Below are 56,351 nucleotides of genomic sequence, written 5' to 3'. Positions count from 1 at the left end.
ACGACGGACTCGACCCCGGAGCGCACCAGCTCCTGCGCCCCGGCCGCGAGCCGCTCGGGGGTGCCCAGGGCCCGCAGGGCGTCCTCGCGGTAGGCGTCGTCGGGGCACTCGGTGTGCTGGACGACGAGTCTGATGGTGCTGTCGAGCAGGACCTCCATGCGCGGGAAGTCGCCCGCCGCGAAATGGCCCGGGTAGAGGAATCCGACGGTCGTCATGTCCACCCTTCCTGTGCGCCGGCAGCTGTCCGTCCGCTGTCCGGCTGTCTTCCGGAGCTCCCCCGTCTCCGTTCAAGTATTCCCCCATCCGCCCGGCTCATCGCTACGAGCTGTTGACGGGGGCGGGGGCGGCTGCGAGCGTGGGCCCGGAGCCCACCCGGGGCCCGCCGACGGGCCCCGGGCCGACGCGGGAGGAACCGTCCCCCATGCCGGAGCCCGTTCTGCTCGTACTGGACGCCGATCCACCGCCCCGGCTCGGCCGGCTGGCCGGGCGGGTCGCGGTCCGGCACACCGACGCGGCCGGTCTGGCCGCACAGCTCCCCCACGCCGATGCCCTGCTGGTCTGGGACTTCGCCTCCGACGCGGTACGGGAGGCCTGGCCGGGCGACGGGGAGCGACCGGCCTGGGTGCACACGGCGAGCGCGGGCGTGGACCGGCTGCTCTGCCCGGAGCTGGTGGAGTGCGACACGGTGGTGACCAATGCCCGGGGCGTGTTCGAGCAGCCGATCGCCGAGTACGTGGCGGGGCTGGTGCTGGCGTTCGCGAAGGACCTCCCCGGCACCCTGGAGCTCCAGCGGGCGCGACGGTGGCGGCACCGCGAGAGCCTCCCGGTCTCCGGCACGCGTGCCGTGGTCGTCGGCGCCGGGCCGGTCGGGCGGGCGGTCACCCGGCTGCTGATGGCGCTGGGCGTCGAGGTGGCGCTGGTGGGGCGTACGGCCCGGCGCACGATCCACGGGGCGGAGGATCTGGACCCGCTGGCGGCGCGGGCCGACTGGGTGATCTGCGCGGCGCCGCTGACCCCTCGGACGCACGGGATGTTCGACAGCCGGTTCTTCGGGCTGATGCAGCCGTCGGCCCGGTTCATCAACGTGGGGCGCGGCCCGGTGGTCGTCGAGGGCGATCTGGTGGACGCGCTGCGCAAGCGGTGGATCGCGGGGGCGGCACTCGACGTGTTCGGCACGGAACCGCTCGGCCCGCGGAGCCCGCTGTGGGACGTGCCCGGACTGATCGTGTCGCCGCACATGAGCGGTGACACGGTGGGCTGGCGGGACCGGCTGGGTGAGCAGTTCGTCGCGATGTACGAACTGCGGGCGGCCGGGAAGCCGTTGCCGAACGTGGTGGACAAGCGGCTCGGTTACATCCCGGGGACGGATCTGGACGAGTGAGCCCAACCCGGCCCGTTGCATACCGACTTCACCACCCCATTGCGGACATCTCCTGATAACACCCCGTCATCCGCCGCAACCCGCAGGGAAATACACCCTGCGCACATCTCGTCGCACTCCGCCCAACTTCGGACACGGGAAGGTCACCCTCCGGCCACCGTTCGGTTACATGCGATCTCCCGCTGCATAGACGTACGGGAGCGGGAAGGCGTTCACCCTGTCCGGACTGTTCGACCTTCCAGGAGACCGCGAACCATGGCTGATTTCCCGAACCTGTCCCGCCGGGGCTTTCTCAACCGATCGGCAGCGGTGGGCGGTCTGCTCGTCGTGCCCGGCCTGCTCACCGCGTGCAGCAAGACCGGCGCCGACTCCGCGGACGGCGAGGGAGCCCTCGACAAGCTCCGCAAGCAGGGCTTCGTCCGGGTCGCGTACGCCGACGAGGCCCCGTACGGCTACATGGAGGGCAAGCAGCTCAAGGGCGAGGCACCGGCGCTGCACCGCGAGATATTCAAGGCCCTCGGGGTCGACGAACTGCGGCCCACCCTCTCCGAGTGGGACGGGCTGATCCCGGGCCTGCAGGCCAAGAAGTACGACGTGGTCAGCGCGGGTATGGCGATCACCCCCGAGCGCTGCGCCAACGCCCTTTTCTCGGAGCCCGAGTTCATCTCGCCGACCGCGATGATGGTGAAGAGGGGCAACCCGAAGAAGATCACCGACCTGGCGTCCGCGAAGGCGGCCGGGATCACCATCGGTGTGATGGCGGGCGCGGTCGAGGGCTCGTACGCCGAGGGCGCGGGCATCTCCAAGGGCAAGATCAAGACGTTGCAGAAGCCGCAGGACGGCGCGGACGCGGTGAAGGGCGGCCGGGTCGACGCGTTCCTGCTGACCGGCATCTCGCTGCGCTGGCTCGCCAAGACCAACGCGGGCACCGAGGTCACCGAGGCCTTCCTGCCGGAGCTCAAGGGCAAGAAGCAGTACAGCCCCGGCGGCGCCGTCTTCCGCAAGGGCAACGAGGATCTGCGGGACGCCTTCAACCGTGAACTGAAGAAGATCGTCTCCGACAAGTCGCGCTATGTGAGCCTGCTCCAGGACTACGGCTTCGGAGCCAGCGAGCTTCCGCCGGCCAACCTGAAGACGGCCGATCTGTGCAAGGGCTGACAGGGACGGAACCCACCGCATGAGTGATTTCTTCTCCGCCTTCATGGACGATCTCCCGCAGTTGCGCTCGGGGCTGTGGGTGACCCTGGAGGCCACGATCCTGGGTGCGCTGGTGGCCCTGGTGCTGTCGTTCGTCCTCGGTCTGATGTCGATCAGCCGGCTGCTGCTGTCGCGTGGCGTCTCCCGCGTGGTCGTGGAGTTCTTCCGCGGCACCTCGCTGTACGTCCAGCTGTTCTGGTTCTACTACGCGATGCCGCCGCTCACGGGGTACGAACTGTCCCCGCTGCTGTGCGGCGTCCTCGCCTTCGGCCTCAACTACGGCGCGTACGGCGCCGAGGTGGTGCGCGGGGCGATCAACTCCGTTCCGCGCGCCCAGTACGAGGCGACGATCGCGCTGAACATGACGCCGCTGCACCGGATGCGCAAGGTGATCATGCCGCAGGCCTGGGTGCAGATGCTCCCTCCCCTCACCAACCTGCTGATCCAGCTGCTGAAGTGCACGCCGCTGCTCTGGCTCATATCGGCCGCCGACCTGATGACCGCGGTCGAGAAGCTGCGCAGCCGTACGGGTGAGACCCTCACCGCGTATGTGACCCTGCTGGCCTGCTACTTCGTGCTGGCGTACGCGCTGACCCTGCTGATGAACCTGCTGGAGCGGTCCGCCAAGCGCAAGCTCGGCCTGGAGACCGGCGGCAGCAGCCTGCTGAAGTCCCGCAGCGCCGTGACCGCCGCCGCCGCGGGAGGTGCCCGGTGAACGAGGGATTCAAGTGGGACGCCGTCGGCGAGGCCCTGCCCCTGCTCCTGCAGGGGTTCAAGATCACCCTGCTGGCCACCCTGCTGGGCACGGTGGTCGCCGCGGTGCTCGGGCTGGCGATCGCGGTCGCGGGACGGGCTCCGAGCCGGTTCGTGACGGTGCCGGTCAAGGCGGTGATGGAGTTCATCCGCTCCACCCCGCTGCTGATCCAGCTCGTCGGCGCCGCCGCCGTGTTCAGCTCGGTGGAACCGCTGTACGTCGGCATCGTGGTGCTGGGCATCCACTACGCCACGTACACCTCCGAGGTGTACCGCGCCGGGATCGACAGCGTCCCGAAGGGGCAGTGGGAAGCCTGCCGGGCACTGTCCATGTCGCCCCGGCGGACCTGGCAGGCCGTGATCCTGCCGCAGGCGGTGCGCAACGTACTGCCCGCCCTCGGGAACTACGCGATCCTGATGTTCAAGGAGACCCCGTTCCTCGCCGTGATCACGGTGCAGGAGATGGTCTTCAAGGCCCGTGAGTACGGGGCCGAGCACTTCGTGTACACCGAGGTGTTCACGCTCGCCGGGGTGCTCTTCCTGGTCGCGAGCTACCCGACCTCGCTGTTGATGAGAAAACTGGAGAAGCGCCTTGGCCACTGAACCGCTCCCCGTACAGAAGACCGCGGCCACGGCGCCCGAGGACGTCGTGCCGGTCTCCACCTCCAAGGACACCGGGCATCCGCTGGTCCGCTTCGACAAGGTGGTCAAGCAGTACGGCGACCATGTCGTCCTCGACCAGCTGGACTTCACGGTCGAGCGCGGCGAGCACGTCACCCTGATCGGGCCCAGCGGCTCGGGCAAGACCACGATCCTGCGGCTGCTGATGACGCTGGAGAAGGTCAGCGACGGCGTGATCCGGATCAACGGCGATCCGCTGACGCACATGGCGGCGGCGGACGGCTCACTGAGGCCGGCCTCGGAGAAGCACCTGCGCGAGGCGCGGAAGAAGATCGGGATGGTCTTCCAGCAGTTCAACCTCTTCCCGAACATGAAGGTGCTCCAGAACATCACCGAGGCACCGGTCAACGTGCTGGGCATGGACCGGGACAAGGCGGAGACCAGGGCCCGGGAGCTGCTCGACCTGGTCGGGCTCTCCGCGAAGGTCGACGCCCACCCCTCCCAGCTCTCCGGCGGCCAGCAGCAGCGGGTCGCGATCGCGCGGGCGCTGGCGATGGAGCCGGAGATCCTGCTCCTGGACGAGGTGACGTCGGCGCTCGACCCGGAGCTGGTGGCCGGCGTCCTGGAGCTGCTGAGCGATATCGCGCGCAACACCGACATCACCATGCTCTGCGTGACCCACGAGATGAACTTCGCCCGGGACGTCTCGGAGAAGGTGCTGATGTTCGACGCCGGGCGGGTCGTGGAGTCCGGTTCGCCGGAAAAAATCTTCACGGACCCGGAGCACGAACGCACGCGCGAATTCCTCAACGCGGTGCTGTGACCTCGGCATCCGTCGTCCACTCTTGACCCTGGCATATGCCAGGTGCGTGCGCCCCAGTTCGCGGAGCCGGGGCGCACAGCCGACTCGTCAACACCAGCCCCCGAACCGGCCATTGGCGGCTATCGTGAGGGCAGAGCTTGCGGTCACAACCTGGTAGGGGGGAAACCGTGGCGTTGAAGCCCGAACCGACCGCGCCGTTCCATTCGGTGCAGTACGCCCTTCGTGTTCTCGAAACGGTCTCCAAACACGGCAACGGCGTGACGGACACCCAGATCGCCCGGGAGACGGGACTGCCCGTCGGGCACCTCGCCTCCCTCCTGCTGATGCTGCGCCGCGAGGGGTACGTCGAGCAGATCGCCGACGGCGCGTACGTGATCGGCGCCTCACTGGTGCTGCTCGGTTCCGGCGCGGCGCGCAGACAGGCCGTGGAGGCCCGGCTCCAGCAGGCGCTGGTGCAGCTGCGCGACTCGGTCGGCGCGGCGATCTACATCAGCCGGTACGTGGACGGTGAGATCCGGGTCACCCAGTACGCCGACGGCCCGCGCACCCCGGCGGTCAACGAGTGGGTGGACTTCAGGTCCTCCGCGCACGCCTCGGCCATCGGCAAGTGCCTGCTGACCCAGTTGGACCAGAACGGGCGCCGCGACCACATCTCCCGGCACAAGACCGCCCGGCTGACGTCGCGGACGATCACGAGTGAGCAGGTCCTCTTCTCCAAGCTGGACAGCCAGCCGGCGACGGTCCCGGTGCTCGACCTCCAGGAGTACGCGGTCGGCACGGTGTGCGCGGCGGTGCCGCTGACCGCCGGGGCGTCGGCGGGATGCCTGGCGCTCTCGCTGCCCGTCGAGGACGCGCACCGGCTGCGCGAGGCGGCGGACACGCTGAACCGGCGCGCGGCCCCGGTGCTGCTGTCCCTGGCCCTCTAGGAAGGGCCCGCGAACGGGCCCGCGGCCGGGTCCGCCAGGGGTTGTCATTCGCACCCCTGAGGACCAGGTATTATTTTCGAGTCAGCAGGCGCCGCTAGCTCAGTTGGTTAGAGCAGCTGACTCTTAATCAGCGGGTCCGGGGTTCGAGTCCCTGGCGGCGCACGGACAACACACGAGGCGGTCTCCGTTCAACGGAGACCGCCTCGTGTGTTCTGTGCTGCCCTTCGACATGTACAAGCGTTTTATACAGTCGTACTAGACAACTGTTTTACACGCTCGTATATTCCCTGGCATGACAACACCCACGCGCACCACCACCGCATCCGGCGAGCGCGCCGGCCGCAAGGAGTGGACCGCTTTCGTGGTCCTGCTGCTCCCCCTCCTCCTGGTCTCGATGGACGTCTCCGTCCTCTTCTTCGCGATCCCGTCCATCGACCGGGACCTCGCGCCCAGCGCCACCCAGCAGCTCTGGATCTTCGATGTGTACGGCTTCGCCCTCTCCGGCCTGCTCATCACGATGGGCTCGCTCGGCGACCGGATCGGCCGCCGCAAGCTGCTGCTGATCGGTGCCCTCGCCTTCAGCACGGCCTCGGTGGGCGCCGCCTACGCCTCCAGCCCCGAGATGCTCATCGCGGCCCGTGCCGTGCTGGGGATCGGCGGTGCGACGCTGATGCCGTCGACGATGGGCCTGGTGCGGAACATGTTCCGCGACGAGACGCAGCGCAGCCGAGCCGTCGGCATCTGGTCCGGCGCCATGGCCGGCGGGATCGCGCTCGGCTCGGTGCTCAGCGGCGTCATGCTGGAGCACTTCTGGTGGGGTTCGGTCTTCCTGATCAACGTGCCGGCGATGGTGCTGCTGCTGGTCCTGGTGCCGGTGCTGGTGCCGGAGTTCAAGGACCCGGAACCGGGCCGCTTCGACTTCCTCAGCGTGCCGCTGTCGATGGGCTCGGTGCTGCCGGTCGTCTACGGGGTCAAGGAGACCGCCGCCCACGGCATGGACCCACGCAACGCTCTGCTCATCGTCGCCGGGCTCGTCATCGGCTGGTTCTTCGTCCGCCGGCAGCGCGGCCGGAGCGACGCGATGATCAGCCGGGAGCTGTTCCGCGGCCGCGGCTTCGCCGCCGGGATCGGGCTGAACGCGCTGGCCTCCTTCGCCATGATGGGCTCCGCCTTCTTCACCACCCAGTACCTCCAGTCGGTGCTCGGCATGAGCACGATGGAGGCCTCGCTGTGGAGCCTGGCGCCGTCACTGGCGGTCGGCGCCGCGGCGCCCGCCGCCACGGCCGTCGCCCAGCGGGTCGAGCGGAGCCGTGTCGTCTGCGCCGGGTTCGTGATCGCGGCGGCCGGCTTCGGCGTCCTCGCCCTGTCCGGCACCGACTCCCTGTGGCTGCTGCTGGTCGGATCGGCCGTGATGAGCAGTGGAATCGTGACCGTCATGGCGCTCGTCTCGGACATGGCGCTGTCCACCGCCCCGCCCGAGAAGGCGAGTTCGGCCGCGTCCCTGCTGGAGACCGGGCAGGAGTTCGGCGGGGCGATGGGGATGGCACTGCTGGGCGCGGTGGCGACCGCGGTGTACACCGCCCAGATGCCGGACTCGGCGCCGGACGTGGCGCGCAAGACGTTGCCGGGGGCGCTGTCCACCGGCGACGGTTCGCTGATATCGCTCGGCCGGGAGGCCTTCGTGCACAGCATGAGTTACGCGTCGGTGGCCGGGGCGCTGCTCCTGCTGGCGGGGGCGGTCCTCGCGGTGACGCAGCTGCGGCGGGCGGTCCTCTCAGGCCCGTCCGGTGTCCGATGACAGCAGACCGGCCCGGCCGTGCTCCTCGAACTCGGCAGTGAGGGAAATCAGTTGTTCCTCCCCGAACGGAACGTAGGCACCTTCCTGGTCCCGGTGCCACACAGCGGTCCCCGCCCGGAAGCCCTCCAGGCGCAGCCCGGCCCGGTGCACCTTGTTCGTCGCGGTCACCGGCATCGTGGGCACGATCCGCACGAACCGGGGTGCCATCTTCGTGCCCAGGTCGGGCTGGTCCCGGAGGAAGGCGGCGAAGGCGGCCGGATCGAACCCGGCCCCTTCCCGCAGCGCCAGCGCCGCCATGACCTGGTCCCCCGCGACCGGATCGGGCACCGCGTAGACCGCGACGGCGGCCGCGTCCGCCCAGCGGGCGAGGATGTTCTCGATCATCGCGGCGGCCAGGTTCTCGCTGTCGACCCGGAGCCGGTCCTCGGTGCGGCCGGCGAAGTAGAGGAAGCCGTCGGGGTCGCGGAAGAAGAGGTCGCCGGTCCAGTACCAGCCGCCGCGCAGCCGGGCGGCGTCCGCCTCCTCGTTGCGCCAGTAGCCCTCGAACGGGGTCCGGCCCCGGTTGACCAGCTCCCCTATCGCGGCGGCGCCGTTGAGCAGCCTCCCGCCCTCGTCGAAGACGGCGGCGACGCGCTCGCGGCCCGTCTCGGGGTCGAGGACCGCGAGGTCGTCGCGGTCCGCGGCCCGGCCGATCGCGCCGGGCGGGGTGTCCGGGGTCCGCTGGATCGCGGCGCCGCCCTCGGAGGAGCCGTAGCCCTCGACCAGCCGCACCCCGAACCGCTCCCGGAAGCGGGCCGCGTCCACCGCGCCCGCCTCGGTGCCGAAGCCGATCCGCAGCGGGTGCTCCCGGTCGTCGGGGCGCTCCGGGGTGGCCAGCAGGTACTGCACGGCACGGCCGACGTAGGTGAAGTAGGTGGCCCCGTGGGCGCGTACGTCGGAGAGGAAACCGGAGGCCGAGAAGCGGCGGCGCAGTGCCACGGCGGCGCCGCCGGCCAGCGCCGGGGCCCAGTCCGCGATCACCGCGTTGCCGTGGAACATCGGCATGCAGATGTAGTGGACGTCCTCGCGGCCGGTGCCGAAGTGCTCGACGAGCGAGTGCCCGGCCGCGGCGAGGCGGCCCTGGGTGCAGAGCGCGGCCTTCGGGGCGCCGGTGGAGCCGGAGGTGAAGTAGAGCAGCATCCGGGTTCCGGGCCCGGGACGGGCGATGACCGTGTCACCGGGCTCGGCCCCGGCGTAGGGGGCGAGCAGTTCGGTGTACGCCTCGGTGTCGGTGACCAGCACCCGGACGCCGGGCAGTTCCAGGCCGTCGAGCAGCGGCAGATGGGCGCGCTCGGTGATCAGGACCCGGCATTCGGTGTGCGTGATGTCGCGGGCCAGCTCGGCGCCGCGGCGGGTGGGGTTGATGCCGGCGACGGCGGCCCCGGCCAGGGCCGCCGCGCTCAACCACATGGGGAATTCGGGGGTGTTGTCGAGCAGCACCCCGAGGTGCGGTTCGCCGCCCGCCGGCAGCAGATCCGCCAGGAGCGCGGCCCGCGCGGCAGCGCCGGAGGCGACCTGGTGGTGGCTGAGAACGGTGTCCTCGTGCCGCAATCCCGGCCGGTGGTCGCCCCATTGGCGCTGTACGAGCTCCGCGACGGTGCCTGCGCTCCTCATGGCGCCGCACGGTAACTGACTAAACGTCAGAACTGAACATCGGAGCACGAGTAGAACGCGTTGGCCGTGTCCGAGATGTTCCAGACGCTCAGGATGATGTGCTTCCCGGTCTTCTGGGTGGGGATGGTGCCCTGCTGGGTCAGCGTGGCGGGCGGCTGCTTGCCGCCGTACGGCACCGTCATGAACGGCTGCGACTCCAGGTCGGAGCGCTTGAGCGGCTTGGTGGGGTCCCAGCCGTTCTTGGTGATGTAGTAGCGGAAGTCCGTGGTGGCGTGCCGGGCGGTGAACTGCCAGCGGAAGCTGAAGCCCTGACCAGCGGTGACGTGGGTGGCGGGCCAGTTCCCGCCGCGCGGGTCGTCGAGCTGCGCGAACTCGCCGTGGCCACCGGAACAGATCGCACCGTCGGCGGGGCCGGCCGCCGGGAAGCCCTTGGGGCCCTCGACGCTCTGCGGCTCCCACTGGATGTTGCCGCAGCCGGTCACCGTGCCGTTGGCACACAGCTTCTGACGGCTGATGGGGTTGTCGGTGTAGCCGTGGCTGCTGGCGCTGCTGGTCGCGAACATCGAGACGCCCGCCACTGCCAGGCCCACCAGGGCCGCACTTGTCTTCTTACGCATTGCTGACGCTCCTCGGAGTACGTGGGGGAGGTTCCATGAGCACTGCTGCGCGCGGGTCGTGCGGTCTAGACCAAGTCCTAGATTATTGACGGATCATGAACATGTCCAGACCAATGTGAGTTGGATTCCGGTTCACTCGGCACCGGTCTCCCGGGCCGCCTCAGACGCTGTCCCCACCACCGCGTCCGGTGTAGAAGGCCACGGTCAGGTCCTTCACCAGCGACTTCCGCTCGTAGTCGTCGAGCTCCACGAGCCCCCGGGCGGTCAGCCGGCTGACGGTGTCGTCCACCGCGTCCACCACCGAAGTCAGCACGCTGTCCCGGTGTTTGGCGTCGATGGCCGCGATCCGGCGCCGCTGCATGGCCGCGGCCACCTCCGGCGCGTACTCGATCCCGGTCGGCTGCGCCGAGTACACCTCGATGCCGACCGGTTCGCAGTCCGCCTTCAGCATCCGGGTCAGCGCGTCGCCCACGGCCTCGGCGTTGCGCAGGGTGTGGGCGTCCTCGTGGAAGGCGTCGGCGGGCAGTTGCGAGAGGACCCGGGCCATCGCCGCCTCCACCTGCTCCCGCAGGTACTCCTCGTGGTCCGCGATGCCCAGCGTCGCCCGCACGGTGTCCTCGACCCGCCACACGACGAGGACGACGACCCGCAGCGCCGTACCGTTCGCGTCCACCGCGGGCAGCGGCTCGCTGCGCCAGTGCCGCAGCCGGACATCGACCCGGCGGCGCAGCAGCAGCGGGCTGACCCACATCAGCCCGGTGCGCCGCACGCTGCCCCGGTACTGGCCGAACAGGGTGAGCACCCACGCGTATCCGACCCGGCCGCGGGTCAGCCCGCCGAGCGCGAAGAGCACCCCGGTCAGCGCCAGCGCGAGCGCCGCCCAGGCGCCGAGGCCGATGCCGTCGTACGGACGCGGGCCCAGCCCGAACCGGGCCGGCACCCCGCCCGGCAGCGCACCCGTCCACCACAGGACCCCGGCCGCCGCGGCGAGTGAGCCGAGGGCGGCGAGCAGCGCGGCCCAGCCGGGCAGCTCGGGTCCCGGCCGTTCGTTCAGCCGGGGGTCCGCGACCGGCGCGGGCCGGGTGGAGGGCCGCACCTGCGGTGACCGGGGCAGCGGCGGCCGCCGGACACCGGCCGGCCGCTCGCTCCCGGCCGCCCCGCGGACGACGGTGGCGGGCAGTGCGGCGGCGTCCGAGGCGACCTCGGGGTCGTCGCGGAAGAGCAGGTGCACCGGGATGGAGGCGGTGCGCTCGTTGGCGATGACCGACTGATGGCGTCCGGTGTCCACCCGCACCTCGGTGCGCGTCCCGGTGCGCGTCTCGCCCGTGCCGCCGTCGCCGAAGGACAGCGAGAGGGAGGGCCCGGGGTCCCGGCGGGCCGGGGCGAGCCCCGGTCCGGGGAGGAACGGCCCCGCCGCCAGGGCCGGTTGCCCCGGATCACCCGCGCCCTCGCGCACCTTCGCGTCCGCCCGTACGACCGGATCGGCGGCCGCGTCCGGAGCCGGCGCCGCGCCCGGAACCGACACCGAGGCGGAGGCGGAGGCGGCGCCGAAGGCGGACCCCCCGCGTTCGCCCGCGCCCGGAGTCAGGTCGAGCACCAGGTCGACCACCGAGTCCGGCCCGGACCGCGCCACCGGACCGGTCCCGCGCTCCCCCGGTTCCGGCGCCGACCAGTCGTAGGGCCCGTCCGGACCCGGCGCCCGCTCCGGCCGGTCCGGGGCGGCCCACTCCCGCACCGGGAGCGCCCCGTACCTCTCCTCGCCGTGCCCCGGGTTTCCCGGGCTCCCGTTCTCTCCGTGCTCCTGGTTCCCGGAGCTGTCCGGCACCGTGGATCGCATTCCCGCCTCCGTCATGTGCGTCGTGTCACGCGAAGAGTCGCCGCCAGGTCTCCGGACCCGGATAGCCGTCGGCCTCCGCACCCCGCCAGCCCTGGGCCTTCTGGAAGGCCTCGACATTGCGCCGGTCCGCCTCGGTCCACCGGGGTCCGGGGCCCGAGAGGTAGTACTTGCCGTATCCCTTCTTCACCAACTGTTTCCCGAGCCTGTCGACATGGCCGCTGGACTGACCCGTCCGGAAATAGCCCCGCCCGGGGAAGGCGGGCGCCGTCGTCGAGCCGCTCTGGCCGCTCTGGCCCGCGGCGGGGATGCTGCGGCCGGTGCCGCCGGTCAGCAGCCGCCAGGTGTCGGGTCCCGGGATGCCGTCGGCCTCCTTGCCCTTCCAGCCCTGGGCCTTCTGGAACGCCTCGGTCGCCCGCCGGTCGGCGCTGCCCCAGGCGGGCCCCGGGCCGACCTTGTAGAAGCGTTTGCCGCCGCGTGCGACGAGCAGCTTGCCGAGCTGCGTGACGTAGGCGTTGTTGGCGCCCGGACCGAACTTCCCGGCCCCCGGGAACCCCGTCGTCGAGCCGCTGCCGCCGGTTCCGCTGCTCAGGCCCTTGTAGCGGTAGGCGACGTAGCTGCCCGAGTTCGACCAGTACGCCATGGGCGTCGTCTGCTTGCGGGTGTGCGGCGTGGTCTGCTCGTACGCCGTGTAATGGGTGTGCGTGTAGTCCGTCCAGCCGCCGAAGATCGTGACGTGCGAGCCCTTCGAGGGGTCGGCCGGGTTGTGGAAGAGCAGGATGTCGCCGGGCTGGAGATCTTCCCGGGCGATCCGCGTCCCGTACGAGGCGAGGCTGCCGGTCCACTCGTTGCCCGGCAGGTTCCAGGCCATCGACACATAACCGGAGCAGTCCTGCCGGTACCCGTCCGACCAGTACTTGCTCATGCTGTACGGGACCTGCGCGGTGATCCACTTCTTGGCGCGGTTGATGATGTCGGCCCGGCTGGTCGTGCGCAGCGCGGGTGTGCCCGTCTGCGAGGCCGGCGGCCCGGAGGCCCCCGCACCCTGGAGCGGGCCCGGCCCGCCCTGCGGACTCTCCGGTCCGGGGTCGGCCGGATCGGCCGCGTCCGCCGGCTCGGCGGGCAGGACCAGCCCCGCCGGTACCGCGCCGGCGGCCGGAGCCGGACCGGCCCCCGGCTCCGGGTCGCCCGGCAGGGTCGGATCGGTCACCGGGGCGGGCTCTGCCGCCGCCGTCGCCGCCTCCGCCAGACCGGCGCTCAGCACCACCCCGGCGGCGGTGACCAGCACCAGCGCGCGCCGCGCGCCGTGCGCGGCCGGATGTCCTCCCTGCCGCGTCGGCAGTGCCGCGGCTGCGGTTCGCCGTCGTACGGCGCACCCCGCACAGGTGCAGTCGATGGCGGGTACGTACTCCTCGAAGGCCGGCACAGTCATGCGATTCCCTCCGCAGTTGTCAAGATCTTTGGGAGCATCTGTACGGGCGTCAGTGTCTCAACTCTCCGGACATATCGCATTTTGACGGATAGAAGAGAAAAAACGACCATCCGACAGGCCGGGTCGGGCCGGAAATGGTCGGGAGCACCGCACCGGATCGGGTAGAGTTCTCCAGGTCAGCAGGCGCCGCTAGCTCAGTTGGTTAGAGCAGCTGACTCTTAATCAGCGGGTCCGGGGTTCGAGTCCCTGGCGGCGCACGCGAAGTCAAGGCCCCCTCACCACGCGCGAGGGGGCCTTGACTGTTCTCCGGCCCACCCCCGGGCAGCTCTCCGGCATCCCGCACAGGTGCCGCACAGTGAATTCTTTGCTCACGCACAGTCTGCCCAGGCCCGACGCACGGTAATCAGCCGGTCACACGGAGGCGCGGACCCCTTCGCGAGCACTCCGACCACCTCCCCAGGTACCCTCGCGCCCTCTCGCCGCAAGGGCGCGACGGCGGCGCACTGTCGCATCGCCGCCCACCCCAGCACAGCACCCGGGAGCGGCCCGGCCCCTCACCGCTTCACCGCTCAGCCGTTAGCGCGGATTCACCACGCCCAGTCTGACTCGACCGGGTGCGGAGTGTGACTGGTTATCGACGTTCCGTCAGCACTCGACTGTCCAGGGCGAGTTCGGCGTCCTACAGTGGGCGTGCGGCGGACCGGACGCCCACGACCTCCCGTGTCCGCGCCGGGCCACTCCCGCGGCCCGCGCCCCGCGGTCGAGGACCGGCCCGGCCGGCGCCCGGAGAACCCGGGTGGCCGGCCGGGCCGTGTACCGCCGGGATCAGGCGCCGACAGCGCCCGTGAGGTGGACGAGGGCGCAGGCGCGGAAGGCGGCCACCAGGCGGCCGCGGTCACCGGCCCGCGCCGCCAGCACGACACGGCTCGGTTCGACGCCGCGCAGGGGGACGACGGCCAGGTCGGGGCGGATGCCGAGCCCGCCGGTGCCCGCCGTGACGGCCAGGGCCTTCCCCGAGGCGACGAGTTCGAACTTGTCCTCGAAGTCCTCGGCCAGCGGGCCGTCGGGCGCCCGGCTTCCGTCGGGCCGGGGGTCGATGCGCCAGAAGGCGTTCCAGGCCGGGTCGGACACCCGGAGCAGCGGCTCGGCGGAGATGTCGTCGAGCGTGACGTACTCCCTGCCGGCCAGCCGGTGACCGAGGGGCACCACCAGCACCCGGGGCTCGTCGTGGAGCACCGTCACATCCAGCCCGTCGGCCCGCAGCGGCAGCCGGGTCACCACCGCGTCCACCCGGTGGGCGAGAAGGGCCTCCGGCGGCTCGTTCCAGGCCAGGTGCAGGACCCGCACGTCGGCTTCCGGGTACCGCTGGCACAGCTCACGTACCACCGGGGTGACGATGAGGCCCCGCGTGAAACCGACCGTGATCCGGCGGGGCTCGGCGACGGAGCGGGCGTGGGCCGCGGTCTGTTCGGCGAGACGCAGCAGGGCCTTCGCCCCGGGCAGGAAGGCCGCTCCGGCCTCGGTGAGCCGGCTGCCCTGCGGATCACGGTCCAGCAGTCTTACGCCCAGGCGCTGTTCGAGGCCACGGATCTGCCGGCTCAGCGACGGCTGCGCGATATGGAGAGCGGCGGCCGCCCGCCCGTAGTGGAGGTGTTCGGCGACGACGGTGAAGTACCGCACCAGGCGCAGGTCCAGGTCAGCCGGCGGGGAGGGCGAGTCGGGCATGCCCCGATGGTAGCCAGGCAGGCGGTGCCCGGAGCCGCCTCGGAACATCCCGTCGGCCTGGCGTGATGCCTGTGCCGTATCACGCGGTGCGGCACCGGACTTGGACAGCCGTGCGGGCCCGTCCCTAGCGTGGGCACGGGCCCGCCGCCGTCCGGTGCCGGGCCGGCCCGAATCACCGGGGGAGAGTCACTGTGCGGGTATTTGTTGCGGGCGCGACGGGGTACATCGGATCCGCGGTCGTGCGCGAACTCCTCGGAGCGGGGCACCGGGTGGTCGGTCTCGCCCGCTCGGACCAGGCCGCCGCCGCGCTGGCGGAGGCGGGCGCGGAGGTACACCGGGGCGATCTGGACGAGCCGGGCAGTCTGCGTGCCGGGGCCGCGGATGCGGACGGCGTGATCTTCGCCGCGAACAAGCACATCACCGAGACCGCGGACCCGGCCGCACGCGCCCGGGTCGAGCGAGCCGCCGTCGAGGCGATCGGTGCGGAGCTGAAGGGGAGCGGCAGACCGTTCGTCGTCACCTCGGGAGTCATCGGCCGCGCGCCGGGCCGGCTGCTCACCGAGGAGACCACCACCGACCCGGGCATGCTCCCGGCCCCGCGGCTCGCCGTCGAGTCGTCCGTCCTCGCGCTGGCTGAGTTGGGTGTGCGCTCGTCCTCCGTCCGGCTGGCGCCGACCGTTCACGGCCGGGGCGACGCACGCGGATTCGTCGCGGCCCTGATCGCCGTCGCCCGTGCGACGGGGGTGTCCGCGTACGTCGGTGACGGGGCGAACCGGTGGCCGTCGGTGCACCGGCTCGACGCGGCGGTGCTGTACCGGCTGACCCTGGAATCCGCCCCTGCCGGTGCGCCGTTGCACGCGGTCGCCGAGGACGGGGTGCCCTTCCGGGACATCGCCGGGGCCATCGGCCGCCGGCTGGGGCTCCCGGCAGCCGGCCTGACCGCGCAGGAGGCGGGCCGGCACTTCGCCGGCTTCCTCGCCCCGCTGGTGGCGCTGGACAGCGCGGCGTCGAGCGCCGTGACCCGGGAGCTCCTGGACTGGCGGCCCGCCCACGTCCCGCTGGTCCAGGACATCGAGGAAGGCCATTACTTCAACGGCCTGGCGGTCCTGCCCTGATCACACCGCCGGACCCGCGGCGCCCTGCGCCGCTTGTGCCGCCTTCTGCGCCGGCTCCTCACCGGTCAGGTACGCCGAGACGACCACGTTCGCGGTGTACGAGTGCGAGGCGCGGTCGTACGTACCGCCGCAGGTGATCAGCCGGAGCTCGGCCCGGCCGTCCTTGCGGGGCCCGTAGGCCTTCTGGGCATTGAAGCGGGCCCGGGTGAAGATCTGGACGTCGTCGATGGTGAACTCCGCGACCGTGCCGTCGGTCCGGGTCACCTCGACCTTGGCGCCGGGGCGGGCCGCGCTGAGCCCGTAGAAGACGGCCGGTTTCGTCTCGGTGTCGACGTGCCCGACGAACAGGGCCGGCCCCTTGGCGCCGGGCTCGCTGCCGCCGCCGTACCAGCCGACCGTCTGGGGCGTGTCGAAGGACGGCGGCGCGATCGCGCCGTCCGCGTCCAGGCCCCGGGGGACGACGGGGGCCCGGATGCCGATCGACGGGATCTCCACGCTCCTCGGCGTCACGCCCTTGATCGGCTCGTGCGCCGGGGGCAGCGGTACGCCGAGCGGGCGTCCGACCGCGGCGACGTCCCCGGTGGTCGGGGCGGAGCCGATGCCGGAGCCGTCGGTGATGCCGCGGCCCCAGAGCCACAGGCCCAGCAGGAGTACCGCCCAGGCCACTCCGGTGAGCAGCCTGCCGTGCCCCGTCGAATGGTCGGAGGAGGACATGTCAGTCGAGGGCCGGACGGCGACGGCGCGCGCTGCGGAAGGCGACCGCGACGGCGGCCACGGCGGCCAGGGCGAGGCCGACCACCGCGTGGACGGTGCCGGGGCCCTCCTGGTGGGCGGCCTGGTCCGCGAGTACGGCGGTGCCGCCGCCGCCCGCGCGGACGGGGGCGACCGGCATGGGCCGGTTGCGGTGGACGACGGTGACGACGCCGGACACCTTGGTGTGCTTGTCGTCCTTGCACACCACCTGGATGTCGTAGTCGCCGGCCTCGGCGTCGGAGCGGATCCGGGCCTCCGCGAAGAGCGTCCGGTCGTCGCCGGGCGAGAAGCGCGCCTCGGAGACGAAGGCATCGGAGTTCCCCTTGGCCTCCTTGCCCTTGCAGCCGCCGACCTCCAGGTCGACCTCGCCGCCGGGTGCGATGGAGGACGGGGAGACCGAGAGGGTGGCCCGGGACCGCGAGTCCTGGCCGTGGTCAGAACCGGAACTGGCCAGTGCGACGGAAGCGGGCATCAGGGTCGCCGCAGCGGCTGCTGCGGCACAGAACGTAAGGGGTATGGAACGCATCGTGAACCTCCTTATGGAAGGTTCACGCGTGCGGCGTGTTTCCGCATCCGCAGAGGGCCCTGCGCTGGGCCGGTGGAGTGCGGGGAGGCGGCGCCGGAGCGCGGCCTCCCCGCCCGTGGTCAGCCGAGGTCCACCAGGTCCACGAGGTCGGCGATGGAGTCGACGACGGTGGACGGCCGGAACGGGTACTTGTCGATGTCCTCGACCGTGGTGAGCCCGGTGAGCACCAGGAACGTCTGCATGCCCGCCTCCAGGCCGGCCAGCACATCGGTGTCCATCCGGTCACCGATCATGGCGCTGGACTCGGAGTGGGCGCCGATCGCGTTGAGCCCGGTGCGCATCATCAGCGGGTTGGGCTTGCCCGCGAAGTACGGGGCCTTGCCGGTGGCCTTGGTGATGAGGGCGGCGACGGACCCGGTGGCGGGCAGCGGGCCCTCCGCGGACGGGCCGGTCTCGTCCGGGTTGGTGCAGATGAAGCGGGCGCCGCCGTTGATCAGCCGGATCGCCTTGGTGAGCGCCTCGAAGGAGTACGTACGGGTCTCGCCGAGCACCACGTAGTCGGGATCGTGGTCGGTGAGGACGTAGCCGATGTCGTGCAGCGCCGTGGTCAGCCCGGCCTCGCCGATGACGTACGCCGTGCCGCCGGGCCGCTGGTCGTCCAGGAACTGGGCGGTGGCGAGCGCGGAGGTCCAGATGTTCTCGACGGGCACGTCGAGGCCCATCCGGTTGAGCCGGGCGTGCAGGTCGCGGGCGGTGTAGATGGAGTTGTTGGTGAGGACCAGGAAGGGCAGCCCGGACTCCCGCAGCCGCTTGATGAAGGCGTCGGCGCCGGGGATCGGGGTCCCCTCGTGGATGAGGACTCCGTCCATGTCGGTGAGCCAGGACGAGATCGGCTTGCGCTCTGCCATGCGGGACTCCTGATGTGCCGTACGCCGGGTGCGGGACGCCGGCGGCACCGCGTTGTGCAGCGCCGGCGTACCCGATTTTAGAGGGTCCGCGTCCGGGCGTTCCGGCCGCGGCTCCGGATCAGCCCGACGTGACGCTCACACCGTCGACCGCCCAGAACCAGTTGTTGCCCCCGGTGTAGCGGAACCGGACCTGGGCGGTGGAGGCTCCGGCCGGGACCTTGAGGGCGATCGACTCGTTCGTGGAGACGGTGTCCGAGGTGTACGTCTTGACGGAGACCGGTGCGGCGCCGTCGTAGGAGACGAGGACCTCGCCCTTCTGCGGGGCCTCCTGGCGGTAGTGGGTGGTGTAGGCGAGGGTGGCGGTGCGGCCGCCGGTGACCGGCCAGGCGGGGCCGACCAGGGTGGAGTCGAAGGTGCCGGTGTAGCTCTTGTCGACCCACTCGTCGCCGTCCGCGACCGCGAAGACGTTCCGGGCCCGGACGTTGGTCTCGCGCCACTGACCGCGCTCCGCGGCGGTCCAGAACTCGTCGGTGGTGAAGGTCCAGCCGCGCCATTCGGTGACGCCGCCGGTGCCCATCGCGCTGTTGTCGATGGTCCATCCGGCGGGCGGGGTGTGGGTGAAGCCGAGGACGGCGGCTCCGGTACCCGTCTCGTCCACCCGGGTCTGCAGCTTCGGGCGGAGCGCGTCGAAGGCGTCGGGCCTGGGCTGCTGGAGGGGGCGCCCGTCCAGGCCCCAGGCCGGGTCGACGGCTATGCCGAGGTGGGCGAGGGCGGAGACCGCGACGTCGGGCATCTTGATGTCGTACCGGGTCGAGCCCGCGGTGATGGAGCCGCCGGTCGCGATGAGGAAGGTCTGCCGCTCGGCCGCGCTGGCCCCGCCGTGGCCGCCCGCGTCGGTGTGCCCGTGGTCGGCGGTGATCATGATGAGCCAGTCCTCCGATCCGTAGGTGGCCCGGCCCTTCACCGCCGCGACCAGCTGGCCGACCTGGGTGTCGACGCCGTGGATCGCGGCGAGGTACTGGCTGCTGGCGGCGCCGTAGCTGTGGCCCGCGTGGTCGACGTTGTCGAGGTGGACGAAGACCGCGTCCCGGTTGCCGTTGGCCAGCTCGGCGGCGGCCCGGCTGGTGGTGCCGGTGTCGTACTCGGCGTCCGGGGTGGAGACCCGGGTGTCGACCTTCGAGGAGAAGATCGTGTCGGTGACCGGGTTCCAGGAGGCCACGGCGTACGTCGAGAGCGCGGGCCTCGCGGTCTCGATCCGGGTCAGGAAGTCCGGGTACCGCGCGAAGGCGTTGCCGGTGAAGGCGTTGTCCTTGACGTGGTGCTTGTCGGGCCAGACGCCCGTGATGATCGTGGACCAGCCGGGGCCCGACAGGGTCGGGGCCATCGGGTCGGCGTAGAGCGGGCTGACGGAGGTGAGTCCGGCGGCCATCAGCGCGTCGAGGTGGGGTGCGTCGGCGTCCTTGATTCTGTTCAGCAGTGCGCCGTCCAGGCCGATGACCAGGACCTTGGGGGTACGGGCGGCCGCCGCACCGGCGACGCCCGCGGCGGCGAGCGGTGCTGCGGCGGCGACGGCGGCCGCGCTCATGAGGAGTGTGCGGCGGGACATACCTGAGGTCACGAGATCCTCCGTCGGAGTGGTGGGGGCTCACGGAAGACCCGTTCAACTCCCCGCTTTCGCGCGGGGAGTTGAACTTGGGCCTAGACCCGTTATCTTTTCGCGATGATCCGCCGGAGGTCCAGACCCCCGCGGTGAACGGTCCGGCAACGGTCAGCTTCCGGTGGCCGACTTCCAGGCGTCCACGTAGGAGTCGAGGTTGGCTGCGATGTCCGACCAGTCCGGCTCGAAGACCTCGACCCCGTCCATCAGCTTCTTCAGCGCGACCGCGTTGGGGTCGCCCGCCTCGATGTCCTCGCGGGCCGCGAAGCCGCCGCCGACCGCGCTGACGTCCTTCTGGGCCTGCTCGGCGAGCATGAAGTCGAGCAGCTTCTTGCCGTTGGCGCTGTGCGGGGCCTTGGTGACCAGGCCCGCCGCGTACGGCAGGGCGAAGGTGGTGGGCTTGGAGCCGGCCTTCGCCGGGAACCAGATGCCGAGGTTCGGCATGTCCTTGGACTGGGCGTAGTTCATCTGGACGTCACCGTTGGCGGCGAGGAGCTCACCCTTGTCGACCTTGGGCGCGAGCTTGCCGGTGGAGGCGGACGGACCGACGTTGTTGGCCTGGAGCTTCTTCAGGTAGGCCATGGCCGGCTCCTTGCCGCCGAAGTCGTGCACGGCCTTGATCAACACGGCGGTGCCGTCACCCGCGACGCCCGGGGTGGAGTACTGGACCTTCTCCTTGTACGTCCCGTCGAGCAGCTGCTCCCAGGTGGCGGGAGGGGTGGTCAGCTCCTTCTTGTTGTAGATGAAGCCGAAGTAGTTGTTGACGACCGAGGTCCACTTCCCGTCGGACGCCTTGTCGGCGCCCGCCACCTGGTCGGAGCCGGCCGGCTCGTACGACTGGAGGAGTCCCTTGGCGTCGGCCTGCTGGATGAACGGCGGGAGGGTGACCAGCACGTCGGCCTGGGTGTTGGTCTTCTCGCGGACGGCGCGCTGCACCATCTCGCCGGAGCCGCCCTCCACGTACTCGACCTTGATGCCGGTCTTCTTCTCGAAGTCCTTGAAGACCTTGTCGTACCAGCCGTCGCCGTTCTCCCCCTTGAGGCCGTCGGCGCTGTAGACGGTGACGACCTTCGCGTCGGAGGCGGCGGAGGAGCCGCCGCAGGCGGAAAGGGAGGCGGCGAGGGCGAGCGCGCCGGTGACGGCGGCTATGGGCCTGAGGTGGTTCTTGCGCATGGGATTCGTATCTCCTGGAAAGCGTGTCAGAGCGGGGGAGGTCAGCGGTACGAGGCCCTGGTGCGGATGCGGGAGACCGCGAACAGCACGAGCAGCGTCGTCGCCATCAGGACCACGGCGACGGCGGCTCCGGTGAAGAGCGAGCCGCGGTCGGTGGCCGCGAAGATCTGCACCGGAAGGGGTGTCCAGTCCGGCGGGTAGAGCATCATCGTGGCGCTCAGCTCGCCCATGGAGAGGGCGAAGCACAGCCCGGCGGCCGCGGTGAGAGACGGCAGCAGGAGCGGAAGCCTGATGCGCCACAGGACGTACGAGGGCCGGGCACCGAGGCTGGCGGCGGCCTGTTCGTACATCGGGTCGAGACGTACTGTCGCGGCCGAAACCGACGAATAGGCGAACGCCGTGACAAGAACGGTGTGCGCGAGGATCACGATCCAGCGCGTCCCGTTGAGCAGCACCGGCGGCCGGCTGAACGCGACGAGCACGGCGAGCCCGACGACGACCGACGGCACGGCGACCGGCAGCATGAACAGCGCGTCGAGGAACCGTTTCCCGCGCCGCCCCAGCGAGGCCGCGGCGAGCGCCGCCCAGGAACCGACGAGCAGCGCGAGGAGGCTGGCGGTGACGGCGGTGACCAGGCTCGTGGTGAGCGCCTGGAGGGAGTCCCCCGCGGTCGCCGCGTCGTAGTGCTCCAGCGTCGGCCCGGAGGGGAACGCGCCGGACCAGTTCGTGGCGAACGAGGCGGCGAGGACGACCAGCAGCGGCACCGCGAACAGCGGGACGAACAGCAGCAGGAAGACGGCCCAGGTGGCCCACTTCCCGGTACGGCTATGCACCAGCACGTCGGCTCACCACCCGGTACAGGCTGTAGAGGCCGACGGAGATCGCGATGTTGACGACGGCCACGACACAGGCGGCCGGGTAGTCGGACTCCAGGATCGCCTTGCTGTAGACGAGCATCGGCAGGGTGGTGACGCCCTTCGCGCCGGTGAACAGCACGATGCCGAACTCGTTGAGGCACATCACCAGGACGAGGCTGCCGCCCGCCGCGAGTGCCGGGAGCGCCTCGGGCAGGATCACCTGGCGCACGATCCGGGCCGGTCCGGCGCCCAGCGAGGACGCCACCTCCAGTTGCGCGGTGTCGAGCTGGGAGAAGGCGGCGAGCAGCGGGCGCATCACGAACGGGGTGAAGTAGGTGATCTCGGCCAGGAGCACGCCCCACGGTGTGGTGAGGAAGTGGAAGGGCCCGTCGGCCGCCCCGGTGGCCCCGGTCCACAGGCCGTTGGCCATGCCGGAGTTGCCGTAGATGAACAGCAGGGCGAGCGTGATCAGGAAGGACGGGAAGGAGAGGAAGACGTCGACGAACCGGGCGACGGCCTTGCCGCCGGGGAACGGTACGAAGGCGATGACCATGGCGAGGACGAAGCCGAGGACGAGGCACCCGACGGTCGCACCGGCCGCGAGCCACACGGTGGTGGTGAGCGCCGAGCGGAAGGAGGCGGAGGCGAAGACCTCGGTGTACGGGGCGAAGGAGGTACCGCCCTCGTCGGGGCTGAAGGACTGCCGGACGACGAGCAGGAGCGGATAGAGGAACACGACGGCGAGCACGGCGACGGGGGGCAGCGACCAGAGGTTCCGGCCGGTCCGGCGTTTGAGGACGGACCCGCTGCCGGACGCGGCCGTCCTGACGTCCCCGGTCACGGCGCTAGCCACGGGTCACCCCCGCCCCGGCGGGCAGCAGCACCGCGTCCCGCGCCGCGAAGTGCAGCGTCGCCCTGTCCCCCAGTACGGGCGTCTCCCGCAGTTCCCGGACATCCGCCTTGATGCGGTGCCCGTCGATATCGACGTACAGCCGGTGGGTGGATCCGCGCCACTGGACCTCGGAGATCGTGCCGGTCAGCGCGTTGGGTCCGGCGCCGAGCCCGACCAGGTGCGGCCGGACGCAGAGCGTGGCGGTGGCGCCCTCGGCCACCTCGCCGGTGGGTACGGCGAGGGCGTGCCCGGCGAAGTCCACGGTGTCGCCGGCCTTCGTGACGGTGACCGGCAGCAGGTTGGCGTTGCCGACGAACGAGGCGGTGAACTCCGTGCGCGGGCGCCGGTACAGCTCCTGCGGGGTGTCGCAGTCACGCAGCCGGGCCCGGTCCATGACGGCGATCCGGTCCGCGAGGGTGAGCGCCTCGACCTGATCGTGGGTGACGTACAGGATGGAGACGTCGGGCAGTTCCCGGTGCAGCCGGGCCAGTTCGGTGAGCATCCCGGAGCGCAGCTGGGCGTCGAGCGCGGAGAGCGGCTCGTCGAGCAGCAGGACGCCGGGGCGGATGGCGAGGGCGCGGGCGATGGCGACGCGCTGCTGCTGGCCGCCGGAGAGTTCGCGCGGGTAGCGGCGGGCGTACCCGGCCATGCCGACGAGTTCGAGCGCTTCGGCGACCCGGCCCGGGATCTCGGCCCTGTCGGCCTTCTGGGCCTTCAGGCCGAAGGCGACGTTGTCCTGGACCCGCAGGTGCGGGAAGAGGGCGTAGCTCTGGACGACCATGCCGATGCCGCGCTTGTGCGGCGGCAGGGCGGTGACGTCGCGGTCACCGATGAACACCCGCCCGGAGACCGGCCGGACGAACCCGGCGACGGCGCGCAGGGCGGTCGTCTTGCCGGATCCGGAGGGCCCGAGCAGGGCCATGACCTCGCCGGGTTCGACGGTGAGGTCGAGGCCGTCCAGGACGGTGTTCCCGCCGTACGCGACGCTGACCCGGTCGAACCTGATGCCGCTGCGGACGGCCGTGGCCCCGCCCGTCATGCCTCGGCCCGCGCGATCAGGTCCGGCAGTTCGGCCACGGAGCCGAGCACGTGGGTGGCGCCGCTGCGGACGAGCCGGTCCTTGTCGTGGGCGCCGGTGAGGACGCCCGCGACGATCCCGGCCCCGGAGCGTACGCCGCTGAGCATGTCGTACGAGGTGTCCCCCGCGACGACGGTCCGGCGGACGTCGTCCACCGCCCCGGTGCGCAGGAGCGCGGCGAGGACCATGTCCGGGTAGGGGCGGCCCCGGCCGCCCGCGTCGGCGGGGCAGAGGGTCAGTTCGACGAGGTCCTGCCAGCCGAGCGCGGTGAGGATCGCGTCCTGGGTGGTGCGGGCGAATCCGGTGGACAGCACCACGGTGCGGCCCTCGGTCCGGAGCCGCTCGATGGCCTCGGGGGCGCCGGGGACGGGGGCGATGAGGCCGCCGTCGACCAGTTGCCCGTACGCCTCCTCGAAGGCGGCGTTGGCCTGCTGGGCGAGGGCCTCCTCGCCGAAGAGGTGCCGGAACACGGTGATCTTGGACTCGCCCATGGTGGCGCGGACGTAGTCGAGCTTCGCCGCGTGGTCGTCGGAGCCGGGGCGTACGCCGAGGTGTTCGGCGGCGGCGGAGAAGGCCCGCTCCACGAGGCCGCCGTCGGCGACGGTGGTGCCCGCCATGTCGAGGACGATCAGGTCGTGGGTGCTGCGGGTGCTGTCTGTGTTGCTCGTGCCGTGGGTGTTGTTCGTGGTCAACTTCTTCACCAGCCCAGTTCGTTGGCGGTCGTTTCCGCGATGGCGGGAGAGCAGGTCATGCCGCGTCCGCCCGGTCCGGTGACCAGCCAGACGCCGTCCCGTACCTGCTGGCGGTGGACGACGCGGCCGGTGTCGGTGCACTGGGCGTAGACCCCGGCCCAGCGGTGGCGGATGCGCGGCAGCGGGCGGCCCAGGAAGGACTCGACGACGCCGGTGAGGTGCTCGTACGGCTCCTCGACGGTGTCGAAGGCGAAGGGGTGCTCGTACTCGTGGGTGTCGCCGATGGTCAGTCCGCCGTCGCGGCGCTGCACCATCAGGAGCTGCATCCGGTGCTCCGCGGCGGTGGCGGCCTGGGGCTGTCCGGCGTTGAGGGCGTCGAGCGCCTCGCCCCGGTAGGCCGGGTAGTAGCGGAAGCTGTCGGCGTCCGCGACGGACGTGGTGAGCTTCTCCCCGAGCGCGTCGGTCTGCATCATCTGGAGGCGGACCCGGCGCACCGGCAGGTCGGGGCCGGCCAGTTCGCGGACGAGCCCGCCGAGCCAGGCACCGGTGGCCAGGACGACGGCGTCGCCGGTGTGCACGTCGCCGTGGTCGTCGCGCACGGACGCGGTGCCGACCACCTCGCGCACCTCGCGACCCCCGAGGTAGGTGTACCGGCCGGAGGCCAGCAGCTCCCGCTTCAGGGCGAGCTGGGCGATGCGCGGTTCGACGGCCGCGTCCCGCTCGCACCACAGGGCGGCGCGGAAGTCGCCGCGCAGCGCCGGGTTGACCGCGCGGGCCTCGGCGGCGGTGAGCAGCTTGTAGCCGCGGGCCGCCGCGTCGGGGCGGGCGACGGCCGCCTCGGCCACGGCGCTCTCCCGCTCGGTCCGCAGCGGGGTGAGCGAGCCGCAGGCGCGGAAGCCCAGGTCCGGCACCCGCTCCCCGATGGACTCCCACAGCTCACGGGCGCGGAGCGCGGTCTCCAGCTCCTCGCCGCCGGCCCGGCCGCTGACCCATATCTGTCCGAAATTACGGAGTGACGCTCCGCGTGCCTCGCTCTCGCGCTCGATCTGTACGACCTCGTGGCCGCGGTTGACTGCGTGCCAGGCGTGCATGGTTCCCACCACGCCGGCTCCTACGACGATGACTCTCACGACGGCAACGCTCCTCGGAACGGGTGACCCGTACGGATCGGTACGGCAACGGGAGGGTGAACTGAGCCCCAAACCTGGCCTAGACCCGTTACGTTCCCGTTATCGGAGTGAGTCGATCTGCCGTCCGCCGCCGACGATGTGGGGCCTGCCGTCCGCTCGCGGGACGGGTCAGCCGCGTCCGCTCAGGTGGGCGGTGAAGGAGAACCGGTCGCCCCGGAACAGGGTCCGCACCCGTTCCAGCGGCTGCCCGCCCGCGTCCCGCGAGACCCGGTGGATCAGCAGCATGGGCAGCGCGGGCGGCGTACCGATGAGCAGCGCCTCGCGCGGGGTGGCGAGCACGGTCTCGATCCGCTCGTCCGCGTCACCGAAGGAGATTCCGAGCCGGTCGTGGAGGTAGGCGTAGAACGACGAGTCGGGGTCGAACTTCTCGGCCAGGTCCGGCACCCGGGCCACGCTGACGTAGGTGCTCTCCAGCCCGACCCGGTCGTCGTCGGCGAGCAGCACCCGCTCCAGGTGCCAGACCGGCTCCCCGCGCTCCGCCCCGATCTCGGCGGCGAGCGCCTCCGGGCAGGGGAAGCGCTCCAGTCCGATGAGGTGGCGCCCCGGGGTGCGGCCCTGCCGGCGTACGCCCTCCGTGTAGCTGGCGAGGGAGAGCGGCTGCTCCAGCTTGGGGCCCGCGACCACCGTGCCCCGGCCCTGCCGGGCGAGGCGCCCCTCCAGGAGCAGTTCGCGCAGCGCCTGGCGCACGGTCTCGCGCGACACCCCGTAGCGCAGGGCGAGGTCGCGCTCCGGCGGGAGCATGCCGCCCTCACCCAACTCCTCGATGAGAGCGGAGACATGGGCCTTCACGGCGTAGTACTTGGGAATACGGCCGTGCTCCGGGATGCCGGAGCGGATCGGTGCGCCAGGTGCCTGGTCGTACGGGTAGTCCACGGCCCGATGGTGGCAGACGGACATGAACACCGGGGAACGCTCCCGCACTCGGCGGCCGGAAGTCACCGGGACGACGTCAACAGTGGGACGTGAACGCCGGGACGTCACCGGCACGCCGTCAGCGCCGGGACGTCAGGGCCGGAACGTCAGCGGCACGACGTCAACGACGGGCGCGGCGCGTCCGGCGCGACCAGGCCACCATCGCTCCGCCGCCGATCAGGAAACCGGAGACGGTGAGGACCGGCCGGGGCAGTGCCACGGGGATGCCGGTCCTGGCCAGCTCCGGCACTCCTGCCGGGTCCCGGCCGGGTGCGACGGGGCGCGGGGTGCCGGTGGCGGCGCCGCTGGGGCGGGGGCTGGGCCGGGCGCCGCCGGGGAGACGGCCGGACTCGTCGGCCGCGCCGTCGCTCTCCCGGCCGGTGGTGTCGTGCTTCCGGCCGGTGGCGTCGCTGTCCCGGCCGGTGGCGTCGTTGTCCCGGCCGGTGCCGCCGGGTTCGTGTCCCTTGCCGACCTCGCCGGTGCCGTCGCTCTCCCGGCCGGTGCCGTCGCTGTCCACGCCCGCCCCGGCGCCGTCCTCGACCACAGTGAACGGGTAGTCACCGGACTCACCGACCCACTCCCCGTCGCTGCCCTTCGGTGCCGTGCCGGTGTCGCCCGCGCCGTTGTCGCTCCTGCCGCCCGCCGGGTTCTTGCGCTGGACGATCGCGGCGTTGGCGGTGATCCGGCCGGGGCTGGTGTCGGAGGTGAACGCGAGCCGGACCTGGACGGTGACGGTGCGGCCGGCGGGCACGGTGAAGCCCTCGAAGGCGTCGGCTCCGGTGCCGCCGAAGACGCCGATGTGCTCGTCCCGGTCGGTCGTCTCCCAGGTGACACGGTGTTCCACGTCCGGATGGGCGCGCTCGGAGAACTTCAGCTGGATCTGGTCCGAGGTCAGCTTGCGGTCCTCGTCGGTGAGGACCAGGACCGGGTGGATGGACCGGCAGGCCCGGGACGTGGTGTTGGTCAGGTCCAGGAACCAGGTGCCGTAGCCGCCGCCGGACGCGTAGGTGTCGGGACCGCCGTGGATCCGGGTGTCGATCGGGAAGTCGGCCGACTCCGGATCACCGCAGGCGGGCTGCTGCTCCGCCGCGACAGCGGTGACCGCGGATGCGGCGGCGACGGCGACCGGTGCGCCGGCCGCCGAAGCGGCAGAAACCGACGCCGAAGCCGGCCCCGCGGCCGAAACCGCCAGGGCCGGGGCCAGTGGCGTGGCCGGGGTCGCGGCCGGATTGCGCTGGGGCGCCGCCGGCGCGTTCGCCGCCCCGCCGAGCACGACGGCGGGGACGACACTGGCCGCGGCCAGCCCGAGCACCAGCCCGTGCCGGGGCCGCCCGGTGGGCGGGGGCGGCGGCGCGGGGTGCTCCGGCGGTGTGGCGGGCGGGGGCGGTGTGGGGGGCATGAGGGCGGCCTTCGCTGCTCGCGGAAACGGTCGGCTCGCCCCGGACCCGGAGTTCACCGGTATGGTCCCGCGACGCTGCCACGCCCCTCGGAGCGCCCCCGCGCAGACTTGCCGAGGGACCGCCCGGCCGGCGGCACGGAACCCCTCGATCAGCCGAGCCGCGACGGGTCCGCCCCCGTACGGGTCCCGCCGCCCCGTTCGGGTCCCCTCACTCCGTCCCTGGCGTCCCGCTCCGCGTCGTTGCCGCCGACCCGGCCGAACAGCGGGGCCAGGACCAGTTGCGCCGCCCCCTCGGCCACCGGCCGGTCGCCTCCGCCGGCGGTGACGTCCGGCACCGGCTCCCCGCCCACGCCGCCTCCGCGCCGGGCCCGCTCGTCGAGCACCGCGCGCACGCCTCGTACATACGCGTCGGGGTCGGCCGCGACGGTGCGTCCGCCCAGCACCACCCGGTCGATGTCGAGCAGCGCGACCAGGTTCGCGGCGCCGGTGCCGAGCACCCGCGCGGCCTCGGCCACATCGCCGCGGGCCACCGCCGCCAGGCAGAGCGCCTCGATGCAGCCGCGCCCGCCGCAGCCGCACCGGAGACCGTCCAGCTGGACGGTCTGATGGCCGAACTCACCGGCTCCGGTGCGGGCCCCCCGGTGCAGCGCCCCGCCGAGGACCAGCCCCGCGCCGAGCCCGGTCCCGAGGTGGAGGTAGGCGAAGTCGGCCGGACCCGGTGCCTGGAGGGCGAGCCCGAGGGCGGCAGCGTTGGTGTCCTTGTCGATGACGACGGGCAGCCCGGTCCGCGCGGTGAGCGCGTCCCCGAGCCGGTAGCCGTCCCACTGCGGGAATCCGGTGACACGGTGCAGCACCCCGTCCCGGTGGTCGAGCGGCCCCGGCACCGCCGCGCCCACCCCGAGCACCGGCCGGGCCCCGTCCCCGCGCACCTGCGCCACCGCCCCGGCGGCCGCCGCGACCACCTCGTCGGCCGGGGCGCCGAAGTCCAGCGGAGCCGTACGGCTCGTGACCACGGTGCCCGCGAGGTCGACGAGGACCACGGTCAGCCCGTCGCGGTCCAGGTGCAGCCCCACCGCGTGGCCGGCGTCGGGCACCAGCCGCAGCACGGTCCGGGGCTTGCCGCCCGTGGAGGCGCGGCGACCCGCCTCCGTGGCCAGCCCCTCGGCCCGCAGCCGTGCGGTGATCTTGCTGACGGCCTGCGGGGTGAGCCCCGTCCGCTCGGCCAGTTCGAGCCGGCTGATCCCGCGCTCGCCCGCGACCCGCAGCAGGTCCAGCACGAGCGCCGCGTTGTGGCCCCGCAGCGTCGGCAGGTTGGCGCCGCTATTACTCCTGTTCACGGACCCATTGTCGCTGCCGCTTGCACTTTGGCAACAGCGTTGCCAAAGTGGAACGCATGACTGCCCACGCGACTCACGAGACCTCCGGCACGTCCGGGACCCCCCTGCGCGTCGGACTCGTCGGCTACGGCCTGGCGGGTTCCGTCTTCCACGCCCCGCTGATCGCCGCGACCGACGGCCTCGTCCTGGACACGGTCGTCACCTCGAACGAGGAGCGCCGGGAGCAGGCCCGCGCCGAATTCCCCGGCGTGCGGTTCGCCGCCTCGCCGGACGAGCTGTGGCAGCGTGCGGACGAACTCGACCTGATCGTGATCGCGTCGCCGAACAAGACGCACGTCCCGATCGCCGCCGCCGCGATCAGGGCCGGTCTGCCGGTGGTCGTGGACAAGCCGATCGCCGGTTCGGCCGCCCAGGCGCGGGAGCTGGCGGCCCTGGCCGAGGAGCACGGGGTGCTGCTCTCGGTCTTCCAGAACCGCCGCTGGGACAACGACTTCCTCACTCTGCGCTCGCTGCTCGCGGACGGCGCGCTGGGCGAGGTGCAGCGCTTCGAGTCCCGCTTCGAGCGGTGGCGCCCGCGGCCGAAGGGCGGCTGGCGCGAGTCGGGCGACCCGCAGGAGATCGGCGGGCTGCTGTTCGACCTGGGCAGCCATGTCGTCGACCAGGCACTGGTCCTGTTCGGCCCGGCGGTGCGGGTGTACGCGGAGTCGGACGTGCGGCGTCCGGGCGCGGCCGCCGACGACGACACGTTCCTGGCGATCACGCATGAGAACGGGGTCCGCTCGCACCTGTACGTGAGCGCGACGACGGCCCAGCTCGGCCCGAGGTTCCGGGTGCTGGGCTCCACCGCCGGCTATGTGAAGTACGGCCTCGACCCCCAGGAGGCGGCCCTGCGCGAGGGTGCCCGCCCGTCGGCGGACGAGCCGTGGGGCGAGGAGGCCGAGGAGCTGTGGGGCCGGCTCGGCTCGGGCGAGTCCCCGCTCACGGGCGGCGGCGCCCCGGTCCGTACGCTGCCGGGCGACTACCCCGCGTACTACGCGGCGGTCACCGACGCGCTGCGCGGAAAGGGCGAGAATCCGGTGACCGCGCTCCAGGCCGCCGCGGCCCTGGACGTACTGGAGGCCGCCCGCCGCTCGGCCCGCGAGGGCGTCACGGTCACCCTGCCCACGACTCTGTCCCCCGCCACCGCCCCCGTCACAGAGGAGCACCCCGCATGAACCCCACCGCTCCGACCATCTCCGAGCTGATCGCGCAGGAGCGCAGGCTGACGCTGCCGCATTTCGGCTACGACGACGCGTACGCGCTCGGCGGCCTGCTCGTCGCCCTGGCCCGGGAGCGGCACGCACCGGTCGCGATCGACATCCGGCGCGGTGCGCAGCAGCTCTTCCACGCCGCGCTGCCGGGTTCGAGCGCGGACAACGACGCCTGGATCGACCGCAAGCGCAGGGTCGTCGAGCGCTACGGAGAGAGCTCCTACCTGGTCGGAACGCGGTTCCGGGCCAAGGGGACGACGTTCGACGAGGCCTCGCGGCTGAACCCGGGCACGTACGCCGCGCACGGCGGCTCGTTCCCGATCTCGGTCGAGGGCGCGGGCGTCATCGGCTCGGTCACGGTCTCCGGACTGCCCCAGGCGGAGGACCACGCGCTGGTGGTCGAGGCCCTGGAACAGTTCGCGACGACGATCGGCGGCTGACCGGCCGGAGGGGTGGGAGCTGCCGCCGACAGCCCCCACCCCTCCGATCTTTGTACGAGCCGCGCCCGGCACAATCAAACCGAGCTCGCTCCGGTCGAGCCCGTCAGGCGATTGAGGACGCCCTTCCAGCCCGTCCGGCTCACGCCCGTCCGGCGATTGCGGACAAGGCCCCCGGGCGCATCCGGCCCCGGAGCCCGAGCCCCCTACGCCCCCTTCAGCTCCTGCCGCTGCCGCCCCAGCCCCGCGATCTCCAGCTCCACGACGTCCCCCGCCCGGAGGTACGGCTTGGGCTCCGGCTGCCCCATGGCGACCCCGGCCGGCGTACCGGTGTTGATGACGTCGCCCGGGTACAGCGTCATGAAGTGGCTCAGGTAGCGCACCACCTCACCGACCGGGAAGATCTGCTCGGCCGTCGTGCCGTCCTGCTTCAGTTCACCGTTGACCCAGAGCTTCAGCGGCAGTGCCTGCGGGTCGGCCACCTCGTCGGCCGTCACCAGCCACGGGCCCAGCGGGTTGAACGTCTCGCAGTTCTTGCCCTTGTCCCAGGTGCCGCCGCGCTCGATCTGGAACTCGCGCTCGGAGACGTCGTGCGCGACCGCGTACCCGGCGACGTGGGCAAGGCCCTCCTCCGCGGAGTCGAGATACCGGGCGGTGCGGCCGATGACGACCGCGAGCTCGACCTCCCAGTCGGTCTTCGAGCTGTTGCGCGGCACGAGCACGGTGTCCTCGGGCCCGACGACGGTGTCCGGCGCCTTGAAGAACAGGATCGGCTCCGCCGGTATCTGCGCGCCGGTCTCCGTGGCGTGGTCGTGGTAGTTCAGCCCGATGCACACGATCTTGCCGATCCGGGCGAGCGGCGGACCCACCCGCAGCCCCTCGGCGTCGAGCTCCGGCAGCTCGCCGGGCGCGGCCGCGGCCGCCCGGACCCGGGCCAGCGCGTCCTCGTCGGCGAGCAGCGCGCCGTCGATGTCGGTGACGACTCCCGACAGGTCACGCAGGGTGCCGTCCTCATCCAGCAGCGCCGGTCGTTCCGCGCCTGCCGTACCCACACGAAGCAGCTTCAACGGTCTGTCTCCCCTTGGTCGAGATCGGGCCCGTCGGATGGGTTGCGGCCATCGCAGGCTTGTCCGATCCTCCAAGACATCCGATCACTCCGCAAGACCCTGTTCACACACTGGACCGGCGCACTCGCGTCCGCGATTACGCCGCGGTGGCCATGGCGGCACCGGTGGCCGGCATGTCGCGGTACAGGTAGGCCCGTTCGATCGCGGTCCAGGTGGTGCTGGTGACGACGTACAGCGCGGCGGCCAGCGGCACGAAGGCGACGGTGAAGAGGGTGAAGAAAGACATCAGCGGCATCACCTTCGTCATCGCCCCCATGCCCGGAATCGGCTGTCCGTCGGGCCCGGTGGCCGGGGTGACGGGGTTGGCCGCCATCTGCCGCTTCGTCCGCCCGTAGTTGAACGTGGCGACGGCGGCGACGATCACGAACAGCCCCAGGTACACGAGGCCGTGGGCGCCGAACATCCCGCCGTCCGCGAGCGCGTCGCGCCAGCGCTCGCCGAGCGGGGCGCCGAGGAGCTGGTGGCCCAGGAGCTGGTTGGCGTCGCCGCCGATCTTCTGGCTGGAGAAGAGGTGGTAGAGCAGGAAGAAGGCCGGCATCTGGAGCAGGCTGGGCAGGCAGCCGGAGAGCGGCGAGACCTTCTCCTCCTTGTGCAGCTCCATGATCGCCTTCTGCATCCGCTCGGGGTTCTTCTTGTGCTTCTTGCGGAGTTCGGCGATCTGCGGCTGGAGCCGGCGCTGCGCCCGCTGCCCGCGCGCCGCGGCCCGCGACAGGGGGTGCACGGCGAGCCGTACGAGCGCGGTGAACAGCACGATCGCGGCGGCGGTGGACGCGGACTGGAAGAACGGGTGCAGCAGATCGGCGAAGGCGCCGACCAGGCTGGCGAAAGCGGACATGAAGGCGGACATGGAGGAGCCCTCCGGGGGTCTCGTCGTGCCGGGAAGTGGATCAGCTTCGGCATGACGATCCGCGCGGGGCGCCCGCACGTACGCATAAGGCGTATGCACCTGGACGAAGGAGGGAGGAGAGCGGGAGCCCTACGCGGCCGTCAGGAGGACACGGCCGGGGGCTCGGGGGCGTCGGCGCCCCTTGGCGTCGGGGTCTCGTTGCGGGAGGAACGCGGTGCGTTTCTCCCGGTCGCGCATGGCGGTACGGACCCGGGTGCGGGGCACCGGGACGGCGCAGCGGGCGCTGATCACCGAGCAGGCGACGAGTGCGGTACCGGCGGCCGCGGTGGCGGCGAGCGCGACGGCGGCGGAGAGGCTGCCGCCCTCCGCGAGCAGGACCTCGGTGAGGAAGAAGAGCAGCAGCCCGGCGGGGCGGAGGAGCCGGGCGAGGCCACCGCGCAAGCGGTTCATGGCACGTGCGTCCATGGATCCTCCCCCTCTCGCGCTCCCGCGGCCGCGGCGTACAGCGGCACTTCAACCTTTAACCGTTATACACGATGGGCGTCGACCGCCCCAGGACCCGATGGACGGTCCTCGATCTCGTCGCGCGCCAGCACGTCCTCGTCCGGCCGCTCGTCGCGCTCACGCGGGCCCGCGTACGTCACCGCCAGCGCGACGGCGAGATTGGCACCGAGCGCGATGATGCCGGCGTTCACGCCCCACACCGGATCGTTCTCCGTGAAGACGAACCCGCACACCACGCCCACCCCCACGACCAGCCCGCTCATCGCCCCGAGCAGCGTCAACCGCCGCCACATCAGCCCCAGCAACACCATGGGGAGCAGCTGCGCCATCCCCTCGTACGAGATCAGCGACAGCCGTACGAGGGTGTTCGGGGCCGTGTACGTGAGCAGCAGGGCCAGGCTCCCCGCGATGACGACGACGAACTGGGCCGCGCCCTTCTGCCGCTGCTTCCAGCGCGGTACGAGGGAGAGCACGCTGCGTCCCCACATCGTGCCGATGACCAGCATGAAGACGGCCATCGGCACGATCGAGGAGAGCGCGGCCGCGACCCCGATGACCCCGACCGACCAGGCCGGCAGCGAGTCCACGACCAGCTTGAAGAGGGCCAGGTTGGATTCGGCCCCGACCAGCCCCGGGACGACGAACAGGGCCGCCATACCGAGCAGCATCGGCACGAACAGCAGCACATTGTAGGCGGGCAGCCACATGGCGTTGCGCCGCAGCACGTCGGCGTTCCTGGCACCGAGGTAGCCGGCGACGGTCGTCGGGAAGATCACGACGGTGAGCGAGTTGAGGAACGAGGTGGTGATGAACCAGGCCTGTCCCATCCCGCTGTTCCCGTGCCCGGGGAAGGTCAGCCACTCGCTCTTCTCGGTGACCAGCCGGTCGAGGAAGGGCCCGTATCCGTCGAAGTAGTGCGTCGGTACGTAGACGGCGAGGAAGCCGAGCGTGGCGATCACCATGACGTCCTTCAGCACGGACACCCACGCGCTGCCGCGCAGCCCGCTGACGACGACGAAGCCGGTGGTGACGGCGAAGGCGATGAAGTAGGCCCAGTTCAGGCTGATGGCGCCGTAGGAGATCGTCGAGACGACCACGCCCATGCCGGTGATCTGGAGCTGGATGTACGGGAGCAGGAAGACGGTCGCGAGGACGGCGGTGAGCGCCCCGAGCCAGGGCCGGCCGAAGCGGTGGGCCACCATGTCGGTGATCCCGACGAGTCCGTGCTTGCGCGCGTACGCCCAGAGCATCGGCCCCACGACATAGCCGACGGCGTAGCCGCAGGACATGTACGCGACCACGTAGAGGACGGGCGCCCCGTAGTTGTAGCCCCAGCCCGCGGCGCCGAGGTAGCTGAAGCTGGTGTAGCCCTCACCGGCCATGAGCACCCAGATGAAGACGGTCCCGAGGCTGCGCCCGCCCACCGACCACTCGGCGAGCCCGCCGCCCCTCGCCCCGCGCCGCCCGCGCACGGCGAACAGCCCGAGGGCCACGGTGACGACCATGAAGACCCCGAAGACGGAGGTCGCGACGGCGGCGTTCACCGGCGGTCCCCCCGCCGGGTCAGCCAGACGGCGACGGGGGTCAGCACGGTCGCCCCGAGCAGCCAGAGGAAGAGGAACGGCAGCCCGAGAACGACGGGACGGACCCGGTTCACGAAGGGCAGCGCCCCCAGGTAGAGCACGTAGGGAACCAGCAACCACAGCAACTGCGGACGTCGTCTCAGCACGTCGGAGAACCTTACGGCGTCGTGCGCGACAGGACCGTGGGTTCCCTGCCGCGCACCACCCGGACGCGATCGCGGGACGGTGCACCAGGGGGCCGCCGGGAGCGGCGCGGCGTTCTCGTTCTCGTTCTCGTTCTCGAAGGCCGGACGCCCGAACCAGCGCGACGAGACACTCGTGTTGACCGCTCCCGCGAAGGTCAGCCTGCCGAGTCCGGCCAGAGCCGTGGGACCAACGGCCGTCGGGGTGGCGAGCGTTGACAGCAACACACCGGCACCTCCGGCCAGCGGCAGGCAGGCCCGGCCATGGCGTCCCAGGGGCGCGCCTCACCCACCGCACCGGAACGCCCTGCCAGGTATCCGTCCGGCCCGCTGTCAGCAGGAGCGCGAGCGGCGAGGCGGGCGGCAGCGACAGCAGATGCGCACGGATCCGTCGGGGCCGGCCGACGACCAGCACGGCGTACACCGGCTCGGTCATGGTGCGGTGCGAGCGCGGAGTCCCCGGGCGTGCGCGACACCGCCGAGCGCCACTTCCTCTTCCTCGGCCGACGGGGCCCGGCTGCCCCGCCGGCCCCACACCCACCGGACCCCTGTCACGCACGGCACCGACGCGCACCGCCCGGCGCGGCACAGCGCGCTCTCACCTCAGCGCTCTCGTACGTCGGCGCACCGCCCGGCGCAGTACCGCGCGCCCCTCGCCTCAGCGCTCTCGTACTCCGGTCAGCTTCCCCCACACAACCAGCCGGTAGCGGGAGGTGAACTCGGGCGTGCACGTCGTCAACGTCACATAGGACCCGGCCGCCCGGTACCCGATGTACGGCTTCACATTGCTGCGCGGCACGGCGGCCACCACTCCGCCGTCCCCCGCGCCGGTCTGCGGGAGGGTCTTGTCGACGGTGTAGGTGTAGACGGCGTCCCGGGTCTCCACGGTGACGCGGTCGCCCCGGCGCAGCCGGTTGATGTAGCGGAACGGTTCGCCGTGGGTGTTGCGGTGGGCGGCGAGCGCGAAGTTCCCGGAGGCGCCGGGCTGCGCGGTGCCGGGGTAGTGGCCGACGTACCCCTTGTCGAGGACGCCGCTCCTGCTGATGCCCTGGGCGACGGGCGCGGTGAGCCCGATGCGCGGGATCCGGATGACGGCATAGGCCTGGGACCGGCGGGGCGCGGTGGCGGTGACGGCCGGAGCCGTGCCGTCGGCCTCCCCCTCCTCCCCCGTGGAAACGGCGGGACTGTCGTCCGCCGGCTCCCCGGGCACCACCGACGGCGAAGGCTCGGGCGGCGGCTCCGCCCAGTCCCGCTGGAGGGCCTGCACGGTGTGGGCGGCACCGGCGCGGGCCTGCCGGTTGGTCCACCACAGCTGATGGGCGACGAGCAGCAGCAGGACGACGCCCAGGGTCACCACCACCTCGGCGCTCGTCCACAGCCCGCGCACAGCGGCCCGCCGCCCCCGCGAGTTCCGCTGCACCACCACAGGTATCCGCTCACGCACGGCCCGCACGATAGGGCCAAGCCCCGTAACTCTCCAGAGCCCGAACAACTCTCCGCCCCGCGGCCCTACCGCAGTACGGTGTGGTTCATGCGCCCCGACACGCCTGCCGACCACACCACCGAAGCCGAGCGCCTGCTGCGCACCGCGGCACGGTATCCGGAGGACCACGAGCCGCTGCTCCTCCAGGCCGCCGCCCATCTGGAGCTCGCCGGCGAGCGCGCCCGCGCCACGGCGCTCTACGACGAACTGCTCAGCGCTCCCGGCACCGAGCACCCGCACCTGGTCAAGGCGCTCAACGCCGCCAACCTGTGGGAGTACGGCCACGAGGCCGAGGCCCGCGCGATCATCGACGGCATCCGCGCGGCGGGACCGCTGGAGGCGGCCCCCTGGGAGATCGCGGCGGAGACCCTGGAGGCCCACGACGAGCTGGAGGCGGCCCACGACTACTTCTCCACGGCCCTCACCCTGCTCATCGCGCCGGGCGAGGAGGTCCCGTACGCCACCCAGTCGCTGCTGACCGGCCGGCACCGGGTCCGCCGGCTGATGGGCGTCCGGCACGACGCCTGGGACGAGCTGGCCGACACCCTGCACACGGCGGCCGTCCCGCTGGACGAACTCCACGACCCGAAGCGCCTGTGGGCCCTGGGCTCCTCCGACCCGGGCGAGCTGCGCGCCGAGATCACCCGCCTGCGCGCCGAACTCGGCACCTACCGCACCGCGCTCTCCCGCCCCTTCCCGGTGGCGGTGCTGCACTGGCCGCAGGCCGAACTGGACGAGCTCCTCACCGCGTACCCGGGCCTCGGCAGCGAGTACGCCTCCCACCCGGACCACCTGGCCCGCCTGGAGGCGGCCCTGCGCGACCTCCATGCGACGGGCACCCCGAACCTCGGCATCGTGACGGGCACGGTCCCGTCGTACGAGGCGTTCGCCGCCTCGGAGGCCGCCTCCCCCGCCGACCCGGACCTGCTCCCCCAGTACGCCACCACCCTCGCGGCCCGGGGCCGCGCGGTCCCGTGGCCCCCGGCGAGGAGCGCGGCCTGCTGGTGCGGCACGGGGCGGTCGTACCGGGACTGCCACGGGGGCGCGCTGTAAGGGGGCACCCGCTCTGCCTGCCGGTCGCCGCCCGATTACCGGATGCGGGGGCGGCGACCGCCCGGGTACGGTCCCGCCATGCCCGGACTCCAGCGGCTGCGCGCCGACCACGCCCCGGCCCTCCTCGCGTTCGAGCGGGCCAACCGCGCCTTCTTCGCCGCTTCGGTGCCGGACCGCGGCGACGACTACTTCGCCCGGTTCGCCGCCCGCCACGAGGCCCTGCTGGCCGAACAGGCCACCGGCACCGACCACTTCCACCTCCTGGTCGCGGAGGACGGCGAGGTGCTGGGCCGCTTCAACCTGACGCACGTGGCGGACGGCACCGCGGACCTGGGCTTCCGCCTGGCCGAGAAGGCGACGGGCCGCGGCCTGGCCACGTCGGCGGTCCACCACCTCTTCACCCTGTGCACGACCGCGTACGCGCTGACCGCGCTCCGCGCCTCGGCCGCCGTCACCAACACCGCGTCCCGGGCGGTCCTGACGCGGACGGGCTTCGTCCCCACGGGCGAGGAGGTGCTGCTGAGCGGAAAGCGGGGGCTGGCGTACGTACGGGAACTACCGACAGCGCAGTAACCATGAACCAGTAGTCCGGGCAGGCGAGTTGAAGCGGCGGGCAGGTCCGGCCGAACCTGCCCGACGGGCCGAAATCGCCACCCGGTTGCCGTAAGAATGGGGCAATGGCATCACCTGAGGCGATGACGACGCCCGACTACGTCCACGGGTACTCCGACCGCGAGGCGGCCCGGCTCGGCGACCAGGCGGACACCTTGGCGGCACTCCTGCACGCGGGAACGGCCTACCCGGCCGGCAGCCGGGTGCTGGAGATAGGCTGCGGGGTCGGCGCCCAGACGGTCCACCTGGCCCAGGCCGCCCCGGAGGCCAGGATCACCGCGGTCGACCACTCCGCGGAATCCCTTTCACAGGCCCGCGCCCGTGTCGCGGACCACGCACCGGGGGCGGACGTGGAGTGGCACCACGCCGACCTGTTCGACCTCCCCTTCTCCCCCGCGGAGTTCGACCACGTCTTCGTCTGCTTCGTCCTGGAACACCTGCCGGACCCCCGGCGGGCACTGGCCGTACTGCGCCGGGTCCTGCGCCCCGGGGGGACCATCACCGTGGTCGAGGGGGATCACGGCTCCGCACTCTTCCACCCCGCCAGCACCCTGGCCCGAGCAGTGATCGAGTGCCAGGTCCAACTGCAGTCGGCCGCTGGCGGAGACGCCCTGATCGGCCGCCAGTTACATCCGCTGCTGGCCCGCGCCGGATACGACGACATCGTGGTCCGCCCCCGCACGGTGTACGCCGACCAGACCCGCCCCACCCTGGTCGACGGCTTCACCCGCAACACGTTCATCGCCATGGTCGAAGCGGTCCGGGACGAGGCCCTGGCCGCCGGCCTCATGACCGAGCCCGACTGGAACCAGGGCATCACGGACCTGCACCGCACGGCACTGGCCCACGGGACCTTCCACTACACGTTCTTCAAGGCGGTCGCGGTGAACCCGGCGGGCGGCGACACCACGGGCGGACGACCGTAGCTGTCGCTCGACTCAAGCCCGTGATCACCGCCAGAGGCCTGAGCGCAGCACCGAACACCCACTTCGCCCGCCGGACCGGGGGTCTGATCGTTGCCACGTGGTCAGGGTTTGTCAGTCTCCCTTGGTAGAACTACGCATATAGACATCGCGATGGGGGGACTCGGCCATGCCCAGCCAAGCTGCAGGGGAAGCGGGACCGGTTGCCGGGCTGTACGAGACGTTGATCACCCGGCGTCTCGAAGAGCGCATGAAGCAGCTCGATGCCTCGGGCTGGCACGCCATCGATGAAGTGGTGGGAGGTGAATCCACGCCTCACGTTCTGTCTCGCCACATCGCGAACACTGTGCGCCGTGTGCTTCAGGGGCTGACACCAGCGGAGCAGGTGCTCACCGCCAACCACATCCTGGAATCCCTCAACACTCTTGAAGGCGCTTCCGAGTGGGTCGACTTGATTGTCGAGGGACCGCGACAGCTTCTCGCTGTCGCGGAGCAGGAGGCTCCTGGCGTCTACGCCATCCGTCCCGCGACTCCGCTCTCCGAGACCGCGCTCATCACGAACTCACCCGAAGATCCCAGTTTGGGCTTCGAGCTCCGTGCCGAACTAGCGACAGCGGACCGCGTAGACCTGCTGTGCGCCTTCGTGAAGTGGCACGGTCTACGCGTACTCGAACAGTCGTTGATGTCTGCTCGCGACCGCGGGGTCCCTATCAGAGTCCTCACAACGACATACATCGGTGCCACAGAACGTCGGGCGCTCGACCGGCTGGTTCGCGAGTTCGGCGCTGAGGTAAAGGTCAATTACGAGCTCCGGTCGACGCGCCTGCACGCCAAGGCATGGCTCTTCCGCCGCGAGAGCGGCTTCGACACCGCGTACGTTGGCAGCTCCAACCTGTCGAAGGCCGCGCTCCTAGACGGGCTCGAATGGAACGTACGCCTGTCGTCGGTTGCGACCCCATCAGTCCTTCGCAAGTTCGAGGCCACCTTCGACGCCTACTGGAGCGAGCGCTCCTTTGAGACGTACGACCCCGACCGTGACGCACAACGACTGGATGAAGCCCTCTCCCACGCCAGTGGGTCTTCCGGTCCGCAGGGGCGCAACATCATCACGCTCTCCGGTCTGGACGTCCGCCCGTACCCACACCAGCGCGACATGCTTGAACGCCTTGAAGTCGAGCGCACCGTCCACGGGCGGAACCGCAATCTGCTCGTCGCCGCCACCGGCACGGGCAAGACGGTGATGGCAGCCCTGGACTACAAGCACCTCCGACAGAAGCTCGGGCGGGACCCTCGTCTGCTTTTCGTGGCCCATCGCAAGGAGATCCTGGAGCAGTCGCTTCGCGTCTACCAGAACGTTTTGGTCGATGCGAACTTCGGCGAGCTCTTCTACAGCGGTGAAGTCCCAGCCGACTGGAACCACGTTTTCGCGAGTGTCCAGTCATTGAATGCGCGTGCCCTGGAGCGCCTGGCCCCAGACCACTTCGATGTCATCGTGATCGACGAGTTCCATCACGGCACTTCACCCATCTATCGACGGATCGTTGACCACTTCACGCCGCAGGAGTTGCTCGGCCTCACTGCCACCCCCGAGCGGATGGACGGGCTGAACGTTCAGGATGAGTTCTTCGACGGCCGAATCGCAGCCGAGATGCGGCTCTGGGAGGCTCTTGAGAACGAGCTACTGAGCCCGTTCCACTACTTCGGCGTCACAGACAACACCAACATGAGTGCCATCAAGTGGAAGCGGGGAGCGTACGACGTAGGCGCCCTCAGCAACCTCTTCACGGGCAACGACGCCCGGGCCCGGCTCGTCATCAAAGCCGTACAGGACAAGGTCACCGACCCGGGGATGATGCGCGCTCTGGGCTTCTGCGTCTCAGTCGCACACGCCCACTTCATGGCCGAGTACTTCCGCCGCGCAGGTCTCAACGCCGTAGCCCTGTCCGGTGAATCGTCACCGCAGGAGCGTAAATCCGCACTCGATGAGCTGCGCTCCGGCGCACTCCAGGTCATCTTCTCTGTGGACCTGTTCAATGAAGGCCTCGACATCCCAGATGTCGACACCCTGCTCCTGCTCCGGCCGACCTCAAGCGCTACGGTTTTCCTTCAGCAATTGGGACGTGGCCTCCGCCGCACGGAGGACAAGGCCGTGCTCACGGTCCTCGACTTCATCGGACAGCACCGCAAGGAATTCCGCTTCGAGGAACAGTTCCGGGCCCTCACCAACCTGACGCGCAACCGTCTACTGACAAACGTTGAGCACGACTTCCCTCAACTCCCCTCTGGCTGCCAGATCATCCTTGAGCCGAAGGCCAAGGCGCTGATCATCGAAAACATCAGGAACCAGATTGGCGTCAACGTCACCCAGCTCGCCCGCGAGGTAGCCGCGTATGCAGAGCCGCGGCTGGCGGACTACCTCAGGGAGAGCGGTCGAGAACTCAAGGAGCTCTACCGTGGGAACGGAAACTCATGGACAGGCCTGCTACGCCGAGCCAAGCTCCTCGCTCAGACCGAACCCGACGGTGAAGCAGCGCTGCTGAAGCGGGTATCGGCCTTCCTCCACGTCGACGACCCAACCCGCGTCTCCGCGTACACCAAGCTTCTCAGCGACGAAGCTCCCACGTACGACCAATTGACCGCCCAAGAACAGCTATACGCCCGCATGTTCTTCTTCTCCCTGTGGCCCTTGGGCGGCGACTTTGCGAGCTACCAAGAGGGCTTCGACACTCTCGCAAGTCAACAGGCCTTCCGGGACGAACTCCGCCAGGTCCTGGCCCATGTCCTCAATCAGGCCGACCACCTGCCGATCCCGCTCCTCGACACGCACGCCGGCCTTCCGCTGTCCGTCCACGCCTCATACAGCCGCGAAGAAATCCTTCCCGCGCTAGGCCAATCCACAGTGGACCGCTTCATGCCTGGACACTTCCGAGAGGGCGTGAAATGGTGCGAGAACATCCAGACGGACGCACTACTCATCACCCTAGAGAAAGACGAAAAGGACTTCTCCCCGGAGACGCGCTACAAGGACTATGCCTTGAACGAAACTCTGTTCCACTGGGAGTCACAGAACCAGACGTCCGAGACGTCTCCCACGGGCCTTCGCTACCAGACCCACAAGGAGAGCGGATCTCACGTGCTGCTCTTCGTCCGTCGCTACAAGAAGACAGACATCGGCGGCCCGCAACCTTGGATACTGCTGGGCCCGGCCGAGTACGTCGAGCACAAGGGAAGCAAGCCGATGGGCATCACGTGGAAACTTCGTCACGAAGTGCCTGCTGACGTGTTGACGTATTCAGCAATCGCCGCGGGTTAACCACCCTAAAGGTCCTGCGAGCGGTCCGCCCACCGAGTGCGGTGTTGATGCACACATGCCGGGTCGATTTGGTGATCCGGTTCCACGTAGAGATCACCAAGGACCTCTCGCGTGAGAGGGTCCACGACCTTAAGGTCGTCCGTAATAAGGCGTGCCCCATTATCGAAAAGTACGTGACAATTCGGACACAAGCAGAGAATGTTACTCCTCACATCACGACCACCATGCGGCCTACCAAGCGCATGTATGTGGGCACCTTCGCTATATCGCGCACCGTGGGCGTCTACCACCACAGGTACGCGGCACATCTGACAGGTGTTGCCGTAGAGAGACTTTATGGCGCGCGCCTCTGCCGTATTACGCACCCGCCGCTGAGTACTCACGTACCGAGCAGCTGCCTGCTGTAGCGGCGTTGCCCTTTCATCCCCAACGACGTCGCCTACGTCGCCCGAATCCCAACGCTCACCGGCCATCGCCTTCGCCAAACGAAACTGCCACATGAGGTGACCGCGATCGGTTCGCACACTCCAATAGCCTTCGACGAGATACAGGCCGCGATACCGGTAGCCCTCAGTAGCCTTACCTCGCTTAATACCTAGACCCCGCACGTACCGGATGGGCAACCCCTCCCGATAGTTGATCAACATCCCCTCGTTGACCCCAGTCAGCTCCTGGTCTGCCGTGAGACAGCCGCCCTCATCAGGAGCCCCGCCCTGTGCCGTGTAAACGATGACGTCACCCAGGTCCTCGTCGCCCGCGTAGCCACCGCTGGCAACAATGGAGTCGACACCCTCGTGCGAGGTACCGGAGATACCTCGACCTCGAAACCTGTGCACATCAGCGGCATAGAGCGCATCGTGCGTAGGGAACCACTGCCCCTCGGTTACACCGAGAGGCGATCCAAAGAAGATGGGCTTCGAGGGCGACATGCGAACATGCTGCCGATTCCCGGGCACCGATCAACACTTCTGGCCGATCATGGCCGATTCTCATCACAATGCGCCCCGAAGTGTCCGTTTTGATGCAATCGGAGAACTAGCGAGGGGCTATGGCCAGTCCCCTTCGACCTCGGCTTCGAAGTGGAGTTGCGCCCGGTCGAGCGCCTCATCGACGTCGAAGCCATGCGCCCGCAACCAGTGAAGAAGGTCAGCGATCAGGCCAGTCGCCACTTGAGCACCTTCCGTGGCACTCACCAGTTCGTGACGCGAGGGCCCCACACGCTCCCCCAGGCCACACAGCCCTAGGAGCGCTTCAGCCTTCGCCACCTGTAGGCCATGCACGTGACCGTCAGCTGCCAGTAGACCAGTGGCGGGCTCGCACCATGTGACTTTGGAGTCGCCACGAAGGATCACGCCCCACCGGGCAGCGAGGGCGATCCGTCATGCGCGAGCAACTGGAGCACTTGGTCACCGTCTCGGGCCAGCCCAACATTACGGTTCAGATCCTGCCGTTCACAGCTGGTGCACATGCCGCGGCGGTGGGCAGCTTTGTCATCTTGGGCCGGGCAACCCCCGAACTGGACGTGGTTTACGTGGACATCATCGACGGTGTGGTGGCCTGTTCATGGAGAAGCCGCAGGAACTCGAACGCTATAAGTTGGCGTTCGAGTACTTGCGCGCACAAGCACTGGATCTCCAGTCTTCTGCCGCGCTCCTGAACCAGGTTTGCGAGGAGCTGTGATGGATCACGAGGGCGCCCGGTGGTTCAAGTCGTCCTACAGAGGGGGCAGCGGCACTGAGTGCGTTGAAGCCGCATTCACTGCCATCGGCGCCTCCGTACGCGACAGCAAGCAGCCGAGCGGCGGCCCGTTCCACGTCAGCCCAGAAGCTTGGGCTGAATTTGTCGGATAGGTGCGCGATAGCAGGTTGTGCTGACAGAGAGCTGCGATTGCGCCTTAGGTCTGCCATGGTGAACCGCGCAGTAGCGAGCCTCGTATGCAGGGCCAGTCATAGGCAGCCGATGGACAGAACGGTTAAGAACGCGCGCATCTTGCAGCCTGGGGTGGCCACACCACCCGGCGGGATATCCGAGCGCGTCGAGTGGCTTGACACGCACCTCCATCCCAACGCTGCCCCTCCCCATACTGGGCCGTCAGGTGCAGCAGATGGAGTTCCACTGAAGGTACGGAGAGATGGGCTCCTCCACACAGCGCACACGGTGGAGGCGAACCCGCTTCCAGCGATCCGCCGGAAGCACTTCCCATGACCCCGCTGTCCCTCGATCAGCGCCAGGGACTTGTCCCAGTGTCCCTTACTGAAGGTCCACCCCAGGCTCCTGGAAGCTCTGCTGGCGTTCGAGCTTCCAGAATCCATCGGGGCCGGAACTCCAGAAGTGGCGGCCGAAGTCCTCGGAATAGTCGTCAAGTCCCGTGTGCTGCCCGGAGCCGTCGGCCTGTGGGCTAAGCATCAGGAAGGTCCTCCTTCGCCGCAGCTGCTGTCCTGCGGGGGATGACGACGATCCGCTCGTCCGGGGCGATGACGAGGCCGGGCGGAAGGCTCGGCAGGTAGGAATCGGTGAGGTCGCGGCCAACGACGGCGATGTCACCGTTCTCCAGCTCCCAGATGTCCGGGCACCCCTGCTCGCCGCCCGTGGTCCCCAGGTCGGTGGGGGATTTACCCAAGCGGCGCACCAGCGGCGAAGAACGATCGGCTTCCCAGCCCCGAGTCATCACAGCTCTCCGTTCAGTCCCCCCGAAGGTAACGGAGATCACGCCCGGCACAATGTCAGGCAGTGACTTCCGGCCACCGGAACACAACAGCTCGTCCCGCTGCATCGACCGGACACAGCGGGCGGATCACAGTGAAGCTGCCCGAGGCTGGCCGGCCGCAACGACCGGACTCGCGCCGGGCTGATCATGACAGCGTCGAATGCATGTGCACTGCCGTCCCGTCCGGCCCAGGGCTGCCGCGAAGTCCAGCGGTGGGGTGGCACGACGCGCCCGCATCACGGTCCCCGCCAACAACCCGAAGCGTCTTTGACCGCGTAGGCGCACAGACGGGCGCCGTAGAGGTCCAGGGCGTCTTCGGGGTCCGTGGCGTAATGGTCGGCAACCTCCGTCCAGCGGTCCCAGCCGTAGAGGTGGGCGTGGCGGCGGTCATCGTCGGTGCGCTCCGGCTCGCGTAATTCCGTTGCCGTGGCGCGTTGCCGGAGCCATGCCCGCCACGCTGGGTTACCGGTGGGCCCGGCGGTGTCCAGGTGGGCTTCAGCCGACGCCGCCTCGTCCGGAGCGGCGGCCATCCGGTTACGAAGCTGCGCGTTGAGGTACTGGCGGGGCGGCGGCTAGGCTAGCGCGCGTCTTGGGAGGCTTCCGCCTGTGCGGGAAGGACACGAGAGTCCTCGGCCGGGATGGCATCCTCCGGTACGAAGCGCAGCGCCGCTTCCGGAGATCGTGGTCCTCGGCTCCTCGGTGATGTACGAGGTGCTGTATGACGACGACGAGAAACTCACGGGCGGGATCCGTTTCGACGATCCGCGCACCATCTCCCGGTGACAGAAGGCTGTCCGGGAGATGCACCGGGCTGGCGAGCAGCTGGACGAATCCTTCATCCGCCGGGCCGTCCGGCTGCCTCCGCCGGCCGTGACCGAGAAACTCCGCTGAATATCCTGCCCGGGACTCGGTGGAGAGGCCTGGAAAGGCATGAAGTTGCGGTCGGAATTCAGTCGTTACCGGTACCTACAGCACCTCCGCCAAGCTCTCGTTCAGGATCGTAGAACCGGACGAGTCGTGTGCGCATCCGCGGCGCACCCCTTCCAGCGGTACGTCCAGTGGTTGCGGGTCGTTCTCGTCCGGCGGCAGCACCAGTTCGGGCGGGAGTACGGCGGCGGGGCGGATCCTCCGCGACGCGGGTCTGCAGCATCCGTTCCTGCGCCGACAACTGCTATCACGCCGGGCGGTTCCGCAGGAACGCCGATGTCGGGGCGACAACCACGGACGCGGCCGGACTGAAGATCACGTGCGGCTGCCGGGCCGGCGTGGACCGGTGGCACTGCTGAGGTACTGAGTCCAGGTCGTGGTGCCCGCCGACCGGGCATCACGCGGCTCAAGCAGCCTTCGGGCGGTCGAACCACATCGTCGCCACCGACGGCACCAGGCCCGTCCAGAAGAGCACCAGCGGGATCGTGCGGTCCGTCCAGGGGATCTGGGTGATCAGCAGCGCGCAGAGCATGGCCCACGCCGCCTGGCCCAAGACGATGCGGGACCAGGGCAGGCGGCGGATGAGGGAGCGCAGGTTGACCCGGATGCCGGCCCGCAGGCGGCGGTAGCGGAGCAGCGCGCCCAGGGCCCAGATGACCGCCATCGGGACGAGGTCCCACAGGCGCTGGCCGAGGGGCAGCGGCAGCTCCCGCTGGGTGTCCCCGTCCGTGGCGAACAGGTCGATGCCCGTGGCGGCCAGGGCCAGGCAGAGCAGGGCGAGCCAGCGAAGGCCGCGCAGGAGGCGGTAGGAGGCCGCGTCCAGTCCGCGCTGCATCGGGGCGGAGTCCGGGGCGGCGGCCAGTGCGTCGGCGTAAAGGGTGGCCGCTTCCGTCGCCTTGACGCCGGGGGCGGTCGCCGCGGCCTTCGTCCGGCGGGCCAGGGCCTGCTCGTGCTGCGGGTCCAGCCGGAGGATCGCCTCGTCCATCCGGGCGGCGACGCTCCGGTTGGCGGACATGTCAGCGATGAGCCAGGCCACCTCGTAGCCGTACACCTGCTCGGGGGCCAGCCGGATGGCCTCCTGGGCGATGGCGTCGGCCTCCCGCAGGGCGGCCTCCATGTCCTCGCGCCGGACCTGGCCGCCGTGGGCCCGTCCGGCGGTGATCATTCTGATGCGCCACAGCCAGTCGGCGAGCCGTGCGTAGCTGAACCAGTAGTCGGGCGCCAGCCGGATCGCCTCGCGCAGTACGCCCTCGGTCTCCGGGAAGCGGCCGCCCACGCGCAGGGCGCGCGCGTGCATGTGGAGCGCCCCGATGTCCTCGGCGTCCAGGGCCAGCGCCCGTTCGGTCGCCTCCAGCGCCTTCGCGCCGTCCTCCCCGTCCTCGACATGGCTCCGGGCGAGCTCGACCCAGGCCCTGATGTCCTCGGGGTCCTCCGCGAGCCGCTGGGCCAGCAGTTCCCTGGCCTCCTCGTACCGCTTGAGGTCGATGAGCAGATCGGCCCGCTCCACCGCGGGGTGCAGGGTCGTGGTCACAGCTTGCGCCTCTTCTTCAGGTACGTCACCAGGTCGTCGTACATGCCGCCCTCGTTGGCGAACATCGCCACGTTGCGCGCGGAGGAGAACCACGGTTCGGCGGACGGTACGACCTCGTCCGCGGCGGCCAGCAGGTCCTTCATGCCGATCATCCGCACGGTTCCGGTGCGCACCGAGTCCAGCAGCGCACGCTCCGCCGCCGCCTCGCAGACATGGGCCAGGTCCGCGCCGGACAGACCCTCGGTGATCTTGACCAGCTTGCCGAGCCCCACGTTCTCGATGGGCCGGTCCCGCAGGTGGTAGCGGAGGATCGCCTCCCTGGCGGGTCCGTCGGGCGGGAGTACGAGGATCGTCCTGTCCAGCCGGCCGGGGCGGCGCAGGGCGTTGTCCACGTCCCAGGGCACGTTGGTGGCGGCCAGGACGAAGACGCCCTCGTTCGCCGCGGAGTCGATGCCGTCCAACTCGCTGAGCAGCTGGTTGACCACGTTGCGCATGCCGCTGTGCCCGGTGCGGCTGCGCTTGGCGCCGAGGGCGTCCAGCTCGTCCAGGAAGACCACGCAGGGCGCCTGCCGGCGGGCGGTCTCGAAGACCTCGTGCATGTTGCGTTCGGAGTTGCCGATCCACATGTCGAGCACGTCGTTCACGGACACCGACAGGAACGCGGCGCCGAGTTCGCCGGCCACCGCCCGCGCGATGAACGTCTTGCCGCAGCCGGGCGGCCCGTACAGCAACAACCCGCCGCGGAGGCTCTTCCCGTACAGCTTGCGCAGCTCGGGGTTGCGCAGCGGGGCGAGGAAGGCGGCGTCCAGGCGGTCCTTCACCTCCTGCATGCCGCCGACGTCGGCCAGCCGGACGGTGCCGGGGTCCTCCACGTCCCACGCGTCGGCGCCCGCGGAGTCGTCCTGCCCGTCCGCCCGGACCGGCGCCTCGGTGAACCGCGGCGGCACCGCGTCCCCGACCTGCTCCTCCGCGGCCTTCCAGTCGAACCCGGTGCGCCTGGGCTGGAGTTGAGAGGCTGCCGGGGGCTGGGAGGCTGCCGGGGCCGGCGCGCCCATCGCCCTGGCCATCAGGTCCCGGGCCTGGGCGTCGCCCGGCGCGTGTTGCAGAGCCACGGCCGCCTCGGCCACGGCCTCGTCGGACCGGTCCGCCGCCAGCAGGAGCTGGGCCAGGTGGAGCCGCAGGGGCACATCGGCGGGCGCGGCGGCGACCGCGGTGCGCAGGCTCTGTATGAGAGGGGAGTCGTCCGACATGATCCACAGCCTAGTGGCGCCCTACGACACCTCGGGGGCCTCTGCGCAGGGCTGTTGGACGCCGGAGCGCTCCATGCAGGAGTGCTCCATGTAGGGGCGCTTGACGCAAGGGCGATCGGCACAGGAGTGCTCGGTGCGGGAGTGCTCGATGCGGGAGTTGGGTGCGGGAGGGCTGGGTGCGGGAGTGCTCGGTGCGGGAGTGCTCGGTGCGGGAGTGCTCGATGCCGAAGTGCTCGGTGCAGGAGCGAACGATGCCGGAGCGAACTCGCGCAGGACTGACCGGTGCGGGGGTGTCCCCGTCCGTCACGCCTGCGGGCCGGGGCTCACTCCGCGCTCCGGACGGTCACAGCGCGGCCCCGGCGTCCTCGCGCGGCCCTGCCGGAGCGGCGTCGGGCGCCCGGCCGGCCGGTGGCACGGCGAGGCGGTCGTCCGGCACACCGGCCGCGCGGTCCGCTGCCGCGCGGCGGCGTGTCACGAAGCCGGTCGCGACGAGTGCGAGGGCGACGGTCCCGGCGAGCGCGGGCCAGTACACGTACCGGTAGTTGGACTCCGGCGCCGTGGGCAGGTAGGCGAGGATGTACAGGAGCGAACTCGCCCCGAGGAGGCGGATTTCCCGGGAGTAGGGACCAGCCCGGCGGCGACGCAGCACGAGCACCAGCGAGACGGCCAGCCAGAACCAGCCCTGGAAGAGCATCGGCAGATCGCGGGTGAAGCCGGTCACGTAGTTCTGCAGAGCGAACCTCAGCGTGTCGTTCAGTGGCTCCTTCCGCACCGAGGGGTGCAGTCGGGCACCGGCGTTGGCACGGGTGCCGTCCCAGAAGGTCTGGTTGCTCTGGAAGAGCAGTTTGGTGAAGACCCGGCCCCGGTACTCGGCGTAGCCCTTCCAGTGGCGTGGCATCTGCCGGGCCCACATCCGGACGATGACATCGGCGTGCCGATCCAAGTAGGTGACGTCGAAGGGCTTGGTGTGCGGGAAGCACTGCAGGTACGCGTCCGAGGCGATGTGCCGCTTCTGGCAGTTCACCGCGGTGGCGACCAGCCGGTCCCGCAGGTCCGGCCCCGCGTGGGCCTGTTCCGCGGCAGAGCGCATCTGGTCCGGGGTCAGTACGTGCGCGAGGTCGTCCACCGGGATCACCGCGTACACCCGGGTGGCCAGCGGAGTGGTGGCCGCGGACACACCGGCACCGCAGGCGATCACGACAGCGGCGAAGACACCGGTGGCGGCCAGCCAGCGGCGCCGGCCCGGGGCGGGCCACGCGGCCGGCACCAGGAGGGCGAAGACCGGGATCACGGCCGGGACGCCGTTCTTACGCACCAGGGCGGCGTACGCGAGGAACAGCAGGCCCGAGACCAGAAGGGCCCAGCGGCTCACGGTCCGTTCGCGGGGCAGCTCACGCAAGGTGAGCGCGATCGCGAGGACGGCGAGGAGCGCGTACGCCAGGTGCACGTCCTTCCACACCACTCCCGTGAAGTTCACGATGTGCGGCGCGAGGCCCACGGCCAGCACCGCGAGGGAGAGCGCTCGGCTGCCGGAGCGCTTCCACACCAGCCGGGCGAGGGCCCACAGCGTCCCCCACAGCACCGCGGCCTGCAGCGCGGCCATGGCCGAGAAGTCGCCCGTGATCCGGATGAGGACTCGCCACAGGAGCGCCATCACCGGGGGGTGCCAGTCGTTCACCGGCTCGTCCCCCAGCGCCTGCCACAGCTGGGTGTTGCTGTCCGCGCTGAGGTACCCGGGGTGGAAGACGGTTGCCACGGCGTAGCCGCAGACCGCTGCCACGGCCGCCAGGCACCACGGCCACAGCGTGCCGGTCCTCCAGGCTCTGCGCAGTGCTGTGGTCCACCGGTCGACGGTTCCGGACATGTGGGCGGAGCCCTCCCAGCCGAGGATGACGGGTCGCGCCGCCGCTCGGCCACGTTCCGGGGGCGAACAGCGTTCACAGCGTTCCCGGAGGAAACAGCCGGCGCACAACGTGGCGGAAATCTATGCGTATTGGACCTCAAAGGACAAACCGGAACGATAATTCGCCTGCGGACCACCGCTCACATCGAGCCACCACTCCGCACCCCGGCCGCGCCGCCTCTCCGCGCGCACACCCGGACCGGTCCGAACTCTTGACGTGCCCCTGACTAAATGGCTTCATAGGAGCGCATGCCGTGGGAGCGCTCCCACTTCGCACCGTCAAGCCATGGAACGTCTGTCGAAGCTCAGCTCTTGACCCGCCCACCCCTGGAGCCGCAGTGAGAACAGCACAAGGCACGGCGAAGAACCCAGCGCGCAGGAGTCCCGTCGTCACCGTCCTCCTGACCGTCCTGACCACCCTCCTCGGACTACTCGCCCTCGGCGGTCTCGCCCCGGCACAGGCCGCCGCACAGGCGCGGCCCGCAGCCGCCGCCACCGGCCTCCACATCAGTGGGGGCCGGCTGCTCGAAGGCAACGGCAGCGACTTCGTGATGCGCGGGGTCAACCACGCCCACGCCTGGTATCCGGGCGAGACGCAGTCGCTCGCCGACATCAAGGCGACCGGCGCCAACACCGTTCGCGTCGTGCTCTCCGACGGATTCCGCTGGAGCGAGAACAGCCCGGCGGACGTCGCCGCCGTCATCGCCCAGTGCAAGGCCAACCGGCTCATCTGCGTACTTGAGGTGCACGACACCACCGGCTACGGAGAGGACTCCGCCGCCGGCACGCTCGATCACGCCGCCGACTACTGGATCGGACTGAAGGACGTCCTCGCCGGCCAGGAGGACTACGTCGTCATCAACATCGGCAACGAGCCCTGGGGCAACACCGATCCCGCCGGCTGGACCGCGCCCACGACCGCCGCGATCCAGAAGCTCCGCGCCGCCGGATTCGCGCACACCATCATGGTGGACGCGCCCAACTGGGGGCAGGACTGGCAGGGCGTCATGCGGGACAACGCGCAGGCGGTCTACGACGCCGACGCCACCGGCAACCTGATTTTCTCGATCCACATGTACAGCGTCTACAACACCGCCGAGAAGGTCACCGACTACCTGAACGCCTTCGTGGACGCCGGACTCCCGCTGGTCATCGGCGAGTTCGGCGGCCCCGCCGACCAGTACGGCGATCCGGACGAGGACACCATGATGGCCACCGCCGAGCAGCTGGGGCTCGGCTACATCGCCTGGTCGTGGAGCGGCAACACCGACCCGGTGCTCGACCTCACGATCGGCTTCGACCCCACGCGGCTCAGCTCCTGGGGCGAGCGCGTCTTCCACGGGGCCGACGGCATCGCCCGGACCTCCCGCGAGGCCACGGTCTACGGCGGAGCCGCAGAGCACGACACCGAGGCCCCGACCGCGCCCGGCACCCCGACCGCCGCCGCCGTGACGGACACCTCCGCGACCCTCGGCTGGCCGGCCGCCACCGACAACGTCGCCGTCACCGGCTACGACGTCGTCCGCGTCAGCGGTGACACGGAGACCGCCGTCGCCTCCACCACCACCGCCTCCGTCACGGTGAGCGGCCTCGACTCCGGTACGGCGTACACCTTCGCCGTGTACGCACGCGACGCGGCCGGGAACCGTTCGGCGCGCTCGGCCACGGTGGTCTTCACCACGGACGAGGGCGGTACGACACCGGGAGCCGGCTGCTCCGTCGGATACCGGGTCGTCGGTGAGTGGCCCGGCGGCTTCCAGGGCGAGATCACCGTCCGCAACACCGGCACCACGGCCATCGACGGCTGGACGCTCGGGTTCGCCTTCACCGACGGCCAGACCGTCACCAACATGTGGGGCGGAGTACCCACCAGGACCGGCGGTTCGGTGAGCGTCACCCCCGCCTCCTACACCTCCACGATCGCCGCCGGCGGGTCGGTCACCATCGGCTTCACCGGGGCCCGGAACGGGACGAACACCGCCCCGGCCTCCTTCACCCTCAGCGGTGCCCCCTGCGCCTCCTCCGCAGCCTGACGCGGCCGGCTCCCCGCCGGCGGGCCGGCCCGGGGCCGCCCCGGGCCGGCCGGCCCGCGAAACCTGTTGGCCCCTCCCCCGACGCTCCTGATCTACTGCTCGGGACTCGGACCCCGGGCCCGGAGGGATCTCGGCCGACGCCGTCCGCCGCGGACTCGCCGCGCTGGACGGCGGCCCGCGGCCCCGACGCTGACGCCCCGACTGACACCCGGCGCGCGGCGCCCGGCGCGATGTGAGCCCCGACCCCGAGTACTGGAGGCCCGTATGCCCTGGTCCGAACGCACCGTGACGCGGGACGGTGTCCGGCTGGTCTGCCGGGACCGGGGCGGGCCGGGGCAGCCCGCCATCCTGCTGCACGGGCTGGCGGGCCAGGCCGGTGAATGGGACCCCGTGGCCCGATACCTGAGCCCGGAACTCCGGATCGTCGCGGTCGATCAGCGCGGGCACGGCGCCGCCGAACGCCGTCCGCGGGATGTCTCCCGCGCCGCCTATGTCTCGGACGTCGTCGCCGTCGCCGATCAGCTCGGACTGCGACAGCCCGTCCTCATCGGCCAGTCCCTGGGCGCCCATACCGCCATGCTCACCGCCGCCGCCCACCCCGCCCGCGTACGCGCGCTCGTCCTCGTCGAGGCGGGTCCGGCTGCCGCGGACCCGAACACGCCTTCCCGGATCGGCAGTTGGCTGGACACGTGGCCGACACCGTTCCCCTCGCGGGAAGCCGCCGTCCGGTTCTTCGGCGGAGGGCCGCTCGGTGAGGGCTGGGCGGGCGGACTGGAGGAGCGTGAGGGCGGCTGGTGGCCACGGTTCGACCGGGACGTCATGGTCGGCTCCATCACGGAGAACGCCAAGCGCCCGTTCTGGGACGAGTGGGACGCCGTCACCTGCCCGACCCTGCTCGTCCTGGGCCAGACCGGCTTCGTACCGTCGCGGGAGGTCGACGAGATGCTGCGCCGGCGCCCCGCCACCGAGGCCGCCTGCCTCCCCGGCACCGGCCACGACCTGCACCTGGAGCGGCCCGCGGTGCTGCACGACCTGATCGCCGGGTTCCTGGCCCGAATCGGCTGAGCGGCGGGACGGTACGGCGCAGGGCAGTGCGGGGCGGGGCGGGGTCGGTCGCCGGGACCGACTGACCGACCGGATCCGCGGGATCGGAGCTCGGAGCTCGGAGCTCGGAGCTCGGGGCTCGGGGCCCAGGGCCCGGGGCTCAGGGCTCGGGGCCCAGGGCCCGGGGCTCAGGGCTCGGGGCCCAGGGCCCGGGGCTCAGGGCTCGGGGCTCAGGGCTCGGGGCTCAGGGCTCGGGGCTCAGGGGGCGGCGCTCAGTAATCCACCATGCCGCACCACGTCTCCGCCCAGGCCGAGGCGCCGTACCTATTGGCCGCGCGCACCGTGAGGCAGATCTGGTCGCCGGAGTACGGGCCCTTGACCGTGTAGCTGGTGCTGCCCGTGGAGTAGACGGTGTCGACGTTCTTGTTGGTGTAGTTGCTCCCCTTGTTGGTGTAGTGGATGTCGTAGCGAGTGGCCCGAGGGCTTGCTCCTGCCTCCCCCGCTCCCCTTAGCCCTTCTCCTTCGCCTTCCCGGAAGGGGAGCCGCCCTGCCCGCCCGGCGAGCCGCCGCCGCCGGAGGTGGGGCTCACGCTGTCGCCGGGCGTCTGCGCGTGCACCCCGCCACCGCCGCCGCTCCAGGGCTGGAGGACGGCCACCGTGCCTCCCTCGACGCCGAGAACGATGCAGACGGGCAGCGCGATGTTGGTCCTGCGCCGACGCGGGCTCTTGTCACGCTGTTTCTCCTTCTCCTTCTTGGACTTCGGCTCAGGAACCGGCTCCGTATCCGGCTTCGTACCCGTCCCGGTGTCCCCGCCGGGCGGCGGGACGACCGCGCCCGGCTCGGTCTCCGGGCGCAGGCCCACCGTCGCCCGGTCCACGGGCTCCTCGCGCAGCGGGCGCACCTCGGCGTCGAGCAGCTGAGCTGCTGGGCGATGTGGGTGAGTACGTCGGCGGGCAGCCAGGCCCGCCCGGCCGCCACCGGGCCGACCCGGGCGGGGTCCGCGAGCAGCTCGTCCACTCCGGGGCGCCGCTCGACGTCCTTCGTCAGGCACCGCGCGATGAGCGCCCGGAGAGCCGGGTTCCCGACCGCCTCCAGCTCCGGTTCCTCCTGCACGATCCGGTACATGACGGCGTGGTGGTTGGTGGCCCCCTGCCCGAAGGGCAGCTGTCCCGTCGCCGCGTACGTGAGCACGCACCCGACGGTGAACACATCGCTCTTGGGCACGGCGCCGCGCCCGCTCAGCTGCTCCGGCGCCATGAATCCGGGCGAGCCGCTGATCATCCCCGTGCTGGTCAGCAGCGCCTCGACGGAGGTCTCGACGGCCCGCGCGATCCCGAAGCCGATGACCCTGGTCCCGTCCACGGTCAGCATGACGTTCGAGGGCTTCAGATCGCGGTCCCCGTTCGCCCCGCTCATTCTGGTAAGCCCCCGAACTCATGTGGCCGGAGTGCCACTTGGCGGCCGGTTCAACGCCGTCGAGAATAGGCGCATCGGCGCTCAGGCATAGCCGAGGACGTGCCGTGCGGCGGGCGGTTCTGTCCGGACGCGAGCGATTCAGCGCGGGTGAGCGGCACGGTCGTACGTCAGGAACATCGCCCCGCTCTCCAGCACCTGGTGATCCGTGAGCGTCCAGGCGTTCGGGCTGAACGTGGCCCCTCCGGAGAAGAGCGGGATGCCCGAGCCGATGGTCATCGGGCTCAGCTTGACGATCAGGGTGTCGATCTCGGAGTACAGGGCGCCCGCGAGTTCCCCGCCGCCGATCAGCCAGATGCCCTTGCCCTCCGTCCGCTTCAGCTCCCTGACCCGGGCCACCGGGTCGTCCGCCACGACCTCCACCGCGGGGTCCGGGCTCTCGCCGAGCGTGCGGGAGAACACGATGTGCCGCAGATGCGGGTAGGCGTCGGTCACTCCGGCCTTGAGGCCGATCTCGTAGGACCTGCGGCCTTCGAGGACGGTGTCGAAGTGCGTGCCCCGCGCCGAGATGGACAGCGCGGTACGGGCCGGGCCGGGCAGGGTCTCCGGGTACTCGGCGATCATGTGCGCGATGTAGTCCTCCGGGACCGGCCAGAATCCGTCCGGGCCGGTGGGGTCGGCACCGTCCGGACCGGCGATGAAACCGTCCAGGGTGGCGGCGATGTAGTACACGAGCTTGCGCACGGAGGGCCTTTCGTCCACGGCGGCCGCCTCGGGGCGGGCGGTCCTCAGCGTTCATGATCAGACGAACCCGGCCGCCGGGCAACGAGATTCGCGGCTTCCGCGCACCCCGCCCCGGGCACTCCCTGTGCCCGGGGCGGGGTGCGGACGCGAGGCCCTCAGCAGTGCGGGAGGCCGGGCGCCGGGTCCACGCTGGTGAAGACGCGGGACGCCGGGATGTAGCCGTAGGCCCCGTGGTC

General features: G+C 71.0%; 53 protein-coding genes, 2 tRNA genes and 2 pseudogenes (2 of these 57 running past the window's edge). 20 read left to right on the top strand and 37 right to left on the bottom strand.

Annotated elements, in window-relative coordinates; translation table 11 throughout:
• Positions 1 to 215, bottom strand: the beginning of a protein-coding gene (locus tag ACIP89_RS01025) for a decarboxylase (protein WP_401921773.1). The gene continues 598 nt to the left of window position 1, outside the view; only the first 215 of its 813 coding nucleotides appear in the window; it begins with the start codon at positions 213 to 215; its stop codon lies off the left edge, out of view.
• Between the two features lie 206 nt (positions 216 to 421).
• On the opposite strand from ACIP89_RS01025, the gene ACIP89_RS01020 reads away from it, so the two are divergent.
• From ACIP89_RS01020 to ACIP89_RS00985, 8 genes are all read left to right on the top strand, one after another.
• Positions 422 to 1,381 carry a D-2-hydroxyacid dehydrogenase gene (locus ACIP89_RS01020; protein ID WP_401921775.1) on the top strand — a complete coding sequence of 320 codons (960 nt, stop codon included), beginning with the start codon at positions 422 to 424 and terminating at the stop codon, positions 1,379 to 1,381.
• 255 nt (positions 1,382 to 1,636) lie between these two features.
• The gene (gene ehuB, locus ACIP89_RS01015; RefSeq protein WP_402112241.1) at positions 1,637 to 2,539 is read left to right on the top strand and encodes an ectoine/hydroxyectoine ABC transporter substrate-binding protein EhuB; all 903 of its coding nucleotides are present in this window, start codon (positions 1,637 to 1,639) and stop codon (positions 2,537 to 2,539) included.
• 19 nt (positions 2,540 to 2,558) lie between these two features.
• On the top strand, positions 2,559 to 3,293 hold the full coding sequence (gene ehuC / locus ACIP89_RS01010; protein WP_401921984.1) for an ectoine/hydroxyectoine ABC transporter permease subunit EhuC: 735 nt from the start codon (positions 2,559 to 2,561) through the stop codon (positions 3,291 to 3,293).
• A complete protein-coding gene (gene ehuD / locus ACIP89_RS01005; RefSeq protein WP_401921782.1) occupies positions 3,290 to 3,934 on the top strand; it encodes an ectoine/hydroxyectoine ABC transporter permease subunit EhuD in 645 nt (214 codons plus the stop codon). The genes ehuC and ehuD overlap by 4 nt, the downstream gene beginning before the upstream one ends.
• Complete coding sequence (ehuA, locus tag ACIP89_RS01000) at positions 3,924 to 4,775, top strand: ectoine/hydroxyectoine ABC transporter ATP-binding protein EhuA (RefSeq protein ID WP_401921785.1); 852 nt, start codon at positions 3,924 to 3,926, stop codon at positions 4,773 to 4,775. Before ehuD ends, ehuA begins: the two co-directional genes overlap by 11 nt.
• A 167-nt stretch (positions 4,776 to 4,942) precedes the next feature.
• Entirely contained in the window at positions 4,943 to 5,701 is a 759-nt protein-coding gene (locus ACIP89_RS00995) for an IclR family transcriptional regulator (protein ID WP_401921788.1), read from the top strand.
• 88 nt (positions 5,702 to 5,789) lie between these two features.
• Positions 5,790 to 5,863, top strand: a tRNA-Lys gene (locus tag ACIP89_RS00990).
• A gap of 130 nt (positions 5,864 to 5,993) precedes the next feature.
• Positions 5,994 to 7,499, top strand: a complete 1,506-nt coding sequence (locus ACIP89_RS00985) for an MFS transporter (protein WP_402112239.1) — start codon at positions 5,994 to 5,996, stop codon at positions 7,497 to 7,499.
• On the opposite strand, the gene ACIP89_RS00980 is transcribed toward ACIP89_RS00985, so the two are convergent.
• From ACIP89_RS00980 to ACIP89_RS00965, 4 genes are all read right to left on the bottom strand, one after another.
• Complete coding sequence (locus ACIP89_RS00980; RefSeq protein WP_402112236.1) at positions 7,476 to 9,152, bottom strand: AMP-binding protein; 1,677 nt, start codon at positions 9,150 to 9,152, stop codon at positions 7,476 to 7,478. The genes ACIP89_RS00985 and ACIP89_RS00980 overlap by 24 nt on opposite strands.
• A 26-nt stretch (positions 9,153 to 9,178) precedes the next feature.
• On the bottom strand, positions 9,179 to 9,769 hold the full coding sequence (locus tag ACIP89_RS00975; RefSeq protein ID WP_401921794.1) for a lytic polysaccharide monooxygenase: 591 nt from the start codon (positions 9,767 to 9,769) through the stop codon (positions 9,179 to 9,181).
• Between the two features lie 160 nt (positions 9,770 to 9,929).
• Positions 9,930 to 11,606 carry an SPFH domain-containing protein gene (locus tag ACIP89_RS00970; protein WP_402112233.1) on the bottom strand — a complete coding sequence of 559 codons (1,677 nt, stop codon included), beginning with the start codon at positions 11,604 to 11,606 and terminating at the stop codon, positions 9,930 to 9,932.
• A 25-nt stretch (positions 11,607 to 11,631) separates the two neighbouring features.
• Positions 11,632 to 13,035, bottom strand: a complete 1,404-nt coding sequence (locus tag ACIP89_RS00965) for a peptidoglycan-binding protein (RefSeq protein WP_402112230.1) — start codon at positions 13,033 to 13,035, stop codon at positions 11,632 to 11,634.
• A gap of 183 nt (positions 13,036 to 13,218) precedes the next feature.
• On the opposite strand from ACIP89_RS00965, the gene ACIP89_RS00960 reads away from it, so the two are divergent.
• Positions 13,219 to 13,292 (top strand) — tRNA-Lys (locus ACIP89_RS00960).
• Between the two features lie 568 nt (positions 13,293 to 13,860).
• On the opposite strand, the gene ACIP89_RS00955 is transcribed toward ACIP89_RS00960, so the two are convergent.
• On the bottom strand, positions 13,861 to 14,760 hold the full coding sequence (locus ACIP89_RS00955) for a LysR family transcriptional regulator (RefSeq protein ID WP_401921976.1): 900 nt from the start codon (positions 14,758 to 14,760) through the stop codon (positions 13,861 to 13,863).
• A 191-nt stretch (positions 14,761 to 14,951) separates the two neighbouring features.
• Here ACIP89_RS00955 and ACIP89_RS00950 point away from each other — a divergent pair, with 191 nt between their 5' ends.
• Positions 14,952 to 15,875, top strand: coding sequence for an SDR family oxidoreductase (locus tag ACIP89_RS00950; protein ID WP_402112228.1), 924 nt, complete (start codon positions 14,952 to 14,954; stop codon positions 15,873 to 15,875).
• Here the strand turns inward: ACIP89_RS00950 and ACIP89_RS00945 are convergent, their stop codons facing one another.
• The 13 genes from ACIP89_RS00945 to ACIP89_RS00885 form a co-directional block, all read right to left on the bottom strand.
• Positions 15,876 to 16,589, bottom strand: coding sequence for a class F sortase (locus ACIP89_RS00945; RefSeq protein ID WP_402112225.1), 714 nt, complete (start codon positions 16,587 to 16,589; stop codon positions 15,876 to 15,878).
• Between the two features lies 1 nt (position 16,590).
• Positions 16,591 to 17,154 (bottom strand): hypothetical protein, encoded by a 564-nt coding sequence (locus ACIP89_RS00940; RefSeq protein ID WP_401921808.1) that lies wholly within the window; start codon positions 17,152 to 17,154, stop codon positions 16,591 to 16,593.
• 119 nt (positions 17,155 to 17,273) lie between these two features.
• Entirely contained in the window at positions 17,274 to 18,062 is a 789-nt protein-coding gene (locus tag ACIP89_RS00935; RefSeq protein WP_401921810.1) for an HAD-IIA family hydrolase, read from the bottom strand.
• A 118-nt stretch (positions 18,063 to 18,180) separates the two neighbouring features.
• Positions 18,181 to 19,668: an alkaline phosphatase family protein gene (locus ACIP89_RS00930; protein WP_402113442.1), complete on the bottom strand. Its 1,488-nt coding sequence runs from the start codon at positions 19,666 to 19,668 to the stop codon at positions 18,181 to 18,183.
• A 162-nt stretch (positions 19,669 to 19,830) separates the two neighbouring features.
• A complete protein-coding gene (locus ACIP89_RS00925) occupies positions 19,831 to 20,892 on the bottom strand; it encodes a 2-aminoethylphosphonate ABC transporter substrate-binding protein (protein ID WP_401921812.1) in 1,062 nt (353 codons plus the stop codon).
• A gap of 41 nt (positions 20,893 to 20,933) precedes the next feature.
• Positions 20,934 to 21,731 (bottom strand): ABC transporter permease, encoded by a 798-nt coding sequence (locus tag ACIP89_RS00920; RefSeq protein ID WP_401921814.1) that lies wholly within the window; start codon positions 21,729 to 21,731, stop codon positions 20,934 to 20,936.
• Positions 21,718 to 22,602 (bottom strand): 2-aminoethylphosphonate ABC transporter permease subunit, encoded by an 885-nt coding sequence (locus tag ACIP89_RS00915; protein ID WP_401921816.1) that lies wholly within the window; start codon positions 22,600 to 22,602, stop codon positions 21,718 to 21,720. The genes ACIP89_RS00920 and ACIP89_RS00915 overlap by 14 nt, the downstream gene beginning before the upstream one ends.
• Positions 22,595 to 23,680, bottom strand: a complete 1,086-nt coding sequence (locus tag ACIP89_RS00910; RefSeq protein ID WP_401921818.1) for an ABC transporter ATP-binding protein — start codon at positions 23,678 to 23,680, stop codon at positions 22,595 to 22,597. Before ACIP89_RS00910 ends, ACIP89_RS00915 begins: the two co-directional genes overlap by 8 nt.
• Positions 23,677 to 24,411, bottom strand: a complete 735-nt coding sequence (locus ACIP89_RS00905; RefSeq protein ID WP_402113439.1) for a phosphonatase-like hydrolase — start codon at positions 24,409 to 24,411, stop codon at positions 23,677 to 23,679. The genes ACIP89_RS00910 and ACIP89_RS00905 overlap by 4 nt, the downstream gene beginning before the upstream one ends.
• 5 nt (positions 24,412 to 24,416) lie before the next feature.
• Entirely contained in the window at positions 24,417 to 25,541 is a 1,125-nt protein-coding gene (locus ACIP89_RS00900) for a TIGR03364 family FAD-dependent oxidoreductase (RefSeq protein WP_401921820.1), read from the bottom strand.
• Between the two features lie 168 nt (positions 25,542 to 25,709).
• On the bottom strand, positions 25,710 to 26,474 hold the full coding sequence (locus tag ACIP89_RS00895; RefSeq protein ID WP_401921822.1) for a GntR family transcriptional regulator: 765 nt from the start codon (positions 26,472 to 26,474) through the stop codon (positions 25,710 to 25,712).
• 160 nt (positions 26,475 to 26,634) lie between these two features.
• A complete protein-coding gene (locus ACIP89_RS00890) occupies positions 26,635 to 27,912 on the bottom strand; it encodes a hypothetical protein (protein ID WP_402112223.1) in 1,278 nt (425 codons plus the stop codon).
• 149 nt (positions 27,913 to 28,061) lie between these two features.
• Positions 28,062 to 29,249 carry an ROK family protein gene (locus ACIP89_RS00885; protein WP_402112220.1) on the bottom strand — a complete coding sequence of 396 codons (1,188 nt, stop codon included), beginning with the start codon at positions 29,247 to 29,249 and terminating at the stop codon, positions 28,062 to 28,064.
• Between the two features lie 56 nt (positions 29,250 to 29,305).
• Here ACIP89_RS00885 and ACIP89_RS00880 point away from each other — a divergent pair, with 56 nt between their 5' ends.
• Entirely contained in the window at positions 29,306 to 30,463 is a 1,158-nt protein-coding gene (locus tag ACIP89_RS00880) for a Gfo/Idh/MocA family oxidoreductase (RefSeq protein WP_402112218.1), read from the top strand.
• Complete coding sequence (locus ACIP89_RS00875; RefSeq protein WP_401921832.1) at positions 30,460 to 30,939, top strand: heme-degrading domain-containing protein; 480 nt, start codon at positions 30,460 to 30,462, stop codon at positions 30,937 to 30,939. The genes ACIP89_RS00880 and ACIP89_RS00875 overlap by 4 nt, the downstream gene beginning before the upstream one ends.
• A gap of 203 nt (positions 30,940 to 31,142) precedes the next feature.
• On the opposite strand, the gene ACIP89_RS00870 is transcribed toward ACIP89_RS00875, so the two are convergent.
• From ACIP89_RS00870 to ACIP89_RS00845, 6 genes are all read right to left on the bottom strand, one after another.
• Entirely contained in the window at positions 31,143 to 32,003 is an 861-nt protein-coding gene (locus ACIP89_RS00870; protein ID WP_401921960.1) for a fumarylacetoacetate hydrolase family protein, read from the bottom strand.
• A gap of 136 nt (positions 32,004 to 32,139) precedes the next feature.
• Entirely contained in the window at positions 32,140 to 32,910 is a 771-nt protein-coding gene (locus ACIP89_RS00865) for a YidC/Oxa1 family membrane protein insertase (protein ID WP_402112215.1), read from the bottom strand.
• A gap of 129 nt (positions 32,911 to 33,039) precedes the next feature.
• On the bottom strand, positions 33,040 to 33,375 hold the full coding sequence (locus ACIP89_RS00860) for a DUF6412 domain-containing protein (RefSeq protein WP_024490967.1): 336 nt from the start codon (positions 33,373 to 33,375) through the stop codon (positions 33,040 to 33,042).
• Between the two features lie 62 nt (positions 33,376 to 33,437).
• Positions 33,438 to 34,958, bottom strand: a complete 1,521-nt coding sequence (locus ACIP89_RS00855; RefSeq protein WP_402112212.1) for a sodium:solute symporter — start codon at positions 34,956 to 34,958, stop codon at positions 33,438 to 33,440.
• Positions 34,955 to 35,113 carry a DUF3311 domain-containing protein gene (locus ACIP89_RS00850; RefSeq protein WP_073738383.1) on the bottom strand — a complete coding sequence of 53 codons (159 nt, stop codon included), beginning with the start codon at positions 35,111 to 35,113 and terminating at the stop codon, positions 34,955 to 34,957. The genes ACIP89_RS00855 and ACIP89_RS00850 overlap by 4 nt, the downstream gene beginning before the upstream one ends.
• 724 nt (positions 35,114 to 35,837) lie before the next feature.
• Positions 35,838 to 36,632, bottom strand: coding sequence for a class E sortase (locus ACIP89_RS00845; RefSeq protein ID WP_402112210.1), 795 nt, complete (start codon positions 36,630 to 36,632; stop codon positions 35,838 to 35,840).
• 78 nt (positions 36,633 to 36,710) lie between these two features.
• Between ACIP89_RS00845 and ACIP89_RS00840 the strand changes: the two genes are divergently transcribed.
• The 4 genes from ACIP89_RS00840 (at position 36,711) to ACIP89_RS00825 (ending at position 42,563) form a co-directional block, all read left to right on the top strand.
• Positions 36,711 to 37,715, top strand: coding sequence for an SEC-C metal-binding domain-containing protein (locus tag ACIP89_RS00840; RefSeq protein ID WP_401921847.1), 1,005 nt, complete (start codon positions 36,711 to 36,713; stop codon positions 37,713 to 37,715).
• Positions 37,716 to 37,793: 78 nt separating this feature from the next.
• Complete coding sequence (locus tag ACIP89_RS00835; RefSeq protein WP_402112207.1) at positions 37,794 to 38,288, top strand: GNAT family N-acetyltransferase; 495 nt, start codon at positions 37,794 to 37,796, stop codon at positions 38,286 to 38,288.
• Between the two features lie 104 nt (positions 38,289 to 38,392).
• On the top strand, positions 38,393 to 39,253 hold the full coding sequence (locus ACIP89_RS00830; RefSeq protein WP_402112205.1) for a methyltransferase domain-containing protein: 861 nt from the start codon (positions 38,393 to 38,395) through the stop codon (positions 39,251 to 39,253).
• Positions 39,254 to 39,419: 166 nt separating this feature from the next.
• Entirely contained in the window at positions 39,420 to 42,563 is a 3,144-nt protein-coding gene (locus ACIP89_RS00825) for a DUF3427 domain-containing protein (protein WP_402112203.1), read from the top strand.
• Positions 42,564 to 42,568: 5 nt separating this feature from the next.
• Here the strand turns inward: ACIP89_RS00825 and ACIP89_RS00820 are convergent, their stop codons facing one another.
• Together ACIP89_RS00820 and ACIP89_RS00815 are read right to left on the bottom strand one after the other, a co-directional pair.
• Complete coding sequence (locus tag ACIP89_RS00820; protein WP_402112201.1) at positions 42,569 to 43,492, bottom strand: YDG/SRA domain-containing protein; 924 nt, start codon at positions 43,490 to 43,492, stop codon at positions 42,569 to 42,571.
• A gap of 117 nt (positions 43,493 to 43,609) precedes the next feature.
• Positions 43,610 to 43,732 carry a hypothetical protein gene (locus ACIP89_RS00815; RefSeq protein ID WP_402112200.1) on the bottom strand — a complete coding sequence of 41 codons (123 nt, stop codon included), beginning with the start codon at positions 43,730 to 43,732 and terminating at the stop codon, positions 43,610 to 43,612.
• Positions 43,733 to 43,932: 200 nt separating this feature from the next.
• Here ACIP89_RS00815 and ACIP89_RS00810 point away from each other — a divergent pair.
• Positions 43,933 to 44,243, top strand: a pseudogene (locus tag ACIP89_RS00810) (DUF5753 domain-containing protein); the annotation flags it as partial.
• Entirely contained in the window at positions 44,243 to 44,413 is a 171-nt protein-coding gene (locus ACIP89_RS00805; protein ID WP_402112197.1) for a DUF397 domain-containing protein, read from the top strand. The pseudogene ACIP89_RS00810 and the gene ACIP89_RS00805, both read left to right, overlap by 1 nt.
• A 241-nt stretch (positions 44,414 to 44,654) precedes the next feature.
• On the opposite strand, the gene ACIP89_RS00800 is transcribed toward ACIP89_RS00805, so the two are convergent.
• The 6 genes from ACIP89_RS00800 to ACIP89_RS00775 all read right to left on the bottom strand — a co-directional run bounded on the left by ACIP89_RS00800 (position 44,655) and on the right by ACIP89_RS00775 (position 50,842).
• Positions 44,655 to 44,717 carry a hypothetical protein gene (locus tag ACIP89_RS00800; RefSeq protein ID WP_402113436.1) on the bottom strand — a complete coding sequence of 21 codons (63 nt, stop codon included), beginning with the start codon at positions 44,715 to 44,717 and terminating at the stop codon, positions 44,655 to 44,657.
• Positions 44,718 to 44,813: 96 nt separating this feature from the next.
• Positions 44,814 to 44,969, bottom strand: a complete 156-nt coding sequence (locus tag ACIP89_RS00795) for a hypothetical protein (RefSeq protein ID WP_402112194.1) — start codon at positions 44,967 to 44,969, stop codon at positions 44,814 to 44,816.
• Positions 44,962 to 45,231 (bottom strand): hypothetical protein, encoded by a 270-nt coding sequence (locus ACIP89_RS00790; RefSeq protein ID WP_402112192.1) that lies wholly within the window; start codon positions 45,229 to 45,231, stop codon positions 44,962 to 44,964. The genes ACIP89_RS00795 and ACIP89_RS00790 overlap by 8 nt, the downstream gene beginning before the upstream one ends.
• Before the next feature lie 1,372 nt (positions 45,232 to 46,603).
• Entirely contained in the window at positions 46,604 to 47,728 is a 1,125-nt protein-coding gene (locus ACIP89_RS00785) for a tetratricopeptide repeat protein (protein ID WP_402112191.1), read from the bottom strand.
• Positions 47,725 to 48,978: an ATP-binding protein gene (locus ACIP89_RS00780; RefSeq protein WP_402112188.1), complete on the bottom strand. Its 1,254-nt coding sequence runs from the start codon at positions 48,976 to 48,978 to the stop codon at positions 47,725 to 47,727. Before ACIP89_RS00780 ends, ACIP89_RS00785 begins: the two co-directional genes overlap by 4 nt.
• 343 nt (positions 48,979 to 49,321) lie before the next feature.
• The gene (locus ACIP89_RS00775) at positions 49,322 to 50,842 is read right to left on the bottom strand and encodes a hypothetical protein (RefSeq protein WP_402112186.1); all 1,521 of its coding nucleotides are present in this window, start codon (positions 50,840 to 50,842) and stop codon (positions 49,322 to 49,324) included.
• A 377-nt stretch (positions 50,843 to 51,219) separates the two neighbouring features.
• Between ACIP89_RS00775 and ACIP89_RS00770 the strand changes: the two genes are divergently transcribed.
• Together ACIP89_RS00770 and ACIP89_RS00765 are read left to right on the top strand one after the other, a co-directional pair.
• Positions 51,220 to 52,914 (top strand): cellulase family glycosylhydrolase, encoded by a 1,695-nt coding sequence (locus ACIP89_RS00770; RefSeq protein WP_401921893.1) that lies wholly within the window; start codon positions 51,220 to 51,222, stop codon positions 52,912 to 52,914.
• A 264-nt stretch (positions 52,915 to 53,178) separates the two neighbouring features.
• The gene (locus ACIP89_RS00765) at positions 53,179 to 53,979 is read left to right on the top strand and encodes an alpha/beta fold hydrolase (protein ID WP_401921924.1); all 801 of its coding nucleotides are present in this window, start codon (positions 53,179 to 53,181) and stop codon (positions 53,977 to 53,979) included.
• Between the two features lie 487 nt (positions 53,980 to 54,466).
• On the opposite strand, the gene ACIP89_RS00760 is transcribed toward ACIP89_RS00765, so the two are convergent.
• The 4 genes and pseudogenes from ACIP89_RS00760 to ACIP89_RS00745 all read right to left on the bottom strand — a co-directional run.
• Positions 54,467 to 54,835, bottom strand: a complete 369-nt coding sequence (locus tag ACIP89_RS00760) for a hypothetical protein (protein WP_402113509.1) — start codon at positions 54,833 to 54,835, stop codon at positions 54,467 to 54,469.
• A gap of 176 nt (positions 54,836 to 55,011) precedes the next feature.
• Positions 55,012 to 55,329, bottom strand: a pseudogene (locus tag ACIP89_RS00755) (serine/threonine protein kinase); the annotation flags it as partial.
• 183 nt (positions 55,330 to 55,512) lie between these two features.
• The gene (locus ACIP89_RS00750; protein ID WP_401923649.1) at positions 55,513 to 56,115 is read right to left on the bottom strand and encodes a dihydrofolate reductase family protein; all 603 of its coding nucleotides are present in this window, start codon (positions 56,113 to 56,115) and stop codon (positions 55,513 to 55,515) included.
• 155 nt (positions 56,116 to 56,270) lie between these two features.
• Positions 56,271 to 56,351 carry the end of a hypothetical protein gene (locus tag ACIP89_RS00745; protein ID WP_401921903.1) on the bottom strand. 345 nt of this gene lie beyond the right edge of the window, so 81 of the gene's 426 nt are visible here — the last part of the coding sequence; its start codon lies beyond the right edge, outside the window; it ends in the stop codon at positions 56,271 to 56,273.

This window comes from Streptomyces sp. NPDC088730 (assembly GCF_044751215.1).
In the GTDB taxonomy this organism is placed as follows: domain Bacteria; phylum Actinomycetota; class Actinomycetes; order Streptomycetales; family Streptomycetaceae; genus Streptomyces.
This window is presented reverse-complemented; position numbering and strand designations above follow the sequence as displayed.

Bases quoted from the DNA above. Each gene is read 5' to 3' on its own strand.
- ACIP89_RS01020 (WP_401921775.1), top strand. From the start codon at position 422: ATGCCGGAGCCCGTTCTGCTCGTACTGGACGCCGATCCACCGCCCCGG.
- ehuB (WP_402112241.1), top strand. From the start codon at position 1,637: ATGGCTGATTTCCCGAACCTGTCCCGCCGGGGCTTTCTCAACCGATCG.
- ehuC (WP_401921984.1), top strand. From the start codon at position 2,559: ATGAGTGATTTCTTCTCCGCCTTCATGGACGATCTCCCGCAGTTGCGC.
- ACIP89_RS00985 (WP_402112239.1), top strand. From the start codon at position 5,994: ATGACAACACCCACGCGCACCACCACCGCATCCGGCGAGCGCGCCGGC.
- ACIP89_RS00980 (WP_402112236.1), bottom strand. From the start codon at position 9,152: ATGAGGAGCGCAGGCACCGTCGCGGAGCTCGTACAGCGCCAATGGGGC.
- ACIP89_RS00975 (WP_401921794.1), bottom strand. From the start codon at position 9,769: ATGCGTAAGAAGACAAGTGCGGCCCTGGTGGGCCTGGCAGTGGCGGGC.
- ACIP89_RS00970 (WP_402112233.1), bottom strand. From the start codon at position 11,606: ATGCGATCCACGGTGCCGGACAGCTCCGGGAACCAGGAGCACGGAGAG.
- ACIP89_RS00965 (WP_402112230.1), bottom strand. From the start codon at position 13,035: ATGACTGTGCCGGCCTTCGAGGAGTACGTACCCGCCATCGACTGCACC.
- ACIP89_RS00955 (WP_401921976.1), bottom strand. From the start codon at position 14,760: ATGCCCGACTCGCCCTCCCCGCCGGCTGACCTGGACCTGCGCCTGGTG.
- ACIP89_RS00945 (WP_402112225.1), bottom strand. From the start codon at position 16,589: ATGTCCTCCTCCGACCATTCGACGGGGCACGGCAGGCTGCTCACCGGA.
- ACIP89_RS00940 (WP_401921808.1), bottom strand. From the start codon at position 17,154: ATGCGTTCCATACCCCTTACGTTCTGTGCCGCAGCAGCCGCTGCGGCG.
- ACIP89_RS00935 (WP_401921810.1), bottom strand. From the start codon at position 18,062: ATGGCAGAGCGCAAGCCGATCTCGTCCTGGCTCACCGACATGGACGGA.
- ACIP89_RS00930 (WP_402113442.1), bottom strand. From the start codon at position 19,668: ATGTCCCGCCGCACACTCCTCATGAGCGCGGCCGCCGTCGCCGCCGCA.
- ACIP89_RS00925 (WP_401921812.1), bottom strand. From the start codon at position 20,892: ATGCGCAAGAACCACCTCAGGCCCATAGCCGCCGTCACCGGCGCGCTC.
- ACIP89_RS00910 (WP_401921818.1), bottom strand. From the start codon at position 23,680: ATGACGGGCGGGGCCACGGCCGTCCGCAGCGGCATCAGGTTCGACCGG.
- ACIP89_RS00890 (WP_402112223.1), bottom strand. From the start codon at position 27,912: ATGCCCCCCACACCGCCCCCGCCCGCCACACCGCCGGAGCACCCCGCG.
- ACIP89_RS00880 (WP_402112218.1), top strand. From the start codon at position 29,306: ATGACTGCCCACGCGACTCACGAGACCTCCGGCACGTCCGGGACCCCC.
- ACIP89_RS00875 (WP_401921832.1), top strand. From the start codon at position 30,460: ATGAACCCCACCGCTCCGACCATCTCCGAGCTGATCGCGCAGGAGCGC.
- ACIP89_RS00865 (WP_402112215.1), bottom strand. From the start codon at position 32,910: ATGTCCGCCTTCATGTCCGCTTTCGCCAGCCTGGTCGGCGCCTTCGCC.
- ACIP89_RS00860 (WP_024490967.1), bottom strand. From the start codon at position 33,375: ATGGACGCACGTGCCATGAACCGCTTGCGCGGTGGCCTCGCCCGGCTC.
- ACIP89_RS00840 (WP_401921847.1), top strand. From the start codon at position 36,711: ATGCGCCCCGACACGCCTGCCGACCACACCACCGAAGCCGAGCGCCTG.
- ACIP89_RS00835 (WP_402112207.1), top strand. From the start codon at position 37,794: ATGCCCGGACTCCAGCGGCTGCGCGCCGACCACGCCCCGGCCCTCCTC.
- ACIP89_RS00830 (WP_402112205.1), top strand. From the start codon at position 38,393: ATGGCATCACCTGAGGCGATGACGACGCCCGACTACGTCCACGGGTAC.
- ACIP89_RS00825 (WP_402112203.1), top strand. From the start codon at position 39,420: ATGCCCAGCCAAGCTGCAGGGGAAGCGGGACCGGTTGCCGGGCTGTAC.
- ACIP89_RS00820 (WP_402112201.1), bottom strand. From the start codon at position 43,492: ATGTCGCCCTCGAAGCCCATCTTCTTTGGATCGCCTCTCGGTGTAACC.
- ACIP89_RS00805 (WP_402112197.1), top strand. From the start codon at position 44,243: ATGGATCACGAGGGCGCCCGGTGGTTCAAGTCGTCCTACAGAGGGGGC.
- ACIP89_RS00795 (WP_402112194.1), bottom strand. From the start codon at position 44,969: ATGCTTAGCCCACAGGCCGACGGCTCCGGGCAGCACACGGGACTTGAC.
- ACIP89_RS00790 (WP_402112192.1), bottom strand. From the start codon at position 45,231: ATGACTCGGGGCTGGGAAGCCGATCGTTCTTCGCCGCTGGTGCGCCGC.
- ACIP89_RS00780 (WP_402112188.1), bottom strand. From the start codon at position 48,978: ATGTCGGACGACTCCCCTCTCATACAGAGCCTGCGCACCGCGGTCGCC.
- ACIP89_RS00775 (WP_402112186.1), bottom strand. From the start codon at position 50,842: ATGTCCGGAACCGTCGACCGGTGGACCACAGCACTGCGCAGAGCCTGG.
- ACIP89_RS00765 (WP_401921924.1), top strand. From the start codon at position 53,179: ATGCCCTGGTCCGAACGCACCGTGACGCGGGACGGTGTCCGGCTGGTC.